Genomic DNA, 53,814 nt, shown 5'->3' with positions numbered 1-53,814 from the left:
GTCCCGGCGCGCCGGATGTCTGTTCGGCCAGCACCACGCGGAAGATCAGGAGGGCCCCCGCGAATTGCAGGATGGCGGGGGACACGATCCAGCGGATGTCCAGAAGCGGGGTCTTGCGGTTCAACTCGATGATGCCGGCCAGGATCAGCGCGGCGATCGCGCCCGCCAGCAGCGCGCCCAGCCACCAGCGGTCGAACCACCAGTAGGACCGCCCCACGGTCAGCACGACAGCCAAGCCCCCCATCCCTACGAAAATCAGCGGGAAGCTGACGAAGTCCCATCGCTGGATCACCTTTTCCCGCGGAATGGGCGTCAGCGGCAGAAGGTGCACAAGGGCGGCCGCGATCAGCGCCAGCGCCAGTTCCAGCACCGTCAGCCGGTGCCAGCCCCCCAGATCCAGAAGATAAGGCGACAGCACACGTGACAGCGGCGTGCCAAGCGAGGTGCCCATCAGCGTCAGCGACAGCCCCACGCTCAGCTTGTAGGGCGGGGAAAACGGCTCCAGCATGTAAAGAAAGGCGAGGGTGGAGATCGGGGCCGCCGCCATCCCGCTGATGAAGCGCACGATCACCGCGTTTTCAAGGTTCAGCGCGGCCAGGTTCAGCAGCGCCGCCGCCACGAAGCAGGCCAGCGCCACCTGCGCGAACAGGCGCAGGCCGAACTGCGTGCGGATCTTGACCAGCGCGATGGTCAGCGCGGCGGGCGCGAGATAGGCCGCGACCAGCCACAGCGCTTCCTGCTGCGTCGCGGCAAACTCCCCCTGCACCTGCGTGATGTTGGAGGAAAAGAAGCTCATCCCCAGCCCCTGGGTGATGCCCATCAGCAGCGAAGCCCCGACATAGATCGAGGCCCTTGGCAGGGGCATGACCAGCATGCGCGGCGGGGCAGGGGGGGTGGACGTGTCAGTCATCCGCGGAACCGTTCCCCAGATTGGCCAGAAGGCGTTCCAGCACCGCGTTGGCCGTTGCCAGATCCCCAGCCGGTATGTTTTTCAGAAGATCGTCGTGGGTGGAGGACAGGAAACTTTCCAGATCCGCCGCGCGGTCCCGGGCCCGGTCGGTCAGGAACACGCGCCGCGTGCGGCGGTCGCCCTCCTCGGCCCGGCGTTCGGCGAAACCGGCGCGTTCCAGCCCGTCCACCAGCGCCACGACCGAGGAGCTGGCGATGCCGAGACGCTGCGCGAGCTGGGTCTGCGTCTGCCCATCCTCGCGCCCCAGGCGGACCAGAAGACGGGCGCGCGACAGGGTCAGGCCCATGTCCTGCGCATGCGTGTCAAAGCGCATACTCATGAGACGCGCCGCCGCGACGAGACGTTCCACGAATTCCGAAGGGGTCGATGCCATGAGCCACCTGATAGTTAGCGGCCTAACTAATATCTTCCCCTCCGGCGTCAAGAGGGGCGGTGCCCCGCCCCCGTTCGGGCATCACTTCTTGTCGCGCACCACCAGACGGTAGTTGGCCTTCTGCAAGGGGCGCGCGTCGCCCGCGGGGAACAGGGCGGCAAAGGCGTCGATCTGCGCCTTGGAGGCGGTCATCGGCTGCTCCATCACGAACCAGTGGACGCCCTCGCTGCAGGGCGGCGTGGTCAGCGATCCCATCAGCCGGAAATATCGCTGATCCTGCGGCAGCAGCTTCGTTATGTCGATCTGCACGTTGGCCAGATCGACCACTTCGCCGATCGTTCGGGGCATGTGATCCAGCACCTTTTGCAGTTCGGGGTTTTCCGGCCCTTCCTCCACCAGCACGCCGATCACCCCAAGGGCCGCATCCTCGCGTTGATGGACGAAGTGCATCTCCATGGGGAAGACGCGACCCTCGATGCGGAATTCGCTGGGGGCGTGGAAGTGGAACTGCAGCATCTCGAAATGGTGGTTCTCCACGTCGAAGCCGCTGCCGGGCGGCACCGCGACCTGAACGGTGTGGCCGTTGTTCACGATCTTCGACACGGCGGGTTGGTAGGTCGTTTCAAGCGGAGGAAGGTCGCCCTCCACCACCTCGGCCAGGCGGATGTCGATGGGGGACTGGACGCTGCCATGAAGGCAGGCGTGATAGGAAGGGTCCAGCGTGCCCCAGTGTTCGGCATCCGCTGGGCCGGTGTAATCCCAGTGGGGCAGCGCCGGTTCCTGGGCGGACGCGAGAGAGGCGGCCGACAAGGTCAGCCCGGCCAGAGCGTTGAGCAGCAGGCGCATGATGTGTCCACTTCAAGAAGGAATGAAAGGGGTGGGTCGGAAGCGGGAAGCACGTAATGTCATGGGTGGAAGCCATAACCGGACACCGATCGGTCTGTTCCAGAGCGGCAGAGCGATGTCGGCGCCGACATCCACAATTATGAACCTCTGTTGACACCTGTGGTCATATGATTCTCTACTCACTCTTGCGGACTATAATCCATTATAAAAGAATGCAGGGGGTTTTTCTGATGATCCGCGTGTGTCTTGCCGCCTCGGCCGTGCTGAGCCTGGCCGCCGCCCTACCCGTTGCTGCCCAAGGGGTCGTGAACGTCGCCATCATCGGCGACCCCGACACCTTCGATCCGATGGTGTCCACCAAGGACGTCGTCAGCGTCGTCACGCAGCACATGGTGGAAACGCTTTACACCTTTGACAAGGAATGGGCGGTGGTGCCGCTTCTGGCGGCCGACATGCCCGTGATCGCCGCCGACGGGAAATCATATACCATCCCGCTGCGGCAGGGGGTGACGTTCCATGACGGCTCCTCCATGGACAGCGCGGATGTGGCGGCGTCGCTGGAACGCTGGACGCAGAAGGCCAGCCGCGGCATGGCGGTGGCCGGCCGGATCGACAGCATCACGGCGGACGGGCCCGACAAGGTGATCATCACCCTGAACGAACCCTACGCGCCGCTGATGTCGCTTCTGGCCTTTTCCAACTCCGCCGCCGCGATCTATCCGGAGGAGATCTTGGCCGACCAGATCACCGAACCCGTGGGCACCGGCCCCTACAAGATGCAGGAACGCGTGCCCGACCAGTACACGCAACTGGTGCGGTTCGACGGCTACACCCAGCCCGGCGCGGCGGCGGGCGAGCGCAAGCAGATCCCGGACGAGATCCGGTTCATCCCCGTGCCCGACCCCAACACCCGCGCCGAAGGCCTGCTGTCGGGCCAGTTCGATTACGCCGACAGCCTGTCGAGCGAGGCGTTCGACCGCATCGAAGCCTCGGGCACGGCGGAAACGGTGCTGCTGGAACCCTTCGGCTGGCCGATCTTCGGGGTCAACCACAAGAAGGGGCTGATGACCAACCTGGAAATCCGCCGCGCGGTGCAGGCCGCCCTTCCGGTGGACGACATGCTGTTCGCGGCCTTCGGGGACGAGAAGTTCTTCCAAACGGACGGCGCGCTTTATCCCGAAGGCTGGGCCTGGCACACCGAGGAAGGGACCGACCTTTACAACGTCAACGATCCCGAAAAGGCCGCCGAGCATCTGAAGGCCGCGGGCTACGACGGGGAGCCGCTGCGCATCCTGACCTCGCGCCAGTACGAGTTCCACTACAAGATGGCCGAGGTTGCCAGCATGGCGCTGGAGATGGCGGGCTTCACCGTGCAGATGGACGTGGTGGACTGGGCGACGCTGGCGCAGAACCGCGACAACCCGGACCTGTGGGACATCTACATCACCCATTCGCCCTTCCTGCCGGAACCGGCGCTGACCTCGGGCTTCTTCGCCTCGTCGCGCGAAGGGTGGGACAATCCGGAAAAGAACGCGATCCTGGACCGCTTCATCGCCGAAACCGACCCCGAGGCGCGCAAGGCGGTCTTCGCCGAGTTGCAGAAGGTCACCTATGAAGACGTGGGCATGATCAAGATCGGCAATTTCAACGCGCTGAACGGGCAGGCCAAGGGTCTGGAAGGGGTCGCACCTTCACCCTGGCCCGCCTTCTGGAACGCCTCGAAGCCGCAATAAGCCACCCCAAGCCGTCCCCTGTCGCAACGCATGAGGTTCCTCCATGCGCAGCTATCTTCTGCGCCGCCTGCTGGGCATGATCGTCGTCGTCTTTCTGGTGCTGACCATCGCCTTCGTTCTGGTGCGGCTGGCCCCCGGCGATCCGGCGGCCCTGCTTCTGGGCCCCGACGCCACCCCGTCCGAGGTGGACGCCCTGCGCGTGCGCCTTGGGCTGGACCGGCCGATCCTGGTCCAGTACCTGACCTTCGTGATGAACGCGCTGCAGGGCGATCTGGGCCGGTCGCTGTTCTTCGACCAGCCGGTCACGCAGGTGCTGGCCAGCCGGGCGGAGCCCACGGTGCTCCTCGCGCTCTTTTCCCTGATCGTGGCGCTGGTCATCGCGGCGCCGGTGGGGATCTGGGCGGCCTATCGGCGCGGGTCGGTGCTGGATCAGACCTCGGTCACGACGGCGATGCTGGCGGCCTCGGTCCCGTCCTTTCTGACGGGGCTGATCTTCCAGCGCTATCTGGCCACCGATCTGGGCTGGTTTCCGGTGTCGGGCTATGGCGCGGCGGGGGCGGGGTTTGCCGAACGCGCGTGGCATCTGGTGCTGCCCTCGATCACGCTGGGGATCACGAATTCCGCGCTGATCCTGCGCTTCACCCGCGCCTCCATGCTGGACATCCTGGGGGAGGATTACGTCCGCACCGCCCGCGCCAAGGGCATGACCGAACGCCGCGTCGTGCTGCGCCACGCGCTGAAGAACGCGGGCATCCCGATCATCACCGTGGTGGGGCTGACCTTCGCGCTGCTGGTGTCGGGGGCCGTGGTGACGGAACGCGTGTTCAACCTGCCGGGGATGGGCAACCTTGTCGTGAACGCGGTGCTGCGGCGCGACTATCCGGTGATCCAGGGCACCCTGATCGTGGTGGCGAGCCTTTACGTGCTGGTGAACCTCGCGACCGACCTCCTCTACCTCGTCGTCGACAAGAGGGTGAAATACTGATGGCCGGATCCTCCCTTTCCCAACCGACGCCCGGCTTTCGCCGCCTGCTGATGCAGCGCCCGTCGGCGATGGTGGCGCTGCTGGTCTTCGTGGCCATCGTCGCCATCTGCTTCCTGGCCCCCGCGTTTGGCCTGACGCAGGTCGGCGGCATGTCGGTGCGCAACCGCCTGACCCCGCCGAACGCGGATTACCTTCTGGGGGCCGACGCGTTCGGCCGTGACGTGCTGGGGCGGCTGGTGGCGGCGGGGCGCACCTCTCTGGGCATCGGGCTGGGGGTGGCGGTGCTGTCGTCGATCGTGGGCATCGCGATCGGGCTGGCGGCGGGCTTCTTCCGGCGGCTGGACGCGGTGCTGTCGCGGGTGATCGACGCGATGATGGCGTTCCCCGACATCCTTCTGGCGCTGTCGCTGGTCGCGATCTTCGGGGGCACGATGCTGAACGTGATCTTGGCGTTGTCGGTGGTCTATGCGCCCCGCATCGCGCGGATCGTGCGCGCCTCCACCCTTGTGATCCGGGAACTGCCCTATGTGGAGGCCGCGCGCGCCCTTGGCACCCGCACCCCCACGATCATGGTGACGCATGTGCTGCGCAACATCCTGTCGCCCATCCTGGTGCAGGCCACGTTCATCTTCGCCTATGCCATGCTGGCCGAGGCGGGGCTGTCCTTCCTTGGCGTGGGCGTCGATCCCCGCACGCCCAGCTGGGGCATCATGGTGAACGAAGGCCGCCAATACATCGACAACGCCTTTTTCCTGATCCTCTTCCCCGGCCTTGCGATCGCGCTGTCGGTGCTGTCGCTCCAGATCGTGGGCGACGGGCTGCGCGACGCGCTGGACCCGAAACTTGCCAAGGAAACGTGACATGCCCCTGACGCTGACGAACTTCAAGCCCACCGGCTTTGACACCGCCCCCGACGTGATCCATGTGGGCGCCGATGGCCTTGTGGCGGCCACGGCGGCGGACGGCGCGCGGGTTCTGGACCTGAAGGGCGCATGGCTGTCGCCCGGCTGGTGCGACCTGCACGTGCATGTCTGGTACGGGGGCACCGACATTTCCGTGCGCGCGGCCGAAGCCGGCCGCCCCACCGGCGTCACCGCCATCGCCGACGCCGGATCCGCCGGCGAGGCGAGCTTTCACGGGTTGCGCGAATACATCATCGAACCGGCGAGCGAGACGATCAAGGCCTTCCTCAACATCGGGTCCATCGGGCTGGTGGCCTGCAACCGCGTGCCCGAACTGATCGACTGGCGGTCCATCGACATCGACCGGACGCTGGCGGTGATCGAGGCGAACCGCGACGTGATCTGCGGGATCAAGGTCCGCGCCTCGGGCGTGATCGTGGGCAGCTGGGGCATCACGCCCGCCAAGATCGCCAAGCGCGTGGCCGAGATGACGGGCCTGCCGCTGATGGTCCACGTGGGCGAACCGCCGCCCTTGATCGACGAGGTGTTCGACATCCTGACCCCCGGCGACATCGTCACCCACTGCTTCAACGGCAAGCCCGCCGGGTCCATCCGGGACACGCAGGCGCTGTTCCGGCAGGCCAAGGAACTGGCCGAACGGGGCGTGCTGATGGACATCGGGCATGGCGGCGCGTCCTTCAACTTCAAAACGGCGCGGGAATCGATCGCGGACGGGCTGCGGCCCTTCTCCATCTCCACCGACCTGCACCAGCATTCGATGGAAAAGCCGGTCTACGATCTGGCGACCACGGTGGCGAAGCTGCTGGCCGTGGGCCTGCCGTTCGCCGACTGCATCCAGGCGACGACGAACGCGCCGCGGTCGGTTTTGGGTCTTTCAGGCGCCGATGGGCTGACCCCCGGCACGCGGGCCGATTTCACCGTCTTCGATCTGGAGGAGGCGCAGATCGACGTGATGGACAGCCAGAACAACCACCTGATGCTGGACCGCATGTTCGAACCGCGCCTGACCGTGCTGGGCGACGACGCGCAACCCGCCGCGCGCCGCCTGCCGCCGGGACAATAAGGGAGGTCGCGATGACCCTGCCGGAAGACACCATCCTGTCCGTCGAAGGGCTGCGCGTCGGGTTCGGGCGCGGGGGCATGGGCGTGGTCGCGCTGCGCGATGTCAGCTTCACCCTTGGCCGCGGGCGCACGCTGGCGCTGGTGGGGGAAAGCGGATCGGGCAAGTCCGTGACCTCGCTGGCGCTGATGGGGCTGCTGCCGCCCTCGGGGCGGGTGCTGGCGGGGCGGCTGGCCTTCCGGGGCCGCGATGGCCGCGTGACGGACCTGTCCACGCTGGACGCGGCGGGCTTTCGCAAGCTGCGGGGGCCGGGCATCTCCATGATCTTTCAGGAACCAATGTCGTCGCTGAACCCGCTGTTCACCATCGGCGACCAGATCGGCGAGATGCTTCTGCTGCACGAGCCGATGTCCGCCGCCGCCCGCCGCCAGCGCGTGCTGGAGATGCTGGAGCTGGTGGAGATCCCCGGCGCCGCCCGCCGCATCGACACCTATCCGCACGAGCTGTCGGGTGGGATGCGCCAGCGCGTGATGATCGCGATGGGGCTGATCTGCAACCCGGCGCTGCTGATCGCGGACGAACCGACCACCGCCTTGGACGTGACGATCCAGGCCCAGATCCTGGACCTGATGCGTCGGTTGCAGAAGGATCTGGGCATGTCGATCCTGTTCATCACCCATGACATGGGCGTGGTCGCGGAAATGGCCGACGACGTGGCGGTGATGTATGCGGGCGCGGTGGTGGAACAGGCGGGGGTGCACGCCCTGTTCGACGACACGCGCCATCCCTACACGCAGGGCCTCCTCGCCTCCATCCCGCGCGAAGGGTTGGGGCGGGGGGAACGACTGGTGCCGATCCCCGGCTCCGTCCCCTCGCTTCTGGCGCTGCCGCCGGGCTGCGCCTTTGCGCCCCGCTGCCGCCACGCGCAGTCCGCCTGCCGCGGCCCGGTCGCGCTGGACGAAAAGGCACGGGGCCACCTGTCGGCCTGCATCTTCGACATGCCGGGGGCCGCATGACCCAGCCGCTTCTGGAAATCCGCAACCTGACGAAACGCTTCCACACCGCCGGCGGCACCGTCCACGCGGTGGAGGATGTCAGCTTCGACATCCCCCGCGGGTCGATCACCGGGCTTGTGGGGGAAAGCGGGTCCGGCAAGACCACGCTGGGCCGCACCCTTCTGCGCCTGATCGAACCCAGCGGCGGGCAGATCCGCTTCGACGGGACCGACATCACGACGCTGCCCGCCGGCCAGATGCGCGACATGCGCCGGCGGATGCAGATCATCTTCCAGGACCCCATGTCATCCTTGAACCCGCGGCTGAAGGTGGGGGAGCTGATCGCCGAAGGGCTGCGCGCCTATGGCATCGGGACGCGCGCCGAACGCCGCGACCGCGTCGCCGCCCTGCTGGAGGAGGTGGGGCTGAGCGCGGATCACATGAACCGCTATCCCCACGCCTTTTCGGGCGGGCAGCGCCAGCGGATCGGCATCGCCCGCGCCCTGGCGCTGGAGCCGGACTTCATCGTGGCCGATGAAAGCGTGTCGGCGCTGGACGTGTCCATCCAGGCGCAGGTGCTGAACCTGCTGCTGGACCTGCGGGCCAAACGCAACCTGACGATGCTGTTCATCGCGCATGACCTGTCGGTGGTGAACTACCTTTGCGATCAGGTGGCCGTCCTGTATCTGGGCCGCCTGATGGAGATCGGGCCCGCCGATGCCATCCATCGCGGGTCGGCCCATCCCTACACCCGGGCGCTGAACTCGGCCATCCCGGTGCCCGATCCGCGGGCGGCCCGCCACCGCACGCCGCTACGGGGCGACATTCCCAGCCCGCTGGCGCCGCCTTCGGGCTGCGTGTTCCGCACGCGCTGCGAACATGCCCTGCCGCTTTGCGCGGACGGTGTGCCTGCCGCGCACAAGGTGGGGCCCGACCATCAAAGCTACTGCAAACGAACCGAGGATCTTCATGCTTCCCAACACGCCTGAAACGCGGCTGGCCGGGCTGGGCATCGCCCTGCCGACCAGCGCGCCCAGCCCCATCGGATCGTTCCGCAACGTGCGCCGGTCGGGCGGCATGATCTATGTCTCGGGGCAGGGGCCGGTCCGGGCGGACGGAACCCTGATGCGCGGCAAGGTCGGCCGCGACGTCACCGCCGAGGAAGCGCGCGACCACGCCGAACTGGTGGCGATCAACATCCTCACGGCGCTGCGCGACTGTTTCGGGTCGCTGGACCGGGTGGGGGGCGTGGTGAAGCTGCTGGGCATGGTCAACGCCGATCCCGATTTCGAACGCCATCCCTTCGTGGTGGATGGCGCGTCGGACCTGCTGGCGCGGATCTTTGGCGAAAGCGGCATCCACGCCCGGTCCGCCTTCGGCGTCGGCTCCCTGCCCAACCAGATCACGGTGGAGATCGAGGCGATCTTCGAAGCGGCGGATCAGCGCTGATGCACGCCAAGCGCCCGTTCCACAGACCGCGCGGCGTCCCGCACCTCTTGCGCGACCGTGTCGAACTTGGCGTCCACGCGGTGCTTGGGCATCACGACGGACAGCGTCAGTTCGCACGCGCCGTCCTGCCCGCGCACGGGGGCGGCGATGCAGGCGACCTGATCCTCGGACGTGTCGATCTGCACGGACAGGCCGTCGAGGAAGTCGCGGCGCGACACCTCGGCCAGCTTTTCGGGGTCGGTGTCGGCCAGCCCGGTGTTCGACGGGCGGGCGCAGTCGCGGAAGATCGCGACGCGCGCGGCATCCGGCAGGTGGCCGATCAAGAGCCGCCCCGACGCCGTCCAGTTCAGCGGCACCCGCGTCCCCACATCCGAGGTGACGCGGAACGTGCCCGACCCTTCGGCCATGGCCACCACCTGCATCATGCCTTCGTCGCGCACGCAGATCTGCACCATCTCCCTCACCCGCTCGTTCAGCGAGAACATGGCCCGTTCGGCCTCGTTGAACGCGCTCATCCTTGCACGGTAGGCAAGGCCGTAGCGCATCAGGCGCGGCCCCAGCCAGGCGCGGCCGTCGGCGCTGCGCGACAGCATGTTCCGCTCGATCAGCTCGTCCAGCAGCTTGTAGACGGTGGAGGGCGGGGCCCCCGTCGCCCGCGCCAGATCATAGGCCGTCATGGGCTGATGCCGTTCGGTCAGGATGTCGAGGATCTGGAGCGTCCGGTCGATGCCGCTGGTGCGGCTGCGGCGCGGGCTGTCTTCGGCGGTGTCGTCGGGCATCAGAACTTCCATTGTTTGGCAAAGGATACGCAATTATGGAAAACCCCGCAAGCCGGGACAGCCGCAGCATGCTGACGAACTCCCAGCACCCGATCGACTGGTCGTGGCACGACGCCCAAGGGTATGGCCGCATGATCAACGTGTCGGGAACGATGACCTCGCTGGGTGGGTCCATCGCAACGCCGCGGGTGGCGCAGGCCACGGCCGACGTGATGACGCGCTTTGTCCGCATCCACGAATTGCAGACCCGCGCGTCGGAGGTGATCGCCCGGCTGACAGGGGCGGAGGCGGGGTTCCTGACGGCCTCGGCCAGCGCGGGGATCACGCTGGCGGTGGCGGGCTGCATCACGGGTCTGGACCCCGCGCGGGCCGAGGCGCTGCCGGACACGCCCGGTCCCAAGAACGGCGTCGCCGTGCAGATGGGCCACCTGTGCGAATACGGCGCGCCCGTGTCGCAGGCGATCGCGCTGGCCGGTGGGCGCACGCGGATCGTGGGGCAATCCACGCTGGCCAAGGATTACCAGCTGGAGGCCGCGCTGGACGACACCTGCGCCGCCGCCCTGTATGTCGTGTCGCACCACGTGGTGGATTACGGGATGATCCCGCTGAAGACCTTCGCCCGCATCGCGCATGCCAAGGGCGTTCCGGTGATCGTGGACGCGGCCTCCGAATACGATCTGCGGGGGTTTCTGGAACAGGGCGCGGATGTGGTGATCTATTCGGGGCACAAGTTCCTGGGGGGCCCCACCTCGGGCATCGTGGCGGGGTCGAAGGATCTTGTGCGGGCGGGGTATCTGCAGAACATCGGCATCGGGCGGGGGATGAAGATCGGCAAGGAAAGCCTGGCCGGGGCCATTGCCGCGATGGAGCAGTGGATGGAGCGCGACCACGCCGGCATCCGCGCCGAGGAGACGCGCGCGCTGGAAATGTGGCGGACGGCCCTGCAAGGCCTGCCCGGCGTCACCGCCGTCCGCATCCCCGACCCGACCCGCAACCCGCTGGAACGGTTGCAGGTCTGGATCGACCCGTCGCAGGCGGGCGCCAACGCGGCGCAGTTTGCCGAGGTGCTGGGCCAACAGGACCCGCCCCTGATCGTGCGCGGGCACGAGGTGGAGAAGCGCTATTTCCAGCTGGACCCCTGCAACCTGACGCCGGGGCAGGCGGAACTGGTGCGTGACACGCTGGTCGCGGTGCTGCGCGATCCGGGCCCCGCCGCGAGGATCGACCCGGACCGCGTGATGGACGCGATGCGCAACGGTGGCACGCAGGCCTATCTGGACTGGCTGGGCTAGGCCCTCAGATCAGCAGATCCTCCGCCCGGCGGATTTCCAGCACTTGGCCATGGGGCGTCGCCAGCGCCTCGGCGGCCGAGGGGCGGCCTGCGCGCTCGGGATGCTCCAGAAGGTCCGCGTCCGGGAAGCCCTTGAAATCAAGCCCGGTGCGTTCCGCCAATTCGTCCAGACCGACCTGGTACAGGCGGAACGGCTCGAAGCTCAGCGCCTCCAGGTCGTTCAGAAGGTCGGCCTGCGTCAGGATGAAGGCGGCGAGGCGCGGTTCGTCATCCTCCCCCCGCCAGGCGATCAGCTTCCAGAAGGCGTGGGGAATGCGGGCGTCGCGATAGGTGATGTCGTCCTCGGCAAAGATCGGGCCGCCCTGCACAGACAGGCGCAGGTCGGCCACCTCGGCGCCTTCGAAGACATGATCCTCCAGCTCCCCCCACAGGCCGGAGCGGGAGGACTGGTTGAACCCCTGATGCTGCGGCGCGATGTTGGTGTAGAAGAAGGAGTCGCGGTTGGCTTGACGGGCTTCCTCCACCTCCCCCCAGCACAGGTCGGCGCGGCGGGCGATGTGGCCGCGATCAAGGTTGTTGCCCGAATAAAGCTCGTTCCCCCATTGATGCGCCTCGTCGATGCGGGGATCAAGCGCGAAGCCCGTGCGGGGCAGCTTCACGATCCGCGCCCCGTCGATGTTCCACGCGACATAGCGCGCCATCCGCCGCGACGCCGACAGGCAGAGGCTGAAATGGGTATAGGGGATGGTCTGGTTCTTTTCGAAGTTTACCGCGTCGCGTTTCAGGGCGGTGGACAGGCCCGGTTCGGGAATGGTCAGGCCAAGGAAGTCCGGGTCGTATCCGGTGCGGGGCACGGCGGTGTCCATGCCTTCGGTCTGCGCCGCGGGCACGTCCAGCACGAAGTCCAGCTTCTTTTGCAGCGAGGCGGGATAGCAGGCCAGCGCGTGTTCATCCTCGGCGCCGTCCGCCTCTCCGGCGAAGTGAAGGCCGGCGAAGATGTCGGTGGCCGCGTCCCCGTCCGCGATCAGCCAGGCGGCGCCGGAATCGCCGCCCATGCTCAGCTCCCCTTCGGGGGCGGGGCGGTCGGGGTCGGCCCCGATCTCGAACCCGCCGATGGCCTGCGGGCCGTTCAGCAGGCCGTAATCCAGCTTCACCATCACGTCGACGCGGCGCACGATGCCATGGGTGATGCCGGTGGTGCGGCCGGATTTGACCACGCGGTCGTCCAGATCCACGCGGGCCATGCGGCGCGGGATCACGTCGAGGCCCAGAACGGAAGGGTCGTGCCCGCGCCCCGCGATCCGTGCCAGCGCACCGTCGCCCGCCGCGCCCAGATGGCTGCGCAGCAGGGTGCCGGTGCCGTTCTTCGACACCTCGTTGTCGTCATAGGGGCCGGGCTGGACGATGCGGTCGCCGATCGCGCCGCCCGCCCCGTGCAGGACGTGCCAGTTCGACAGGATGCAGGGCGCGCCCGTCGCGCGGTCGCGCACGATCAGGCCCAGCGTTCCCGCCGTGCCCGCCACATGCGACACGCTGATGCCGGGGCGGATCGGGTCCACGCGCAGGCGGCGGTCGTCCAGCTGCCCCGGCTCCACGATCTCGTAGGACGGTTCGTAGTCGCGCTGCACCACGTCGGTGGGAAAGCGGACGCCGTCCACCTCCACCGCCTCGGGGATGCGGGCGGTGCCCAGCGTCTCGATCGCGGATTCGCCTTTGCGGCGGACGGTGAACTGCAGGCAGATCGGGCCGGTGCCGTTCTTGCGCCCGATCCCGACCGAGGTGACGTTGGGGTCGGTCAGGTAGTCGGCCCCCTTCAGGCGGATGTGGCGGCGCAGCGCCTCCATGTCCGGACCCTTGTCTTTCACCGTGCGCTTCGCCATGGACCACCCCTTGTCTTTGCCCCCATCAAAGGGCCGCAACATGACATTGGCAAGACAGTGTGGGGGCCGTGCCGCTTATTCCCGTCCCTGCGTCTGGCCGGGATGTCCGTCATGTTCGGGATCCGTGTTCTCCCCCCGCTCCTGTGCGTCGGGCTGGTGGAGGGTGGGCTTCAGCGGGCCGGTCTCACGCTCGGCCTCTTCCCGGTGTTGCTTGTCGGTCTTGGGGTCGTGGCCATGGGTGACGGCGGCGCTGTCTTCCTGCTGGCGTTCCACCCCGCTGGGGGCCGACAGATACTGCGCATGGGCGGTCAGGGGTGCCAGCGCCGGTGCCGCGCAAAGAAGAAGCGTGAGGAGTTTCATGGGTAGGGCCTTCCGTTTATGCCCAAGGGAAACACCCCTGTCCGGCCGGATGTTCCCCCACCCGCCAACGGGTTGCGGAAGATCGCCGTTCCGCGACGGCTTGACCCCGCCCCCGCAGGCCGGAAGATGGCGCACCGGATCACGGGGGATGTCATGGAAGGATCACAAGCCCGATCGCTGCTGCACGAGATGTTCCGGGCGGCCATCGGCAGCGCCGATCCCGCGCAGGTTCTGGCGCGGCACCTGCCGGAACCGCCCAAGGGCCGCGTGATCGTGGTTGGGGCGGGCAAAGCCGCCGCGGCGATGGCACGGGCGGTGGAAGTGGCCTGGCCCGGGGTCGACCTGTCGGGCGTGGTCGTGACCCGATACGGCCACGCGGTGCCCACAACCCGCATCGCGGTGATGGAGGCCGCGCATCCCGTGCCCGACGCACAGGGCGAACGTGCGGCGGACCGCATCTTGGCCGCCGTGCGGGGGCTGGGGCCGGACGATCTGGTGCTGGCCCTGATCTCGGGCGGGGGGTCGGCGCTGATGGCGCGGCCGGTCGACGGGGTGACCTTGGCCGACAAGATCGCGGTGAACCGGTTGCTTCTGACTTCAGGCGCGCCGATTTCGGTGATGAACCAGGTGCGGCGGCGGTTGTCGGCGGTGAAGGGCGGCAAGCTGGCGCTGGCGGCGGCGCCGGCGCGGGTGGTGACGCTGGCCATTTCCGACGTGCCGGGGGATGATCCGGGGACCATCGCCTCGGGTCCCACCGTGCCGGATCTGACGGGGGATGCGGATCTGTCGTCCATCGTGCGCGATCTGGGCGCTGGCCTGCCCGAGGCCGCGCGCCGCGTCCTGGTGGCCCCGCCGCCGACGCCGTCCAGCTTCGCCTTCGACTACCGCCTGATCGCGACACCGATGATGGCCCTGCGCGCCGCCGCCGAGGTGGCGGAACGGGCCGGCGTCCACCCCCTGATCCTTGGCGACGCGCTGGAGGGGGAGGCGCGCGAGCTGGGCCGCATCATGGCCGGAATGGCGCAAAGCTGCCGGACCCACGGCCTGCCGCGCCCCGCCCCCGTCGTGCTTCTGTCGGGGGGTGAAACGACGGTGACGCTGCGGACGGACACGCCCGGCATGGGCGGGCGGAACACCGAATTCGCGCTGGCGCTGACCTTGGCGCTGGACGGCGCGGCGGGCATCCACGCGCTGGCGGGCGACACCGATGGCATCGACGGGACGGAGGATGCGGCGGGTGCCCTGGTGGCCCCCGACACGCTGGCCCGCGCGGCGGCCGCCGGTCTGGATCCGGCGGCGGCGTTGCGGCGGCATGACAGCTACCCGCTGTTCGCGGCGCTGGACGATCTGGTTCGCACCGGCCCGACGCTGACCAATGTCAACGATTTTCGGGCCGTGCTGGTGGCGTGACTTTCAGAACCCTACGGTGGCCGCGTCCGGCCGCCGCGGATCGGAGGCGCCCAGAAGCGCGCCGCTGGCCGGATCCCGCTGGATCGACTGCGTCGATCCCATCACCGGCTTTTCCACGACGCTGTGCCCCTTCGCCTCCAGCAGCCGCAGGGTGTCGAGGCTGAGGCCTTCCTCCACCCGCAGCTCGTCCGGGAGCCATTGGTGATGGACGCGCGGCGCGGTGGAGGCTTCGGCCACGTTCATGTTGTGGTCGATCATGTTCATGATGACCTGCAACGTGGTGGTGATGATGCGCGCGCCGCCGGGCGATCCGGTCGCGAGCCAGACCTTGCCGTCCTTCAGCACCAGCGTCGGCGTCATGGACGACAGGGGCCGCTTGCCCGCCGCGACCGCGTTCGCCTCGCCGCCCACAAGCCCGAAGGCGTTGGGCACGCCGGGCTTGGCGGAAAAGTCGTCCATCTCGTTGTTCATCAGGACGCCCGTGCCCGCGGCCACCAGCCCCGACCCGTAATCGAGGTTGAGCGTGTAGGTGTTGGTGACCGCGTTGCCCTCCTTGTCCACGACGGAAAAATGCGTGGTCTGGTCGGATTCGTAGGGGGCGAGGTCGCCCGGCCTGATCTGGACCGAGGGCGTGGCGAAATCCGCGCTGATCTTGCCGCGCAGGGCGGCGGCATAGTCCTTGGAGGTCAGCGCCTCCACCGGCACGTCCACGAAATCGGGATCGCCCAGATATTCGGAACGGTCGGCATAGGCGAGCTTCATCGCCTCGGCCATCAGGTGGATGGTCTGGGCGCTGTTCTGGCCAAGCGCGCCGATGGGATATCCCTCCAGCGTGTTCAGGATCTGGATCAGGTGCACCCCGCCCGAGGAGGGGGGCGGCATCGACACGATGTCATAGCCGCGATAGGTGCCGCGCACCGGGTCGCGCAGGACGGGCTTGTAGGCGGCCAGATCCTCGGCCGTCATGGGGCCGCCCGCCGCCTGGATCGCCTTGGCGATGTTGTCCGCGACGGGGCCCTTGTAGAAGCCGTCCGGCCCCTGTTCGGCCACGGTTTTCAGCGTTTGCGCCAGATCGGCCTGCACCAGCCGTTCCCCCGGCCGCCAGCCCGCGCCGTCCGGCTTGAAGAAGATCGCGGCGCTGGCGGGATAGGTCATCAGCTCCTCGCGCGAGGCCTCGAGACTGTCGGCGAGTTCGGGGGTGACGGGGATGCCCTCCTTGGCCAGCCGGATGGCGGGGGCGATGACGTCGGCCCATTCCATCGTGCCATAGGTGTCCAGCGCCATGTGCAGGCCCGCCACCGTTCCGGGCACGCCCGAGGCCGCGCCGCTGCGCAGCGACCTGGCGCTGTCGGCCTCCCCCGCCGCGTTCAGGAACATGTCGCGGGAGGCGCCGGACGGGGCCATTTCGCGGTAGTCGATGGCCTTGGTTTCGCCCGTTTCGGCGTCATGCACCAGCATGAAGCCGCCGCCGCCGATGTTGCCCGCGCGCGGCAGCGTCACCGCCAGGGCGAAGGCCACCGCGACGCCCGCATCGACCGCGTTGCCGCCCTGGGCCAGGATGTCGCGACCGATCTCGGCCGCTTGACGTTCCTGGGCCGAAACCATGCCGTTTTGCGCCCAGACCGGGTGGATGCGGTCCATGTCGGAAAAGAATGCCGATTGCTGCGCCGCGGCCGGTGCCGCCATCAGCGCCCCGATGGCGAAGACATGGGAAAAACGTTCGAGTGTCATTCTGGCCCCCTGCGTGATCCTGTGGGTGGGAGCGTAGCAGCCGACGGGGCCCCGTCAAAACCTTTGATGCCGTCCCCCGCGTGCGGGACGGCCTTCGTTCATTTCATCACGATGCCGCGCAGCTGGTCCAGCGCCAGCGCCGCGAAGGCCAGCGTGCACAGAACCATCATGATGTTCGCGAACATGCCGTTGCGCCATTCGCGGGGCACGCGGTCGGTGTTCAGGATCCAGATCAGCGTCACCGACATGAAGGGCATGAAGAACGCCCCCAGCACCCCGTAGGCGAGGATGAGATAGACCGGCTGCCCAAGGAACAGCATGATCATCGGCGGGAAGGTCAGCCAGCAGACATAGGCCTTGTAGAAGCGGCCGCCGGCCAGCCGGTCGGGATCGTTCGGCGCACGCTTCAGGATGCCGCCCGAAAAGTCGGCGAACATCAGGCTGACCCCGTTCCACACCCCGATGAGAGAGCTCATGGACGCGGCCCAGAAGCCCAGAAGGAACAGCTTGCTCATCCACACGCCGTAGCGTTCGCCAAGGACGGTGGCCAGATCGACCATGCCCTTGTCGCCCGATCCGATGGCGATGCCCGCAGAATACAACAGTTCCGCCCCGACGATCAGGGTGGCGATCACGAAGATGCCGGTCACGATGTAGCCGATGCTGTTGTCCAGCCGCATCACGCGCATGAAGCGGGGCGTGTCCCAGCCCTTTTCGCGCAGCCAGTAGCCATAGGCCGCCAGCGTGATCGTGCCGCCCACGCCGCCCGCCACGCTGAGGACGTTGATGAGGGCGCCTTCGGGAATGTGCGGCACAAGGCCGGCCGCGATCTGGGCGAGATTGGGGACGGTGAAGGCGGCGGCGATGATGACGGTGATGAACATCAGGACCACAAGGGCCGTCAGCGCCTTTTCGAACAGGTCGTACCGTCCGCTCCACACCAGGACGAGGCCGATCAGGCCGGACAGGATGCCCCAGACGGGCACGCCGAGGAACGGGAACAGCGAATAAAGCGCAAGGCCCGTGCCCGCCATCGCGGCGGCGCCATAGACGAAGCCCCAGATCACGATGTAGGGGCCGAAATACCAGTGCGTCCAGCGGCCAAGGCTGCTCCACCCCTCGAAGATGGTGCGGCCGGTCGACAGGCTGTAGCGACCGGCCCCTTCGACCAGGATGATCTTCATGATGCAGCCCGCGATGACGGCCCACAGCAGGGCATAGCCGTATTTGCTGCCCGCGACGGTCGTGGCGATCAGGTCCGCCGCGCCGACCCCCGTGGCCGCGACGACAAGACCGGGGCCGACCAGGCTCCACCTCGGTTCGGCCTCCCCCGGTGGCTTGGATTGTTGGCTCATCCGCTTCCCCTCCCTTTTTTGTGATCATTGGGATAACGGACGCAGGGGCCTGACGCAACCGAATGGACGGGGGCGGTGATGGGCACGGCGGCGGGCCGGGGCGCTGGCGGGTTCAGGATGCGGGGTCGCTGATCGCGACTTTGATCAATTGGTCTTCACGCTGAACCCGATCAGGGGTGCGTGGCGCATCCGGGTCTGCATCGGCGGCATCTGTCGGCGGTCAGCCGTCCCGCCGCCCGCCGATCAGGTCTCGCGCAGCGCCTTGGAGAAGTAGACCGTCAGCGGTTGCAGAAGATAGGACAAGGGGGAACGCTCGCCCGTGCGGATGAACGTTTCCACCGGCATGCCGGGCACAAGGTGCAGGTCTTCCAGCGCGCCGGCCTGATCGAAGTCCGGCGCGATCTCCACCTTGTAGAAGTGCTGGCCGCTTTGCTGGTCCTGAAGCGCATCGGCCGATACGGTCAGGACATGGCCGGGAAGCTGCGGCGTGGTGCGGGAGGGAAAGGCCGAAAACATCAGCTGCACGTCCTGCCCCGAATGCACGTTGTCCACATCCGCATTGGCCACCTGCGCCACGACCCGCAGCGGCCGGTCCTGCGGCACGAGGTAAAGAAGCGGATCGGCGGGCTTCAGCACCGCGCGCCGCGCCGTGATGGCCATGTCCAGCACGACGCCGCTGACTGGCGCGCGGATGTCCAGCCGCGACAGCCGCTGCACCAGCGCGCGTCGCCGCTCCACCAGTTCCAGTTCCTGCGAGCCGAACTGGCGCAGTTCGGTGATGGCATCCTCGCGCCGCGTCTTGGTCAGGCGCAGCGCTTCCAGCTCGTATTCCACCCGGCGGCTTTCGGCCTGCGCGCGCTCGGCCTTCAACTCTCCGACCTGACCTTCCAGGCGGGCCTGTTCGCGCTGAAGGGAAAGGACCTTGCTCAGCTGTGTCAGGCCTTGGTCCAGCAATTGCTGCTGAAGGTCCAGTTCGTGCGCGATCAGCGATTGCTGGGTCGTCAGCGCGATCAGCTGAACGTCGATCCCCTCCACCTGGCTGACCACCTGCGCCTGACGTTCGCCGATCTGGCCGATCTCCTGGCTCAGCGTTTCGCGGCGGGCTTCGAACAGGGACACCTGCCCCGTCATCAGGGGCGGGATCTCGCTTCGCGTGGCGGCTTCGGTCAGCAGTTCGGGCGGGAAGGTCACCTCCGCGCGGTCGTCGCGCTCCGCTTCCAGCCGGCCACGGCGGGCCATCAACTCGAACAGCTGGCCTTCCACGATCACGAGTTCGGAGCGGATCTCGAACTCGTCCAGCCGCAGAAGAAGCGCGCCGGCGTCCACGAAATCGCCGTCCTTGACGAAGATCTCCTCCACCACGCCGCCATCGGGATGCTGGACGACCTGCCGGTTTTCCTGAACCTGGATGAAGCCGGGGGCGATGACCGCGCCGTCGAGCCGGGCGAACACGGCCCAGGTGCCGAAGCCGCCGATCAGCACGGCGGCGGTGGCAAAGCCCAGACCCATCGCGGTGCGGGTGCCTTCGATCATTTCGCTTCCTTTCGCACGATCTGCGTGTGGTTCTGCACCATCTGCCGCAGCACCGCGTCGCGCGGGCCGAAGGCGCGGCGGCGGCCGTTTTCCATCACCAGCAGCATGTCGCATTCCTGGATCGCGGCCGGGCGGTGCGCCATGATGAAGACGACGCCGCCTTCGGCCTTCACGTCGCGGATCGCGCTGTTCAGCGCGGTGGTCCCGTCCAGGTCGAGGTTGGAGTTCGGCTCGTCCAGAACCAGGAACGCGGGCTGGCCGAACAGCGCGCGCGCCAGCCCGATCCGCTGCACCTGCCCGCCCGACAGGCGGCCGTCCAGCGCCGATACCAGCGTGTCATAACCCTGCGGCAGGCGCAGGATCATGTCATGCGCGCCGGCCTTCTGCGCGGCCTGCACCACCAGCGCGGGATCGGCGTTGGGTGTCAGCCGGGCGATGTTTTCGGCCAGCGTGCCTTCGAACAGCGTCACGCGCTGCGGCAGATAGCCGATCAGGCGGCCCAGCACGTCGGGGTCATACTGGTCCAGCGTGGCGCCGCCCAGACGGACCTCTCCGGCGGCCGGGGTCCAGAGGCCGGTCAGCGCCCGCGCCAGCGAGGTCTTGCCGGAGCCCGAGGGGCCGATGATGCCGATCGCCTGCCCCGGACGCGCTTCGAACGCGACGTCGCGCAGGACGGGCGTGGCGTCCCCCGGCGCGACAAGGGCCAGCGACTTCACGTCGATCCGCGCCTCGGGGCGGGGCAGGGCGGTGCGGGCTGCGGGTGGCGGCACGTCCGACAGAAGCGAGGACAAACGGTCCCACCCTTCGCGCGCCCGGCTGACCAGCGCCCACTGGCCGATGGCGGATTCCACCGGGGCCAGCGCGCGGCCCATCAGGATGGAACTGGCGATCATGGCGCCCGCCCCCATCTCGTTCTGGATGACAAGCCAGGCGCCCACGCCCAGCATCACCGACTGCAACAACAGCCGCAGGGTTTTCGTCATCACCGAAAAGCCGCCCGACACGTCGGAGGCCGCGAGCCCGTGGCGCTGCGCCTCGGCCCGCCGGGCCAGCCAGCGGTCGTAGAGGGCGCCCTGCATGCCAAGGCTGCGGATGGTGTCGGCCTCGGCCCGCAGGTTCTGGACCATGTGGTCCGCCTTCAGGCCCATCAGGCCGGCCTTGCCGGACGGCGCGCGGCTCAGCCTCTGGTTCAGCAGGGTGATGACGATCAGCGTGACGCTTCCGGCCAGCGCGACCCAACCCAGCAGCGGGTGGAACACGAAGATCAGCGCGGTGAAGACGGGCACCCATGGCACGTCGCACAGCGCCAGCAGCACGGGGGAGGCAAGGAACCGCTGCACGCTGGCCAGATCGGTGGCCGCCGCCTCGGCCCGCGCATCCTTGGGGGACACGCGCGACAGGTCCATGCTGGCACGCAGCACCCGCAGTTCCAGCCGTTGCTGGAACGCGGCGCCGATGCGGGCCGCCAGCCGCGCCCGCGCGTGGTCGATGAAGCCAAAGCCCGTGAACATCACCAGCAGCAGGATCGACAACGCCACCAGCGTCGCGACGGAGCGCGACGGCAGGACCCGGTCATAGACCTGAAGCATGTAAAGCGGGCCCGACAGCATCAGCAGGTTCGCCAGAAGCGAGAAGAACAGCACCGACAGCCACACGGTCCCGGTGCCGGTGATCGCGCCGCGCAGTTCCGCCGATCCGGGGCGACGCCTTGAAGTTTCCGCCATTCCGAACCTCCCGCTCAGGGTTTCAATAAAACTCTATGGATCATGCGCGCCGCAAAGTCACGTGGTCAGGCCAGCAGGGGGAAACCGAAATCCTCGGCCGTCACGTCGGCCGCGGTCCGCCCGACCAGATAGATCGCGTCGGTGGACAGCCCGCCACTGGGGGCGAGGTTGATGCGCAGGGCCCAGCCTTCATCCTGAAAACCCGCGGTCACCGTTTCGGCCGTGGCGGCAAGCCCCGCAAGAACAAGGCGGTCGACCCCCGGTTCGAAGTCGTGAACATAGTCGATCCCGCCCCCTTTCACGAAGATGAAGGCGTCGGCGGCGCCGTCCGCCTTGTAGTTGCCGCCCCAAAGATGGTCGTTGCCGGTGCCGCCCTTCAGGGTGTCGCTGCCGCGCCCGCCGATCAGCTTGTCGGCATCGGCCCCGCCGGACAGCGAATCCGCACCCGCATGGCCGAAGAGTTCATCCTGCCCTCCTTCGCCCGACAGGGTGTCGTCGCCGTTGTCGCCATACACGGTGTCGTTTCCGCGCCCCCCGCCGATCGCGTCGCCCCAGCGGGATCCGTCCAGCACCTCGGCCGCGTCCGTGCCGGTGATGCGGTCGCCGGGCCGGGTGGAGTCCGGGTCCAGGGCGGGGTTGCGGGTGGCGCTGGCTTCGCGTTCATAGACATGGACGTAATCCACCGTCAGCCCGTCCGAAAAATCGGTGGAGGCGTCGGGATCGCCCGCCCAGCCCCCGACGGCGAGGTTCAGGACCAGGAACATCTCCTCGGTCAGCGACACGGCCTGCTGCCGCACCACGTCGCCGTCGTAATACCACGACAGCGCGTCCGCTTCCCACAAGAGGCCGTAGGTGTGAAACCCGTCGCCCGCGCCCGGCGCCTCCACCGCCTGCGCGTCGGACACGCCGTTTGACCAGACGTTCGTGTGCAGGGTGCCGGGGGACTGGCCCAGAAATTCGAACACGTCCACCTCGGCCGACCAGTCGCCGTCGGTGGGCAGCAACCAGAACGCGCTCCACAACCCCTGCTCGTCGGGGATGTCGGCCCGGATCTCCACATAGCCCGTGGTCAGCCCGAAGGTCATCTGCGTGCTCAGCAAGCCCGAGCTGTAGCCGAGGCCCCCCGCCGCCGCCTTCTGGGCCGTGGTCAGCGGCGTTGCGCGAAGGGTCGTGGCGCCGCCTTCGGTGGTAAAGGCGGCGGGCAGGGCGGTCATGTCGGGGTCGGCGTAATATTGCAACTCGTTGTTGGCCGCGATGGTGCGGCTGTCCTGAAGGTGCGGGGAAAAGGACGTGGCCCATGTGCCACCGCTTCCGAACCCCTGCCAGTAGAGGCCCGCTGTGTCCGAGAACTCCTCGGCAAAGGTCAGGACATAGCTTTCGCCACCCATAAAGAGGTTCGACGGTGTCGCGGGGTCGGAAAGGGTGCTGGAAAGGGAGGAGGACGGCATGGCGGGCACCTCGGGCTGGCCTTCCAGATTGGACGAAACGGCCACCTCCCGCAGGGGAGGTGGCCGTTCCGGACGAATGGTTGTGCAAGTCCAGGTCTACCTAAGGTTGAGTCGCTTGTCAACCGCCCCGTGGACCCTTCCCCCCTCAGAAGGGAAGGCCGACATAGCTGCGGGCCATGGTTTCGCGGGCCGAAGGCATGTCGCGCAGGATGTGCAGCTCGTTTTCCTGGATCTTCTGGTCGAACTCGCTTTGATCGGGGAAACGGTGGAGGATGGAGGTCATCCACCAGCTGAACCGCATCGCGCCCCAGACGCGTTTCAGCGCGCGTTCGGAATAGGCTTCGACCCCGCGCAGGCTGCGATGGGCCTCCACCAGCGCCTCGTACAGGTAATGCACGTCGGAGACGGCGAGGTTCAGGCCCTTCGCACCCGTCGGCGGCACGATATGCGCGGCGTCGCCAACAAGGAACAGCCGGCCCCACCGCATCGGTTCGGTCACGAAGCTGCGCAGGGGCGCGATGGACTTTTCGATCGTGGGGCCCGTTTCCATGCTGTCCGCCACGTCGCCGGGCAGGCGGCGGCGGATCTCCGTCCAGAAGGCCTCGTCGGACCAAGCCTCTGCCTTGTCGGTCAGCGGGACCTGGATGTAATAGCGCGACAGGTGCTCGCTGCGCATGGAGGCGAGGGCGAAGCCGCGCGGGTGGTTGGCGTAGATCAGTTCCTCCGCCGCGGGCTTGGTGCGGGACAGGACGCCCAGCCAGCCGAAGGGATAGACGCGCTCGAACTCTTGCCGGACATGTTCGGGGATGGACTTGCGGCTGACGCCGTGGAACCCGTCGCAGCCCGCGATCCAGTCGCAATCCAGCCGCTGCGCCTGACCGCCATGGGTGAAGGTGACGTGCGGATGGTCGCCCGTCAGATCGTGCAGGACCACGTCCGACACCTCGTGCAGGATGGTGGCGCCGATGGCGTCCTGCGCGTCATACAGATCATGCGTCACCTCGGTCTGGCCGTAGACCATCACCTCCTGCCCGCAGGCTTCGGTGAAATCGACGCGGAAGCGGCCCTGGTCGGTGGACAGATAGCAGCCGTGATGCGGATGGCCTTCGCGCATCATCCGGTCGGCACAACCCGCTTCGTGCAACATCCGCACCGTGCCCTGTTCCAGCACCCCCGCGCGGATGCGCGACAGGACATGGTCGCGCGTGGAGCGTTCCAGCACGACGGTGGCGATGCCCGCGCGGTTCAGAAGCTGCGACAAAAGCAGGCCCGATGGCCCGCCGCCGATGATGGCGACCTGCGTCCGCATGGTAGTCCTCCCATATCCCTCGGGCGGGAGGATGACAGGGCGGGCGCGGGCGGGACATGGACGAAGCCGCCAAACTCTGGCACGAATCGAACATGGAACCGATCCCGACCTTTGACCTTTACGGAGAGCATCAGGCCTTTCCCGACATCCTGCATTGCGAAACCATCCTTGACCGGGCGGCGGGGCATGGCTGGCGGATCGGGGTGCACCGGCATGCTGACCTGCACCAGTTCTTCCTGCTGACCGGCGGGCGGGCGCAGATGACCGTGGACGGCGCCGTGCGGGAGGTGCCCCTTCCGGCGCTGGTCAGCGTGCCACGCCGCGTCGCCCACAGCTTCCAGTTCGCGCAAGGCACCGAAGGCTTCGTCGTCACCCTGCCGGTGGCCGAATTCGCCGACCTGTTCGGGGCGAGCGCCCTGTCGGACCGCCTCGTGCAGGCGGGCACCATCCCCGCCGACGACGACCTGCGCCGCCTTGTCCAGGCGCTGGCCGAGGAGCATCGCGCCCGCCGCCTTGGCCGCATCGCGCAGTTGCGGGCGCTGGCCACGCAACTGGCGGTCCATGTCGCCCGGCGGCTGGAGGGGGAGGCGCGCGATCATCCCTATGCCCGCCGCATGGCCGCCTTCGACACGCTGGTGCACGCCCATCTGCGCGACCGCTGGACGGTGGCCGATCACGCCGCGGCGCTTGGGATGACGCCCACGCACCTGTCGCGGGTGGCGCGGGCGGAAACCGGGCTCAGCGCCTCGCAATACATCGACCGGCAGCTGTTCCAGGAAGCGCGCCGCCTTCTGGCCTATACCCGCGCGGGGGTGGGGGAGGTGGGGCTGATGCTGGGGTTCGAGGATCCGGCCTATTTCTCGCGCGCGTTCCGGCGGCAATGCGGGGAAACGCCCCAGGCCTATCGCAACCGGCTGCGCGCGCTTTAAACCAGCACCTTGCGCAGTTCGGCCTGCACCACGCGCATCGCGTCCAGATAGCGGCGGGCCAGATCCTCCACCTTCCCCTGCGTGGCGGGCACGCCAAGGTTCAGGGCCGCCACCACGCGCCCCCGCGCGTCCATCAGGGGCACGGCGATCGACCGCAGGCCTAGCTCCACCTCCTGGTCGATCAGGGCGAAACCCTCGGCCCGGGCCTGCGCGATGCGGGCCATGACGGCCTCCGGTTCGGTCAGGGTGCGGGGGGTGCGGGCCGTCAGGGGGGGCAGGCGGGCTTCGGCCTCCGCCTCGGGCAGGGCGGCCAGAAGGACGCGGCCCATCGACGTGCAGAAGGCCGGCAGGCGCGATCCGGGCATCAGGGCGATCGACATCACCTTGCGCTGCGCGGCACGGGCGACATACACGATCTCCCCCCGGTCCAGGATCGCGACGGAGGAGCTTTCGCCCGTCAGCTCCGACAACCGGTCCAGCCAGGGCTGCACGAGGCCCGGCAGCGGCATCGTGGCCAGGCACGCGGTGCCAAGACGCAGGACATGCGGGGTCAGGGTGAAGAACTTACCGTCGTAATCGGCATAGCCCAGATCGGCCAGCGTCAAGAGGCAGCGGCGCGCCGTCGCGCGGTCCAGCCCCGCATGTTCGGCGGCTTCGGTGATCGTCAGGCGCGGGCGGTCCGCCGAGAACGCCTCGATCACCCTCAACCCCTTGGCAAGGCCGCCCATCGTGTCGCGCTTGTCCATGCCGTCCCGTGCGATTATCGAACAAAACACGCATAACGCACAAAGGGATTGAGGTCCAGTTCCCCCCTTCCTAGCTTTCACCGCAAGGAGGACCATCATGGACAAGACGATTCCAACATTGGCCGAGGCTGTGGCGGGGATCCCCGACGGCGCGGTGGTGATGATCGGCGGCTTTGGCGGATCGGGTGCGCCGATCGAGCTGATCCACGCGCTGATCGACCGCTTCCGCGCCACCGGCAGCCCGAAGAACCTGACGCTCGTGAACAACAACGCGGGCAACGGGCGCATCGGCATCGCGGCGATGATCGATGCGGGGATGGTGGCGAAGATGGTCTGCTCGTTCCCCCGATCCTCGGACCCGCGGGCGTTCACCGACGCCTATCTGGAAGGGCGGGTGGAACTGGAACTGGTGCCGCAGGGCACGCTGGCCGAACGCATCCGCGCGGGCGGGGCGGGGATCCCGGCCTTCTACACCCCCACCTCGTTCGGGACAGAACTGGCCGAAGGCAAGCCCGTGGCGGAGTTCGACGGCCGGCCTTACGTGCAGGAACGCTGGCTGAAGGCCGACGTGGCGCTGATCAAGGCGCACAAGGGCGACACGATGGGAAACCTCACCTACCGTCTTGCCGCGCGCAACTTCAGCCCGTTGATGTGCATGGCCGCGGCCACCACCATCGTCCAGGTGACCGAGCTGCTGGAGCCCGGCGGTATCGATCCCGAACAGGTGGTCACGCCCGGCATCTTTGTCGATCACGTGGTGCAGGTGGCGAACCCGCAGCAGGAAGAAGCCTTGATCCGCGAGGGGGCGGTGCATTGATGAAACTGTCGAACGCACAGATGGCCTGGCGCGCGGCGCAGGACATCCAGGACGGCGCCTATGTCAACCTTGGCATCGGCGCGCCGGAAATGGTCGCCCGCTACAGCGTGGAAGGCCGCACGGTCATCTATCACACGGAAAACGGCCTGCTGAACTTCGGCGAGGCCCCGCCCGAGGGGCAGGAGGACTGGGACCTGATCAACGCCGGCAAGCGCGCCGTGACGCTGAAGCCGGGGGCCGCCTTCTTCCACCACGCCGACAGCTTCGCGATGGTGCGCGGCGGGCATCTGGACGTGGCGATCCTTGGCGCCTACCAGGTCGCGCAGACGGGCGATCTGGCGAACTGGCGCGTGGGGTCCAAGGGGGTGCCGGCGGTCGGCGGCGCGATGGATCTGGTGCACGGCGCGAAACAGGTCTGCGTCATCACCGAACACGTCACGAAAGACGGCAAGCCAAAGCTGGTGGAGGCGTGCACCTTCCCGCTGACGGGCGTGGCCTGCGTTACCCGCGTCTATACCAGCCTTGCGGTGGTGGACGTGAAGGACGGCCGCTTCGTGCTGCGTGAAAAGCTGCCGGGGATGAGCGTCGACGAACTGCAATCCATGACGGGGGCGGCGCTGACGATCGAAGGCACCGTGTCCGACCTGAACGTGCCGGAGCTGTGAGATGACCGACGCCTATATCTGCGACTATGTCCGCACCCCCATCGGCCGCTTTGGCGGGGCCTTGTCCGGCGTGCGCGCCGACGATCTGGGCGCGATCCCGATCCGCGCGCTGCTAGAGCGCAACGCCGGCGTGGACTGGGCGGCGGTGGAGGATGTGATCTACGGCTGCGCCAACCAGGCCGGCGAGGACAACCGCAACGTCGCCCGCATGTCCGCCCTTCTGGCCGGCCTGCCGGTGGAGGTGACGGGCACCACCATCAACCGTCTTTGCGGTTCGGGGATGGACGCCGTCCTGATGGCCGCCCGCGCCATCCGCGCCGGAGAGGCGGAACTGATGATCGCGGGCGGCGTGGAATCCATGTCCCGCGCGCCTTTCGTGATGCCCAAGGCGGAAACCGCCTTTTCCCGCAACGCCGAGATCTTTGACACCACCATCGGCTGGCGTTTCGTCAATCCGGCGATGAAGGCGCAATACGGCGTGGATTCCATGCCGCAGACCGGCCAGAACGTCGCAGATGATTTCGGCGTCAGCCGCGAGGATCAGGACGCCATGGCCCTCGCCTCGCAGGCCAAGGCCGCGGCGGCGCAGGAGAATGGGACCTTGGCACGGGAAATCACGCCGGTGACCATTCCGCAGCGCAAGGGCGATCCCTTGATCGTGGACCGGGACGAACATCCCCGCGTCACCTCGGCCGAGGCGCTGGCGAAGTTGCGACCGCTGTTCCCGAACGGGTCGGTGACGGCGGGCAACGCGTCGGGCGTGAACGACGGCGCGGCCGCGCTGATCATCGCCAGCGCCGAGGCCGCGAAGAAGCACGGCCTGACGCCCATTGCCCGCATCTTGGGCGGGGCGACGGCGGGCGTGGCGCCGCGCATCATGGGCTTCGGCCCGGCACCGGCGTCGAAGAAGCTGATGGCGCGGCTTGGCCTGTCGCAGCAGGATTTCAGCGTGATCGAGCTGAACGAGGCCTTTGCCGCCCAAGGGCTGGCCACGCTGCGCGATCTGGGGATCGCCGACGACGATCCGCGCGTGAACCCGAACGGCGGCGCCATCGCGCTTGGCCACCCGCTGGGCATGTCGGGCGCGCGCATCACGGGCACCGCGGCCCTTGGCCTGAAGCCGGGCCAGAAGGGCCTTGCCACCATGTGCATCGGCGTGGGTCAGGGCATCGCCATCGCGGTGGAGCGGGTCTGAACCAGACCCCGCGCAAGGCGGACGAGGGTGGTTTGCGCCGCCCCCGCCTCCTCTCCTTGCGTGATGCCGACGGGGCCGGTCAGGAAGCCGGCGCCGGGGCGCAGGGCGATCATCTCGCCCCGCGCCACCTCGGCATGGATGACGCCGGCCGAGATCAACCAGACCGCGTCGGACGACAGCACCAGCCCCCGCCCAAGGGCCAGCGACGCGGTTTCATAGGCGGGACGCACGCGCCCCAACCCCTGTGAGGCGATCCAGTCGTCCACCCCCCGCCGGATGATCGCGCCTTCGGGCGGCAGGATCAGCGGCACCTGCGCCAGAACCTCCGCCGCGGGGCGATCCGCCAGCGGGTGGCCGGGGCGCAAAGCCAGCACCACCTCCTCGTCATAGAGATGCAGAAAGGACAGGCCCGCGATCTCGGCGGCGGCGGGCATGCGGCCGATCATCAGGTCGATCCGCGCGTTGCGCAGCTGCCGCAACAGATCGTCATGCGAGCCGGAGATGAGGGTGAGGAGGGTGTCGGACCGCGCCTCGCGGAAGGACAGGGCGAGTGCGGGGAAGAGGCGGGTGGCCACCGTGGGCAGCACCCCGACGCGCAGGTGCGACGCGGCCGCGACAGGATGCAGGGCGGCGGCGGCGGTGTCCAGCAGGTGCACCGCCTCGGCCGCGTGAAGGCGGAAGGCGCGGCCGGCCTCGGTCAGGGTCAGCCGCCGCCCCTGCCGCAGGAACAGGGGTGCGTCCAGAAGGGTCTCCAGCTCGGCCAGGGTGCGGGACAGGGCGGGCTGGGTCACGCCCTGTTCGCGCGCCACGGCCGACAGGTTGCCTTCGGCCGCGATGGCAAGAAAGCTGCGGATGTGGCGCAGCTTGATGGCAGGATGCATAACGGCCTCGTTATGGAAGGGGCATCATTTTGCATTAGGCGCGGCCCGTGCGATGTGCAAGATCGGGCGCGGAGGAGGAGATCACCATGCACGCATTGATGCGCCCTTGGGGCGTTCTGCATTACACCGTCAGCGGCCCTGAAGAGTGGCCTGCGGTCGTGTTCGCCAATTCGCTGGGCACGGATCTTCGGCTGTGGGACGCGCTGTTGCCGCTGCTGCCGGCCGGTTTTCGGCTGATCCGCCATGACAAGCGCGGCCATGGCCTGTCCGACAATGGCCCGGCCGAGGGGATCGACGGGCTGGCCGAAGATGCGATCGCGCTGATCGAACAGGTGGCGCGCGGGCCGGTCGTGTTCGTCGGCCTGTCCATCGGCGGGCTGATCGCGCAGCGCGTGGCCGCCCTGCGCCCCGATCTGCTGCGCGGGCTGGTCCTGTCGAACACGGCGGCGAAGCTGGGCACCGCCGAAAGCTGGACGGCGCGGATCGATGCGGTGCGCGCGAATGGCATGGGTTCCATCGCGCCGGCGGTGATGGAACGCTGGTTCGCGCCCGCCTTCCTGTCCCGCCCCGAACGCGCGCTGTGGCAGCGGATGATGGAACGCACGGATCCCGAAGGCTATGTCGCCGCCTGCCGGGCGCTGGCGGGGGCCGACCTGACCGAAACCACCCGCGCGTTGCGCCTGCCCACGCTGGTGATCGGCGGCGGCGCGGACGGCGCTTCCCCGCCCGAGGTGGTGGAGGCGACGGCCGCACTGATCGACGGCGCCGCCTTCCACCTGATCCCCGACACCGGCCATCTGCCGCCGGTGGAAGCGCCGCGCGCGATGGCGGACCTTCTGATCCCCTTCCTGCAAAAGGTTTCCCATGTCTGAGCTGACCGAAACCGGCATGGCCACGCGCCGCCGCGTGCTGGGCGACGCCCATGTGGACCGCGCCGAGGCCGCCAAGACGCCCTTCGACCTTCCCTTCCAGACGCTGATCACGGACGCCGCCTGGGCACATGTGTGGTCGCGCGACACGATCAGCCTGCGCGAACGCTCCATGCTGACCATCGCGCTGCTGGCGGGCCTTGGGAACGATCACGAACTGGCCATGCATGTGCGCGCCACGCGCAACACGGGCGCCAGCGCCGACGACATCATGGAAGCGCTGCTGCATGTCGCGATCTATGCCGGCGTGCCGCGCGCGAACCACGCGATCAAGATCGCCAAGCAGACCCTTGCCGAGATGGAGGCCGAAGGATGAGCCGGGACGACCAGATCAAGCCGCATGTGGACAACGCGGCGGGGGATCATCCGCACATCCAACCCGGCCGCGTGCGCAACGACGCCCGCCACCCGCTGCTGGCGCGGGACCGCGAATGGCACCCCGCGCCCTACACCCCGAACTACAAGACCTCGGTCACGCGGTCGCCGTCGCGGCCGCTGGTGGCCATGCCCACCACGCTGTCCGAACAGACCGGCCCCGCCTTTGGCCATGGCGTGCTGGGGGAACTGGACAACAACCTGATCCTGAACATGACCGGCCAGCCGGCGATCGGTGAACGGATCATCGTCCATGGCCGCATCCTGGACGAAAACGGCCGTGCCGTGCCCGGCGTTCTGGTGGAGGTGTGGCAGGCCAATGCCGGCGGCCGGTATCGCCACAAGAAGGACGGCTATCTTGCGCCGCTGGATCCGAACTTCGGCGGCTGCGGACGCACCATCACGGCCGAGGACGGGAGCTATGAATTCCTGACCGTGCGCCCCGGCGCCTATCCCTGGCCAAACCGCGTGAACGACTGGCGGCCGATGCACATCCACATGTCGGTCTTCGGCAGCGGGTTCGGCCAGCGCCTGATCACGCAGCTGTATTTCGAAGGCGACCCGCTGATCGCGCGCTGCCCCATCGTCCACACGATCGGGCAGGAAAAGGCGATCCAGTCGCTGATCGCGCCCTTGGACATGCACCGCGCCATTCCGATGGACTGCCTGGCCTACAAGTTCGACGTGGTGCTGCGGGGCCGCCGCCAGACCGTGTTCGAAAACCGCATGGAGGGGATGTGATGCAGCAACTGGACCAGTTGAAGGAAACACCCTCGCAGACCGCGGGGCCCTATGTCCATATCGGCCTGACCCCGAACTTCGTGGGCATCCACGGCGTCTACGATCAGGATCTCGGCACCTCGCCCATCCGCGACGGCGCGCAGGGGGAGGTGGTGACGATCACCGGCACCGTGCGCGACGGGGCCGGGATGATCCTGCGCGACGCGCTGATCGAAAGCTGGCAGGCCGACGCGCAGGGACTGTATCCCGCCAACGACCCAAGGGGGGAGGCCGACCCGAACGTGTCCGGCTGGGCGCGGATCGTGGCCGACATGGACAGCGGCGAATGGGTTTTGCGCACGATCAAGCCGGGCCGCGTGCCCGCGCCGAACGGCAAGCTGATGGCGCCCCACATCTCTCTTTGGGTGGTGGCGCGGGGGATCAACATCGGCCTTCAGACCCGCCTGCATTTCGAGGACGAGGACAACGAAGGTTGCCCCGTCCTGGCCCGGATCGAGCAGCGCGAGCGCGTGGACACGCTGATGGCGAAGAAGACCGGCCCTTCCGAATACCGCTTCGACATCATACTGCAGGGCGAGGGCGAAACCGTCTTCTTCGACCTGTAAGGAGCCTTCATGCCAGCCCATCCCGCAGACAGCGCCATCTATCGCGGCCTTTTCGGTGACGAGGAAACCGCCCGCCTGTTTTCCGACGCCGTCGAAGTGCGCGCCATGCTTCTGACATGGGGGGCGCTGGCCCGGGTGCAGGGCGCGCTTGGCATGATCCCGGCCGAGGCGGCGGCCTTCATCGACCGCAGCGCCCGGGATGCGGCGATCGATCCGGCCGCGCTGGCCGAGGCGACGGCGGGCAACGGCGTGCCGGTTCCTGCGCTGGTGTCGGCCTTCCGCAAGGCGATGGGCGCGCCGGATCTGGCGCAATACCTGCACTGGGGCGCGACCAGCCAGGACATCATGGACACCGCCCTGTCGCTGCGCCTGCGGCAGGTGATGGACCTGTGGGACGCCCGTCTGGCCGCGCTGATCGGCGGGTTGGGGGCCTTGGCCGCGGAACATGCCGACCTGCCGATGGCGGCCCGCACCTATGGTCAGGCGGCGACGCCGACGACCTTCGGTGCGGTGGTGGCGGGCTGGGGGCAGCCCCTGCTGCGGCACCGCGCGCGGCTGGGGGACCTGCGGGGGGCGCTCGCCGTCTCGCTTTCGGGGGCGGCGGGGACGCTGTCGGCGATGGAAGGGCAGGGGCCGCAGGTGCGGGCCGCGCTGGCGGCCGAGTTGAACCTGCGCGATCCGGGCCGCAGCTGGCACGCCGACCGCAGCCCGATCGTGGAATTCGCGGGCTGGATGGCCGGCGTCACCGGCAGCCTTGGCAAGATGGGGCAGGACCTGATCCTGTCGGCGCAGACCGGCATATCGGAGGTTCTGGTGGAAGGGGCGGGCGCGTCCTCCACCATGCCGCAAAAGCAGAACCCGGTGGCACCTTCGGTTCTGGTGGCGCTGTCCCGGCATGTGGCGGGGCTGGCGGGCACGATCACCGGCGCTGCGGTTCATGCCCAGCAGCGGGACGGGTCGGCGTGGTTCGTCGAATGGCTGGGGCTTCCCGCGACCGTTCTTGCGACGGGGCGGGCGCTGGCTTTGGCCGCCGACGTGGCAACCCGCATCCGCCCGCAGGCGGAGGCGATGCAGCGGGGCCTTGCGCAGGATTGCGGCACCATTGTGGCCGAAGCCGCCAGCTTCCTGCTGACCCGCCGGATGGACCGACCCGAGGCACAGGCGCGGATCAAGGCGCTGGCGAAAGAGGCACTGGCCATGCAGATGCCACTGCCCGACCTGCTGGCCCGCGATTTCCCCGACACGGACTGGACGCGCGCCCTTTCGGGGACCGAGCTGTTCGGGACCGCCGCGCAGGACGCGCGGGGCTTTGCGGCGGCGGCCTCCTAAAGTTCAGCCGCTCAGGAACTCCATCATCGCGGCGTTGAAGACGTCGGGCTGGGTGACGTTCACCGCATGGGCGCCCTGATCCAGCAGCAGAAGGCGGCCCTGCGGAAGCCCCTCGGCCAGCGATTGGCTGCGGGACCACGGGACCAGCAGATCGTCCCGCGTGGCAAGGGCCAGCACGGGGCAGCGCAGCTCGGCCAGCCGGTCACGGATGTCAAAGCGGGAGAGGGCGGCGATGCGGTGGCGGATGTTCCGCGCGCCCTGGAAATGCGCCATGTGATGGGCGTCCTCGGCGGCCATGCGGGCGGCGTTCTTCTCCATCCACTCCGCCGGATACAGGAACAGGGGCTGGGCGCGGATGAAGGCCTCCACGCTGTGATCCAGCAGGCGCAGCCGCGCCTCGAAACAGCGGCGTGAATGGTCGGAGGTGTCGGCCCAGGCGTTGATCGCCAGAAGGCGGGTCACGCGGTCTGGGGCGGCCAGCGACAGTTCCATCCCGATCAGCGCGCCAAGCGCATGGCCCACCACATGCGCCCGGTCGGTGCCCGACGCGTCCATCACCAACGCCAGATCGGCTGCCATGTCGGCGATGGTCGTGCCCTCCGCCACCTCGCCCCCCCAATGGCCGCAGCCGCGGTGGTCGTAGGTGACCACGCGGAACCGTTCGGCCAGCGCGGCCATCTGCGGCGCCCAATAGCCGCCCGACCCACCAAGGCCCGAAGACAGGACGACCGTTTCCGCCCCTGCGGGGCCCTCATGCACGGTGAAATGCATCAGCCGACATGCGCGATGGTGGCGATTTCGATCAGGGCCTCGGGCTTGACCAGCCCGCACTGGATGCAGAAGCGGGCCGGCTTGTCGCCCGGGAAGTATTCCGCATAGACCGCGTTGATCGCGGCATAGTTCGCCCAGTCGGTCAGGAAGATGTGGTTCATGGTCACATCGGCCATCGTGCCGCCGGCCGTTTCGATCACCCGTTGGATCGTGTCCAGCACATGGCGCGTCTGCGCGGCGGCGTCGCCCACATGGACGACGTTGTTGTCGCCATCGAAGGGCAGCGTGCCCGAGACGTAGACGATCCCGTCCGCCTTCGTGCCCGGCACGAAGGGCGCGATGGGCGTGGTGGTGCCTTCGGGAATGATGGAGGTCTTGGGCATTCAGGCGTCCTCTGGTGCGATCTGTCCGACGGCTCCGCAGAACTCGGACGTGGAGGAGACCCAGCCGAAGAAGGTCTCCACGTTGTATTCGGTGGCTTTCTGAAGGTAATCGGGCCCCAGCCAATGTGTGGCGTCCGACAGCATGATGCCGAAATATTCCAGATGGAACGCGTCGCGCAGGCTGCTTTCCACGCAGACATTCGTGGCGATGCCGGTGAAGACCAGCGTGCGGATGCCGCGCGCCCGCAGGGTGCTGTCCATGGTCGAATTGAAGAAGCCGGAATAGCGCGTCTTCGGCACGACGATGTCGCCCGGCTGTGGGGCAAGATCCGGGATGATCTCGTAATCCCAGCCCCCCTTGGCCAGGAACTGACCCTGAAGTTCGGGCCGCGCGCGCATGGTCTTCAGCGCGTTCGACTTGTGGAAGTTGGGCGAGCCGGGGCCGCCCGCTTCCACATAGTCCGCGTCCCAGCCGTTCTGGAAATAGATCACCGTGATCCCGGCCGCGCGCGCCGTGGCCAGCACCTTGGCGATGTTGTCGATGCAGGCGCGGTTGCCCGTGATTTCGAAGCCCGCCGTGTCCACATAGCCGCCGGCGGTGGCATAGGCGTTCTGCATGTCCACCACCACGATGGCGGTTTCCTGCGGGGTGACGACCATCGGTTCGGGCCGGGCGGGAAGGACGCAGGTCGGGGTGCCGGGGGCGCGGCGCAGGGCGGCGGGGTCGATGGCGGCGGTCACTCGGCGGCCTCCAATGCGGGCTGGCGGGACAGCATCAGGGGCTGGATCCGGGTGCCGAACACCTCTACCCCTTCCACGAAATCGTCGAAGGTCAGCAGCACGCCGCCCACGCCGGGCACGGTCGCCACCTCGTCCAGCATCCGCGCGATGGTGGCGGGGGATCCGACCAGCGTGCCCATGTTGATGTTCACCGCCGAGGTGCGGTCCGACATGATCCGCACATTGGTGTCGGCGCCCGACCGCGTGTCCGCCGCGGCCTGTTCGCCCAGCCAATCGATGGCCGCATGATCCACCCCGTCCTGATAGGCGATCCACTTTTCCTGCGCCTCGGCGTCCGTTTCGGCGCAGATGATCATGAACAGCACGAAGGAGGACACGTCGCGCCCCGTCTTTTCCGTGGCGCGGGTCAGGCGCTCGGCCGTGGGGGCGAAGGCCGTGGGCGTGTTCACGCCCTTGCCGAAGCAGAAGTTGTAATCGGCAAACTGGGCCGAAAACGCCATGCCCGCGTCCGAGGATCCGGCGCAGATGATCTTGGGCATCTGCGTGGGGATGGGGCTGACGCGGCAATCCTCCATCGTGAAGTGCTGGCCCTTCAGGTCGCTGACGCCAGTGGCCATCAGGTCGCGCAGGATCGTCGTGTATTCCGTCAGGTAGTCGTAGCGGTTGGCAAAATGCTCATCCCCCGGCCAGAGACCCATCTGCGAATATTCCGGCCGCTGCCAGCCGGTGACAAGGTTCACCCCGAACCGCCCCGGTGCGATGCTGTCGATGGTCGTGGCCATGCGCGCCACGATGGCGGGGGGCATGACAAGGCTGGCGGCGGTGGCGTACAGCTTGATCCGCGTGGTCACGGCGGCCAAGCCCGCCATCAGCGTGAAGCTTTCCAGCGCGTGGTTCCAGAACTCCGTCTCCCCGCCAAAGCCGCGGAACTTGATCATGGACAATACGAAGTCCAGCCCGTGCCGTTCGGCCCGCAGCGTGATGTCCTTGTTCAGTTCGAAGCTGGGCATGTATTGCGGCGCGGCCTTGGAGATCAGCCAGCCGTTGTTCGCGATCGGGATGAAGACGCCGATGTCCATGAAGCTCTCCGTGTTGCTTCGGGCCGAGTGGATGAGGCAGATGCCCGTTCTTGCATCATCCACGGCGCGAAGCCCGCCGTGAGTGTTTCGACGCTTTGATCTAGGGCGTTTTCGCCAGTGCCGGGGTTTGATGCAGGGAAATCTGAAGGCTGCACCAATGTTGGGCGAAGATGAACCGAATAAATCACATAATCCTGCTTCATCTGATCGAGTTGCTGGATTGCGTTGGCGATGGAGCGGAGATCTTCTGTTGGAACGCCTTGCGCGGATGCGCCGGTCATCGCTGCCAGAGACAGGACGCCCGCAAGGGCCGTGGTGCGAAGAACGCGGATCATACGATCACCTCCGTCTGAGCGTTGAGCGGTTGCCAGTCGCAGGCGCAGGGCGACGTGCGGCTGGTGTAGTTGGCGCAAGCGCCGAGGATCAGGGAAAGGCCGAGAAGGGCCGCAAGGCGCAGGGGCCGTGTCATCGTCAAATCTCCTTCCAGAAGTCGGGGGTATCGCGCCAGTTCGCGGGCGACGTGTCGTCGCCCTTGCCACCGGCGAGAACGCGCAAGAGGGGGCCCAAGGCCGAGAGGTCGAGATCCACGACCGTGCTTGTGTCGCCGTTGCGGACCAGCGCCGCACGACTGGCACCGCCTGTGTTCACCAGGAACAGTTCTTCGCTGTCCGAGAGGTTCAGCGGAGCCAGTTCCTCCGCCGTGTTGCGGCGGTTGGGGAACACGATGGTGGTGTTGACGGATTCGAGGATCGAGCTGCCCGCGCGGCTTTCCGCGATGTGCGACACGCGCTGCGTCAGCATGACCACGGCCACGTTCTTTTTCCGCATCGTCAGCATCCAGTCCTTCAACCGGGCCTCAAAATACGGATCATCCAGCAGCTTCCACGCTTCATCGAGGATCAGCAGCGTCGGACGTCCATCCTCCACCGTGCGCTCGATGCGGCGGAACACATAGGAGAGCCATGCCGTCCGGACGGATGGCACGTCGAGGATTTCCGTCAGATCGAAGCCCGTCACCGCTTGGTCGAAGTGCACGGGGTCCGCAGCCATGCCGCCGAACACCCATCCATATTGCCCATCGGTGTCCCAGACCCCCATGCGGGTGTAGAGATCGCCGCCGTCATCGACGCTGAGAAGCTGCGACCGGAAGTGCATGAGGTTCTGCAGGGCCGGATCGGCCTCGGCGTTGGCCGTCACCGCGCGGGACAAGGCTTCGCTTTGCTCCGCCGTCAGGGGAGGTCCGTTCTGTTCCAGCAGGGCGGAAAGCCAGTCGGTCAGCCACGCGCGGCCCCGTTCGTCGGTTTCCGCCGCGAAGGGATTGAAGCCCGTGGCCTCACCCATGCGAACCGGCGCATAGCGTCCGCCCAAGGCGCGCAAAGGCATTTCCAATCCATTGTCCTTGTCGAAGGCGATGATGCGCGGATTGGCCCGCTGCACCTGTGCCGCGAGGAAGGCAATGCCCACGGATTTGCCCGTGCCCGTGCGCCCGATGGTCAGGCTGTGCCCGACCGTGCGATCCCCCGGCGCGCCCGCCGCATGGAAGTTGAAGCGGTAGGGTTCGCCGGACACCGTGGGCAGGATCGTGACCGGAACGCCCCAGGGTTCGCGCCCTTCCTCCACGCCGAGGCCCGCCGAATGCAGGGAGGCGAAGCTGGCGAAGTTGCGCGAGCTGGTCATGCTGGCGCGGGAGCGGTAGCCGTAGTTGCCCGGATGCTGCGCGAAGTAGGCCGTGCGGGCGTTTATGTCCTCGCGCACGATCACTGCACCGGCACGTTGCCCCGCCGAGCGGATCGAGGCCGCAATGTCATCAAGTTCGGCCCGGGTTTCGGCCACGGCCATGATCGTCACCAGATGGTGCCCGAACACGATCCGGCCCGAGGCCAGCTGATCGCTGGCCTCTACAAGCTGCGCCTGAAGGCTGATCGCAGCATCGTCGGCCGCGCGCATTTGGCGGATGGTCCGCTGCAAGCGGCCCGTCGCCGTGACCAGATCAATCGGGGTGAAGCTGTGCGTGACAACGGTATCCGCCGCCATGTCGAAGCGGTCGAAGATCCCCGCCATCGTCTCGGACGGATAACCCTTCATGCCGAAGATCGCGCCGTAGCGCGTGTCTTCGCTGTCAGTGCCGAACACCGTGAACGTGTCGCCCCGGAAATCGACCCGTGATCCGGCCATCAGGTTTGCCAGCGGCTCGAAGCTCGATCCGGGAATGAGAGGGGCATATTTCCCCGTGACGCAGGTGCGGAGGAGGCCAAGCCACTGCCCGCCGCTGACCGTCAGGCGGCGCGGACTGACCGGACGCAGAACCTGCATCATGAAGCCGATGATTTCGTTGAGACGGGCGATGCGGCGGTCCCGCATGGCGCGCAGATCGCCTTTGCCGCCGCCGCTGATCTTCGACCAGAGCGAGGTCAGCTTGCGCGGGCGCAGGCAGACCGTGACCATGATCGTGCGCTCGCGCAATCCGTCGCGGGCGATGTGGCGCTGCCACACACGGTCCACTTCGGCGGCAAAGCCGTTGCCCTGGACCGGCGGCATCCGGGGCTGCGTCTCCATGGACACCCGATGGACGTAAAGCGCAACATCTGGCCCCATCTGCGCGACGGCGTTTTCCATGGCGGCTTTGACATCATCAATCAACGCGACTTCGGCCGTGGCGGCCTCAAGGCCGCGCACGGTAAAGCTGCCCATCACGTCGCCGTCGCGAAGCATCACCACATCGTCGCCCGCCGGCGTGATATAGGGAAGGTGCCCCGCCAGCATGTGTTCGCGGGTGAAGCCCTGCGGTTCCAAGGCTTTCCGGCCGAGGCCGCGTTGCAGATCAAGCACGGTAGATGATCCCTTTTCCTTTGAACCACGAGGGCGGCAGAGGTGTCCTGGCGAGGGATGTGAAAATGATCTCGACAATCCGCGGATCGTAATTCGCCACCAGACGCAGAGCCGCGTATCCCACTACCGCGCTGCCCAGGAACCAAAGGAAGGACAGCGTGGCGATGAAGCCGCCCACCACCAGACCGAACAGCAGAGCAAGGTAGGTGATGGGGAGGCCCGCCATGGAGACGGGTCGTGTCAGGGCCTTGAAGCAAGGTTCTGACATGGGGGATCAGGCGAAGCCGTCGAGCATGGTGCCGGCGCCGAAGAGGATGGCAAGGCCCACGACGACCGAGATGGCCAGCATCCAGTTCATGCGGCCGATCAGGAAGGCAATGCCGACCCCAGCCAGAGCGATCAGGCCGAGGGCGCGGCCCGTGGCTCCCGTCAGAGCGTCGCCGATGTTGCCGAGCATGGTGTTCACCGGCGACAGATCCTGCGCCAGCGCCGGCAGGGACAGGGTGATGAGGGCCGCGAGGGCCAGAGCGACGAGTTGCCCGTACCGGGTCAATACTGCCATACGGAGATACTCCTTTGTGTGTCTGGGGAGGGGGTCGAGGCCTCCGCAACAGGAGTTACGGAAGCAGGGTCTGCAGCAGGGGCACGCAGCCCTGTTGCGGCAGTGATGGAGGCGACATAGTTCCGCGTTTCCGGGAAAGGCGGGATGCCACCGTATCGCTCGACGCGACGCGGACCGGCGTTGTAGGCCGCCAGCGCAAGGCGCACGTCTTTGAAGCGGGCCAGTTGCTGCGTGAAGTAGCGGGCGGCTCCGTTCAGGTTCTGATGGGGGTCAAAGGAATCCGTGACCCCGAGAAGGCGGGCGGTCTCGGGCATGAGCTGGCCCAGACCTTGCGCCCCCACGGGGCTGACGGCCCGAGGATTGAAGCCGCTTTCCTGACGCACCAGCGCCACGAACACCCTTTGGAACGTCAGCGCATCGAGGCCCGCCGCGCGGGGGCCGGGGCCGCCCGCATGGGCAAGCGCGACTTCTTCGGCCAGCGCCCGATATTGGGCGCGGCTGGCCGGAACCGTCGTGGGCGTGGCGCGGCGCGAGACAGCCGGAGCGGGGGAGGCGCTGGCTTCGGGAAGGCCGCGCTGCACCATGGTCCCGTCAGGCAGGAACTCGAAGACATCGGCCGAGGCAGCGCCAACGGTCATGCACAGCGTAGCGAGGATAAGGATCGAGCGGCTCATAGGATGCGCCCCAGAATGGGGGACAGCGTCAGCGAAACGAGCGACACCAGCCCGAACACGATGGCCGGAACCCACAGCGCCATGAACCAGAGGCAGGGCAGGAAGATGACCGCGACCAGCGCCATCATGGCGATATCCACGTCATGCCAGAGGCGCGGCGACAGGTAGGCGCTGACCAGCAGGTAGCCGACCCACGACCAGAACCAGATCGGACCACCATAAGCCCGCTGCACGTCGTCGTGCAGGAAGCTCCAGGCAAAAAGTCCGATGGAGAAGATGAAGAAGGACACCCACGGTGCCCGCAGGACCGGTCCGAACTCACCGACCGTATAGAAGTCGGTTGTCACCGCCTGATAGATGCGCCCCGCTTTTGCCTTGCGCTCTTGCCGCTGCGCGGCCACCGCCACACGGCGCTTTCCTTTCCTGAAGTCGTCGATCGAGACAACATTGCGGTCGTCTCGGTCCTTGTCAGCCCTCGGCTTCCTCGTTTCCGCCCGGCGTTTGCCCCTCTTCCAAAGGGAGAATGCCGACACAGAGCTCAGTCGCGAGAGGGAAGTATTCCTGGTGGTAGTTGAGAACCGCGCCGATGGTTTTGAGGACGCGCGCCTCACCTGTTCTGACCACGTAGACCGGAAGTTCATGGCCGTTCGGCTGGATACCGAAAACCTGCCAATGAATGCGCCCATCTTTTGCCACAAAGGGCTGGTAGCGCAGCTTCCCGCCTTTCCTGACGAAAGGTCGAATAGCATTGCCTAGTAGCACCTTTCCCTCGTCGTATTCCATTCCGCCCCCTCGCTGGTGTTCGCAGGGGCAATCTAAAGACATTTCAGAAAGAAATCTATGTCTTAAGATGAGGTTACAACTTATGGGTTTTGTATGTCAACACTGTTTATGCACCAGAAACATATTTCTGATGCATAGAATGTTTTTGTTAGGTATGACCAAATCAGGAAGACCGTTTGATATGCTTACTTGACTTGTATGGAGGTGGTGAGTTTATGAAGGCCTGTGTGATGGCACATCCTGCCTGCAAAGGCGGATGTAGCTAGCGCGCTGATGACAGTTACGCTACCGTGCCGAAAAGGCGTGAAAATCAGGAGATCGATTCCGAAACGGGGCAGAAATTGGGACAGCAAGATCCCTAGGGCCCGAAAAAGAAAACCCCCAGCGGTCGGGGACCACCGGGGGGGACGCAACCGGACCTTTGGCGAGGTCTTAAGATGCTCACTTTGTTCAAGCATCAAGGTATCGTTCCCCTACATCGCAGGCAAGACAAAAAGCGCCCTTGGGCGAATAATAGATGCCAGCCGTGTTTCCCTCGACCGCTCTATACGGAGAGCGGACAGAATGGTTACTAAACCCCTGCGGTCGTTGGGAAAACCCAACGAAAATACTAGGCAGTTTTCTGCTGATTTATACGAAGCCGCGCGCAATGCCGCGCTTGTAATGGAACTACCTGACGGTGTGCGTCGGACCCTAGAGGCCCTTATCGGTCGTATACCGCGGGGTTCCGAGGTGCCGATAAGCCCTGCGAGCGTGTCAACCTTGTCTTTCGAATGCGGCAAGAATCCCCGCACCATTTTGAACCATGTCCATTTTTTGGTGCGGATCGGGCTAGCGGTGGATCGCTGCATGGGAGGTGGCCGCCGTCACTGCCAGCGGGATCAATCAGGCAGGATCGTCGCCGTTCATGGCATCGACCTGACACCGCTTCAGGATCGTGCCGGTGAACTGACGATGGCGGCCGAAGCCATGAGAGCGGAGCGCATGGCAGCCGATCGTATGCGGAACGAGATTTCGCGCCTGCGTTCCGTGATCCGCCGTATCCTGTCTGGAACTGAAGCCACGGCCGAGGATCAACAGACCTGGGCGAGCTTTCCGCGCCGGATTGCTCACCTTGGATATGAAGCCTTGAGCGAACTTCTGAACCGTGTGCGCCGCTTTTTGACCCGTCTTGGTCCGTCCGAAATTTCCGACCGGTCGGAAAGAAATGACCGACCATACATTACAAACCAATATCCATCAGAGTCATGTAATCCGGCGATGCCCGCTGAGAACAAGACGGGGCAGGGCGCACCGACACCGCCCACCCAGACACCGAAATGCGGGATGGAGCATATCAGCCTGCCAATGGCCCTGAATGCCGCCCCCGCCGAATGGCATGTGGGGATGGAACTTTATGGGCGCGCGGACTGGATGGCGTTCGTGAACGTGGGCTACGAACGGGCCATGGCCCTTGGGATCAATCCGTCCGCATGGGCACAGGCGCAGGCCGCAATCGGCAAGGTGGGGGCCGCTTTGCTGGTGATGATTGCCGATGCCGACAGCAACGAGCGGGGCGGCAAGATCCGCAACGCAGGGGCATGGGTGCGCCGGATGAGCGAGCGGGCCGAACTGGGCAACGCGCAGCTTCATCGCTCTGTGTTCGGCCTTTTGCATCGGGAAACGGCGGCATGTTGAAACTGAATGGTCTATCCCTTGCCGTGCTGGTTGCCGCTGGCGGTGCCGTGGCCTACAGCCAAGGCACCGCCCGAGATCGTTCAGGAATATGCGGTCGAAGCGCGCGTGGTGGACAGCGACACGGTGCGACGGAGCTGATGGAACTTTGATCGGCGAGGCGGCTGGTGCACAGCCACGAGCGGCCATGGCCCAGAGATCTGACGACCGCACATTCACCATCGAGAAAGAAATCCTGTTCAGGCTCAAGTGACGTTTAGAGCCGAGACTGTTCTGCAGTTTGTCTCTGCCGGTTCTGTCGACCATTCCACTGTGATGCTGATGTCAGTCTTGGGCTTTCTGACTGGGTGCGAACATCGGGCGCTATACCCTTATTATAAAATAATCTTTTCAGGGCTAAGGTGGAGCGAAAAGGTGCTGCCCCGGCCGGATCCTGACTTTAATTCCAACTGCCCGTTCAACCGCTGCATCGCTGTTTGGACGATCGCCAAACCCAAACCGCTTCCCCCCGCTGCTGCCCCTTGGCCCCGGAAGAACCGCTGCGTCAGGTGAGGCCGATCCTCTGTGCGAATGCCGGCGCCGAAATCTGACACCTCAATGATGCAGGGATTTCCCCGGATATTCACAGAAGCGCCTTCGGGCGACGCTTGAATGGCGTTTTCCAGTAGATTACGAACGGCAGCACCCAAAAGCAGTCGGTCGTACTGCATGTCATCACCTTCCACCTGCACTTGCACCCGCACATCCTGCGCACGGGCCAGTACTTCTGTGCTTTGAACGCAATCCGCGACAATCTGGCGAAGGGTGGCGCGGTCTTGTCCGGCTTCGCGGGCATCTACGGCGGCCATCTCCAGAAGTTGCCGGACCAGGCGGTCAGTCCGAGCGACACTTGCTTCGATCTGCTGAAGGGCACGTCTGCGCTGCACCTCGTCCCCGCGCGAGGCGATCTGCGCCTGCGTCTTCAGTCCGGCAAGGGGGGTTTTCAGTTCATGCGCGGCAAAGGCGGTGAAGCTGCGCTCGCGTTCGCGTGTTTCTTCCACCCGGCGAAACAGGTCGTTCATGGCCGACTGGATCGGGGAAAGTTCGGCCGGAAGGCGGCGGTCCAGCGGGCGCAGATCCTCGGCGTCACGGGCGGCCAGATCAACCGCCATGCGCCGCAGGGGCCGCAGCCCGCGCCCCAGCCCGATCCAGATCAGGCCTGCCAGTACCGGCAGCACCGCGAGCGCAGGCAGGATGAGGCCGCGCGTCACGTCTTCGATCAGCTTTTCGCGCATGGCCATGCTGTCGCCCACCATGACCCTCACGCCGCGGTCGGCATTGACCATCGAATAGACCCGCCATTCGACCCCCTCGACGGTGTTCATGCTGAACCCTTCGGTCGCGGCCAGTCGTTCCTGTGGCGCAGCGGAGGAGCCGGCGACAGGTGTGCCATCCAGTTTCCATATCTGACACGACAATTGTCGCGAATAGGGATGATCCTCGGCTGCGGACAGGGCCACGGCACTTTCCACCGGCACGCGTTCATCCGTCACCAACGTCGAGACCATGCGTGCGGCCTCGGCCAAGCGGGCATCAAGCACCCGATCCATCTTGGCGGCGGTGGACTGGTGGATCCAGACAAAGCCCGACGCCCACACGGCAACTGTGGCCGCCATCAGGATCAGGAACATGCGAATTCGGATCGGGATCATGACGCCTCCGCCAGACGATATCCTGCGCCACGCACCGTTTCGATGAAGGCAGGACCAAGCTTGGCGCGCAACTTGTGGATATGGACCTCGATCGTATTGCTCTCCACGTCTTCCTGCCAGCCGTAGAGACGTTCTTCGAGCGCCGACTTGCCGATGATGACGCCGGGGCGTTCCAGCAGCGCATGAAGGATCGTGAACTCGCGTTGGGAAAAACGCAGTTCGCGGTCTCCGATTGTCCCGCTCATTCGCGCGGGATCAAGGTGCAGGCCGTTCCACTCCAGATGCGCGGCGGCCCGTCCTTCGGACCTACGCAAGATGGCGCGCAGGCGGGCGGCCAGTTCCTCAAGGTCGAAGGGTTTGCCGAGGTAGTCGTCCGCACCCCTGTCCAGCCCGTGAATGCGATCATTGACCTGGTCGCGGGCGGTCAGCACCAGCACGGGCAGGCTCATTCCCTCGCGCCGCAGGGCGGCCAGCAAGTCCAGCCCCGATCCGTCGGGCAGCATCACATCCAGAACCACGCCGTCGAAGCCGCCCCCTGCCAGCGCCTCACGGGCATCGGCGCACGTGTCTACCACCTCGGTCAAATAGCCAGATATGCCAAGGCCGACGCTCAGCCCGTCCTGAAGGATCAGGTCATCTTCGACAATCAGCAGCCTCATTTCCGTCCTCGCGCCTTTCTGGTCCCGTTACAGCGGTCGCCCGGCAAGCTTAAGGCTGGCTTAAGGCAGGGCCGTCAGGTCGGGAACTCAATACCATGAGGATACCGATGCGCAGATTGTTTCTTCCGTTCTTATGCTGGCTGATGTTCACGATCGGCGCATGGGCGCAGGCCTTCTCCTTGCCGCAGGGGATGAACCGCCCGCTGGACGTGGACAAGGCATTCGCGATGCAGGTCCAGCAGACGGAGGACGGTGCGGTCCTGCACTGGACCATCGCGCAAGGCTATTACCTTTATCGCGACCATCTTCAGGCCGAAACCGTCGCAGGCGACGTTCTGGCGTTGGAAACTGAACCGGGAACGGTGAAGGACGACCCCAATTTCGGTACGATGGAGGTCTATTACGATAATGCAGAGGCCCGTCTGAGGGCCAGCGGCGACGTAACGATCACCTTTCAGGGCTGCCAGGAGGATGGCATCTGCTACCCGCCGGTGCAAAAAGACCTGACACTGACAAGCACCGCACCCGCCCTCACGGCGGACGCACCATCCTCCGGCATGCAACTGGCCACGGGGCCGGGGGTGATCGAGGGACTGTCCCAACAGGGCGGCGCGCTTTGGGTTCTGGCGGGGTTCTTCGGCTTCGGGCTTTTGCTGGCCTTCACCCCCTGCGTGTTTCCGATGCTGCCGATCCTTGCAGGAATGCTGGCGCGTCAGGGCGGGGAGCTTTCGATGCGCAAGGGTGTGGTGCTGTCGGGCGCCTACGTGTTCGCGATGGCGCTGGCCTTCGGGGCGATGGGGGCCGTGGCCGGGTGGTCGGGCCAGAACCTTCAGATGGTGCTGCAATCGCCTTGGGCCGTGGGCGCGGTTGCGGTGCTCTTCGTGGCACTGGCACTGTCCAGCTTCGGCCTGTTCGAGCTGACCTTGCCGTCCGCCCTGACCGACCGGCTGAACCGCGTCGGCGGCACGGGTGGCTCCATCGGCAGTGCGCTGCTTCTGGGCTTCACCTCGGCGCTGATCGTAGGGCCTTGCGTGACGGCACCACTGGCGGGGGCGCTGCTCTATATCGCGCAAACAGGTGATGTCGTGCTGGGGGCAGCGGCGCTCTTCGCGTTCGGGCTGGGACAAGGCGTGCCGTTGCTGATCATTGGCGCTTTCGGCAGCCGCGTCCTGCCTAAAGCCGGCCCGTGGATGGAGGTCGTGCGCGCGGTCTTCGGCATCGCCTTTCTTTCGATGGCGGTGTGGCTGGCCTCCCGCGTCTTCCCCGGTCCTGCAACGCTTGCGATGTGGGCGGTGCTGGCCATCGGGGTCGCCGTGTTCCTCGGGGCACTGGACCGGATTCCACAAACCGCAGGTGCTGTTGCCCGGCTTTCACGGACAGCAGGGGTGATCCTTCTGCTTTGGGGCGGGACACTGGCCATTGGTGCCGCCGCCGGTGGCGGTGACGCGCTGCGCCCCTTGGCCGGACTTCGCGGCGGTGCCGGCCCCGCGGCACCCGTCGAAGATATCGCGCAGATCAATACCACGACCGAACTCAATGCTACGAAGGGTCCGGCGCTGATCTATGTGACCGCCGACTGGTGCGTCTATTGCCGCGGTATTGACCGCAACGTGCTGCCCGATCCGCAGGTGAAGGCGGCGCTGGCTGGCACGGCGCTTTATAAGATCGACGTCACCGATCTGGATGAAGAAGCGCAGGCAATGCTGGACACGCTGGGCGCCGCCGGCCCTCCGACAATGGTGTTCCTGAACGACCATCAGAAGGAGGCGGAAGGCTCGCGCCTGATTGGCGACGTCTCCACTGGAGATGTGATCCGGTCCGTCAAGCTGATCGGCGGGGGCGCGTGATGGGAGGGATGCAACTGGGGCCGCTGCTGCTGTCGGCCGAACGTGCGCCCGTCGCAATCGCCTTGTTAATCCTCGTGATCGCAAGCTGGATCATCGGACGCCAGCGGGGCGTGAACTTGACCGACTGGGCGTTCTCCGCCGCGATGTGGAGTTTGATCGGGGCGCGGACCGGCTATGTGCTTCTGCATCTGGGCGCTTTCGCGGAGCAACCGCTGTCCGTACTGGCGTTCTGGCAGGGCGGGTTCCAGTGGCAATGGGGCATCGCTGCGTTTGCCGCCGCCACGGCTTGGCATTTGCGGCGGCTTCCGTTGTTGCCGGTGGTGGTCGCGGTGGTTCTGACCGCCATCGGCTGGAACGTGTCGCACCTGCTGGCGCGGGGCAATGCGGTGGCCATGCCTGTCGACCTTCAGCTGACCGCGCTGGACGGAACGCCTGCGCAGGTGGGTGACTGGCGGGGGGAGCCTGTGGTCGTGAACCTCTGGGCCAGCTGGTGTCCGCCCTGCCGGCGCGAGATGCCGATGATGGCCGACGTCGCCTTCTCTTTGGAGGGCGCATCTATGCGCTTCGTCAATCAGGGCGAAGGACCGGAAATCATCCGCAAGTACCTGCAGAAGACGAAGGTTCCCATCGAACCGCTCAGCGATCCCGGACAGGGCATGATGCAGCATTACGGCGCAAAGGGCCTGCCTGCGACCCTGTTCCTGACTGCTGATGGACACCTGCTGTCGGCGCATATGGGCGAGATCTCTCGCGCCCAGCTTTTGCACGAAATCGAGACACTGAAGGAAGACGCAAGATGACACGAAGCTTCGAGATCACGCGCCGCACGGGCCTGCTTCTGGGCCTTGGAGCGCTGGCCGCCTGTGCCGCGCCGCAACCACCCGCACCCCCGGCCGCACCGCCCGAACCGCAGGTTCCGCCCGATGTTGCCCGCCGCTATGCCGCCCTTATGGATGAAGGATACACGATCCCCGCCGTGCCCGACCGTTACCTGACCCCGCGCAATGTCCGGCAGGAAGTGGACTATGCGACCGACGAGAAGCCGGGATCGGTCGTGGTGGATCCGTGGCAGCACTTTTTATATTTCATCCTGCCGGAGGGACGGGCGCTGCGTTATGGCGTGGCTGTCGGGGACGAGGGCCGTGCCTTTGCCGGAACCGCGCATATCCCCTACAGCCGCAAATGGCCAAGCTGGCTGCCGACCGACAACATGCTGGCCACCCAGCCTGAACAATATTCCGACTATGCCGATGGCCTTCCCGGCGGTCTGAAGAACCCGCTGGGCGCGCGGGCGCTGTATCTGCACAAAGGCAACCGCGACACCTACTACCGCATCCACGGCACGAACGACATCCGGTCGATCGGGCAGTCGACCTCGGCGGGATGCATCCGGATGTTCAATCAGGACGTGATCGATCTGGACACACGCGTGAAATCCATGGCCCGCGTGGTCGTATTGACACCAGAGCAGAGCCAGACGGGAGTGACGGCATGACCCTGACACGACGCGGCCTGCTGGGTGCCGGCCTCGGCACCCTGATCGTCAGCCAGGCCCACGCCCAGACCAGTGCGGACGACTTGCGCCAGCTGACGCACGATCCGGACCAGCCGGTTCTGGGCAATCCCGACGGGGACGTGACGCTGATCGAGTTCTACGACTATCAGTGCCCCTTCTGCCGCAACTCCTATCCCGACATCCGCCGGTTGGTGGAGCGTGACGGCAACCTGCGGCTGGTGATGAAGGACTGGCCCATCTTCGGCGATCTGTCGGTGCATGCGCTGAAGGTCGCGCTTGGTGCGGGCAATCGCTACGAGGCGGTGCACGACGCGATCATGGCGGTCGACGGGCGGCAGATCACCGAGGCCCAGGTCGACGCGGCCGCCCGGTCGGTCGGGGTGGAGCCGAGGGCCGCACATGCGTCATTCACCCGTTCGGAGGCGCGGTGGGACGGCTTGCTGCAACGCAATCACGACCAGGCGCGGATGCTGGGCCTGCCCGGCACACCCGCCTTCCTGATCGGGATCGACCTGTTCCCCGGCGTCGTCCCGAACGCGGAACTGGAGAAGGTGATCGCGCAGATGCGGCGGGGCTGAGCCCCGCACGCAAGGGCCGCCTTAGCGGGCGGCCTTATCCTCCGTCAGGCCGAAGGCATCCGCGATCAGCTCGGTCGAACGATGGATGGCCGAGGGCGTGTGCCCGAGGGTCAGGATCATCGCCTCATCCGCGCCAACGCGCCGCACCCGCTCGTCGACGCGGGCCTTCACCTGATCCGCCGTGCCGATCATCGTCTTGTCGTGCCACATGCGGATGATCCGCCGTTCGTGCCCCGAATAGGAATAGGCTTCGGCTTCGTCCGGCGTGGGCACAACGAAGGACTTGCCTTGCGATATGCGCATCATCGCGTGGGAATAGGCCCAGGCCTGGCGTTGCGCCTCCTTTTCGTCATCCGCCGCCATCACGCCGGAGCTGACGATGACATAGGGCTTTTCCAGAACCTCCGACGGGCGGAAGTTGCTGCGATAGGCATCAACCGCCACGTCGAGGTTCTGGTCCGCCAAATGCGCCGCAAAGGCGAAGGGGAAGCCCAGATGCGCCGCCAGTTGTGCCGAGTAGGCCGAGGAGCCCAGCAGCCAGACCGACGGCCGACCGGAAACGGGCGCGACGTTGTTTTCCCGGTCCTGCCACGGCCCCGGAACGGCATGCACCCGCTCCGCATAGGGGTGCCCTTCGGGGAAGCTGGCATCAAGGAAGGCCAAAAGTTCCATCAGCTGACTGGGAAAGTCGTCGGCGTCGATCTCTCCGCGGCGCAGGGCGGCGGCGGTCACCATGTCGGTCCCCGGCGCGCGGCCCACGCCAAGGTCGATCCGGCCGGGGGCCAGCGCCTCCAGCAGGCCGAAATGCTCGGCCACGACCAGCGGGGGGAAGTTCGGCAGCATCATGCCGCCCGACCCAAGGCGGATGCGCTTTGTCTCGCCGATCAGGCGGGCCAGCAGCAGCGACGGCGAGGATGTGGTGACGCCGGGCATGGAGTGATGCTCGGCCACCCAATAACGGTGAAAGCCGCGGCGGTCGACAAGGCGCGCCAGTTCGATGCTGGCGGTCAGCGCCTCATGTGCGGTGACGCCGCGACCGGCCATCGCGAAATCAAGAAGAGAGAGCGGGATTGCCGCATTCGTGCGTGTATCGGTCATGGCATGTCCATCTGGATGAGCTTTCAGAACATGATGTGCCCACCCGCAGCCACCACATCAATTGACCCGGATGACGATCTTCGTTAGTATTGGGCCAACTCTGCAGCGTACCCAATGACCCCCACACATATCGCCGTCCTTGCCCTTGATGGGGCAAGTCTGTTTCACCTGACCCTTCCCGCGCTGGTGTTCGGCGCGGTTCCGTCGCATGCCTATGCGGTGGATGTCTGCGCACCGGTTCCCGGCCTGATCCGCACCGACACGGGGCTGGAGATCCGGGTGGAGCATGGGCTGGAGGCGCTGGAGACCGCAACTATCATCATCGTGCCGGCATGGGGCGACCCGGGTCGTGCGGCCCCCGCCGTCCTGACGGAGGCGCTGCGCCGAGCGCATGACGCAGGAAAGCTGATCGTGGGCCTGTGCCAGGGGGCGTTCGTCTTGGGCGATGCGGGGCTGCTGGACGGGCGGCAGGCGACGACCCACTGGGCCGCCCGCGACGCCTTCGCCGCACGTTTTCCGAACGCGAAGTTCCGGCCCGATGTCCTGTATATCGAGGAGGACAACATCGTCACCTCGGCCGGGAACGTGGCCGCGATCGACTGCTGCCTGAACCTGATTCGATCCCGTCACGGGGCGGACATCGCCAATCGTGCAGCGCGCATGCTGGTCACGCCGCCGCACCGGCAGGGCGGGCAGGCGCAATACATCGAGCAGCCCGTTCCCGTGCTGCCGTGCCAGAGCAAGCTGCCGCATGTTCTGGAATGGGCGCTGGAACACCTGTCCGAACCGCTGAACGTCGATGCGCTTGCCCGGCAGGCGAACATGAGCCGCCGGTCGTTCACGCGCAACTTCCGCGAGGCGACGGGCCTGACGGTCACCGGGTGGCTGACCGCGCAGCGCGTCGCGCGGGCGCAGCAATTGCTGGAGACGACGGACCTGCCGGTGGAGCGCATCGCCTACGAGGTGGGGTTCGGCACCCCGCTGTCGTTGCGCCTTCGCTTTGCCGAACATGTCGGCACCTCGCCCTCGGCCTATCGGGCCAGCTTTGGCGGTGCGGGTTAAAGCAGGCGGACCTGCGTGCCGATCGGGGCCAGCCCGTACAACTCTTTGATGTGTTCATTATAGAGGCCGACACAGCCCGACGAAGACGGACGGCCGATCTTGCGCGTGTCATGCGTGCCGTGGATGATGTAGGCGGGCCAGCTCAGATACATCGCATGGGTGCCCAGGGGATTGCCCGGGCCCGGCCCGACATGATCGGGCAAGGACGGATCGCGGCGCCGCATGTCCGGGGTGGGGGTCCAGCCGGGGCCGACCGTTTTACGAACGATCTCGGTATATCCGCGCCGCGTAAGGTCTTCCGACATGGGAATGGAGCTGGGATAAAGACGATAGGTTTCCCCGTCCGCGCCCCAGAAGTGGAGCGCGCGGGAGGTGAGGTCGGCGAGGATCGCGCCCTTGCCGAGGCTTTCGAAGTGATCACGCCAGTCCTGCATCTGGAAGCTGGAGACGTTGCTCCGCGTCTCGGCACGCAGGGGGGTGGCGATCAACGCCGGCGCGGCAAGAGCGGCGGCGACAAAGGTGCGGCGGGAAAGAGTCATGCAACGTCTCCGAAAAGGGTTTGCAGCACATCTCGCCCGCCAACCTTAAGCCAAGCTGAAGGCCCGTGGTCAGCCTTTCAGGAAGGCGTCCGTGTCGATTACGTCGGCATAGGCGAAGGCAAGCGCGGCCATCATGGTGGCGTGCACCTGCGATGCAGGCACCGTCACGCCGCCAAATTCCTGCGCGCGGGTTGCGCAAGCATCCTGCACCACGGTCGTCTTGAAGCCGAAGTCGCTGGAAGCGCGCACGGTCGCGTCGATGCACATGTGGCTCATCGCACCGACCACTACGACGTCCTTGATCCCGTCCGCATCCAGAACTTCCTTCAGGTCCGTCTTCTGGAACGAGTTGGGAAAGTTCTTCACGATGACCGTTTCACCCTCTTGCGGCGCGGCGGAGGGGTGAATCTCATTTCCCTCGCTGTCGGGACGGAAGAACGGCGCGCCCGCGTCGGGGAAGATGTGGCGGATGTGGATCACGCGCTCGCCGCGCGCGCGTGCGGCTTCAAGAACCTTGCCTACATTGGCGGAGGCTTCAGCGATGCCGTCCAGCGTGTAAAGCCCGCCGGGGAAATAATCGTTCTGAACGTCCACAACGACAACGGCCCGGTTACCCATGATGTTTCCTTCCTGGAATATGTTGCTGTTCATGACGATATGGGGTGCGCCATGATAAAGCCCGTGGCGTCAGCGACATTGAGGAAGCCGAAAGTGACAAACGACAAGACGATCGGGATCGGGCTGCTGCTGTATCCGGGCGTCCAGATGTCGGCCGTCCTGTCCATGACCGACCTGTTCCTGATCGTCGAACGGGTGTCGCCCGGCGCGCAGCTTCAGGTGAGCCACTGGCAGCAGGAGGAGGGGGAGGCGGCGCCGGTGCGCGTTTTCCAAAGCGGAGGCTCATCCCCCTCCGCCCCGGCTGTCATTATCCTTCCGCCCAGCCTGACCCAGCCCCCTTCACCGGACACTGCAGCCCCGCTGCGGGATTGGCTGAACCAGAGGCATGCGGAGGGCACGATCCTTGCCTCGGTCTGCGCCGGAGCCTTTGTGCTGGCAGAAACGGGGCTTCTGAAGGGGCGGCCCGCCACTACGCATTGGAGCTATGCCGACGCCTTTCGCGTCCGCTTTCCCGATGTCCGGATGGAAATCGACCGCCTTCTGATCGACGATGGTCCCGTTGTCACGGCAGGCGGGCTGATGTCGTGGACGGATCTTTGTTTGCGTCTGGTTGAACGGCTTTGTGGACCGGAGGTGATGGTGCGGGCGGCGAGGTTTCTGCTGTTGGATCCGCCGGGGCGTGAACAACGCTACTACAGCACCTTCGCGCCGCGGACGTCACATGGCGATGCCCAGATCGCAAAGGTACAGGACCTCCTTCACGCAGCCGAGGGGCGGGACGTTCCGCTGGAAGTGCTGATCTCCGCCTCCGGGTTGGAGCGAAGGACTTTTCTCCGACGATTTCGCAAGGCGACGGGCATGACCTCGTCGGAATACATTCAGCGGCTGCGTATCCGGAAGGCGTGCGAGCTGTTGCAGTTCCGTCGTGACCCGATCGAGCAGGTCGCGTGGGACAGCGGTTACGCCGACCCTGCGGCGTTCCGCAGGGTCTTTGCGCGTTTCATCGGCCTGACGCCCGGCGAATACAGGCGCCGTTTCGCCACTTCCGGCTCACAAGTTCACAAATTTACTGATTATGAACGACTTGCTTAAGCAGGTGAACAAAACGGTCCAATTCGCTTTCCAGCATATAAATGTGGGTTGAAACCCTAAGGCCTTGTAGGTCTCCCACCTGCCTGTACTTGACGTGGATATGGTGGGTTTCGCGAAGTGTCTTTTCCATCTGACGCATGTCATGACCGTCTATGGAGAACAGTACGACTGCGCCTAGGCTCCAGACCCATTGATTTTACGGTCTCAGCATGATTCAGGCTCCGCAAGGAGACCTGATCGATGAGCAACCTG

At 66.5% G+C, this 53,814-nt stretch carries 57 protein-coding genes (1 of these 57 only partly in view); 26 read left to right on the top strand and 31 right to left on the bottom strand.

Annotation, left to right across the window (positions count from 1 at the left end):
* From ACSHZY_RS13105 to ACSHZY_RS13095, 3 genes are all read right to left on the bottom strand, one after another.
* Positions 1-910, bottom strand: partial view of an MFS transporter gene (locus ACSHZY_RS13105; protein WP_435169797.1) — the 5' portion only. Its footprint begins 698 nt before the window's first position; only the first 910 of its 1,608 coding nucleotides appear in the window; the start codon lies at positions 908-910; the stop codon falls past the left edge of the window.
* Entirely contained in the window at positions 903-1,343 is a 441-nt protein-coding gene (locus ACSHZY_RS13100; protein ID WP_435169795.1) for a MarR family winged helix-turn-helix transcriptional regulator, read from the bottom strand. The genes ACSHZY_RS13105 and ACSHZY_RS13100 overlap by 8 nt, the downstream gene beginning before the upstream one ends.
* An 81-nt stretch (positions 1,344-1,424) precedes the next feature.
* Entirely contained in the window at positions 1,425-2,189 is a 765-nt protein-coding gene (locus ACSHZY_RS13095) for a carbonic anhydrase (protein WP_435169793.1), read from the bottom strand.
* Positions 2,190-2,401: 212 nt separating this feature from the next.
* Between ACSHZY_RS13095 and ACSHZY_RS13090 the strand changes: the two genes are divergently transcribed.
* From ACSHZY_RS13090 to ACSHZY_RS13060, 7 genes are read left to right on the top strand one after another with little or no spacing between them, the layout of a single operon-like run.
* Positions 2,402-3,922 (top strand): ABC transporter substrate-binding protein, encoded by a 1,521-nt coding sequence (locus tag ACSHZY_RS13090; protein ID WP_435169791.1) that lies wholly within the window; start codon positions 2,402-2,404, stop codon positions 3,920-3,922.
* A 43-nt stretch (positions 3,923-3,965) separates the two neighbouring features.
* Entirely contained in the window at positions 3,966-4,907 is a 942-nt protein-coding gene (locus ACSHZY_RS13085; RefSeq protein WP_435169789.1) for an ABC transporter permease, read from the top strand.
* Positions 4,907-5,767, top strand: a complete 861-nt coding sequence (locus tag ACSHZY_RS13080) for an ABC transporter permease (protein ID WP_435169787.1) — start codon at positions 4,907-4,909, stop codon at positions 5,765-5,767. Before ACSHZY_RS13085 ends, ACSHZY_RS13080 begins: the two co-directional genes overlap by 1 nt.
* A gap of 1 nt (position 5,768) precedes the next feature.
* Positions 5,769-6,893 (top strand): amidohydrolase/deacetylase family metallohydrolase, encoded by a 1,125-nt coding sequence (locus tag ACSHZY_RS13075; protein WP_435169786.1) that lies wholly within the window; start codon positions 5,769-5,771, stop codon positions 6,891-6,893.
* Between the two features lie 11 nt (positions 6,894-6,904).
* On the top strand, positions 6,905-7,906 hold the full coding sequence (locus ACSHZY_RS13070) for an ABC transporter ATP-binding protein (RefSeq protein WP_435169784.1): 1,002 nt from the start codon (positions 6,905-6,907) through the stop codon (positions 7,904-7,906).
* Positions 7,903-8,874 (top strand): ABC transporter ATP-binding protein, encoded by a 972-nt coding sequence (locus ACSHZY_RS13065; protein ID WP_435169782.1) that lies wholly within the window; start codon positions 7,903-7,905, stop codon positions 8,872-8,874. The genes ACSHZY_RS13070 and ACSHZY_RS13065 overlap by 4 nt, the downstream gene beginning before the upstream one ends.
* Complete coding sequence (locus ACSHZY_RS13060; RefSeq protein ID WP_435169780.1) at positions 8,855-9,334, top strand: RidA family protein; 480 nt, start codon at positions 8,855-8,857, stop codon at positions 9,332-9,334. Before ACSHZY_RS13065 ends, ACSHZY_RS13060 begins: the two co-directional genes overlap by 20 nt.
* Here the strand turns inward: ACSHZY_RS13060 and ACSHZY_RS13055 are convergent.
* On the bottom strand, positions 9,325-10,113 hold the full coding sequence (locus ACSHZY_RS13055) for an IclR family transcriptional regulator (RefSeq protein WP_435169779.1): 789 nt from the start codon (positions 10,111-10,113) through the stop codon (positions 9,325-9,327). The genes ACSHZY_RS13060 and ACSHZY_RS13055 overlap by 10 nt on opposite strands.
* Before the next feature lie 35 nt (positions 10,114-10,148).
* On the opposite strand from ACSHZY_RS13055, the gene ACSHZY_RS13050 reads away from it, so the two are divergent.
* Positions 10,149-11,405: an aminotransferase class V-fold PLP-dependent enzyme gene (locus tag ACSHZY_RS13050; protein ID WP_435169777.1), complete on the top strand. Its 1,257-nt coding sequence runs from the start codon at positions 10,149-10,151 to the stop codon at positions 11,403-11,405.
* A gap of 4 nt (positions 11,406-11,409) precedes the next feature.
* On the opposite strand, the gene ACSHZY_RS13045 is transcribed toward ACSHZY_RS13050, so the two are convergent.
* Positions 11,410-13,284, bottom strand: coding sequence for a DNA/RNA non-specific endonuclease (locus ACSHZY_RS13045; RefSeq protein WP_435169775.1), 1,875 nt, complete (start codon positions 13,282-13,284; stop codon positions 11,410-11,412).
* Between the two features lie 75 nt (positions 13,285-13,359).
* Positions 13,360-13,644, bottom strand: coding sequence for a hypothetical protein (locus tag ACSHZY_RS13040; protein ID WP_435169774.1), 285 nt, complete (start codon positions 13,642-13,644; stop codon positions 13,360-13,362).
* A gap of 153 nt (positions 13,645-13,797) precedes the next feature.
* Between ACSHZY_RS13040 and ACSHZY_RS13035 the strand changes: the two genes are divergently transcribed.
* A complete protein-coding gene (locus ACSHZY_RS13035) occupies positions 13,798-15,054 on the top strand; it encodes a glycerate kinase type-2 family protein (RefSeq protein WP_435169773.1) in 1,257 nt (418 codons plus the stop codon).
* Between the two features lie 3 nt (positions 15,055-15,057).
* Here the strand turns inward: ACSHZY_RS13035 and ggt are convergent, their stop codons facing one another.
* From ggt to pobA, 6 genes are all read right to left on the bottom strand, one after another.
* Complete coding sequence (gene ggt / locus ACSHZY_RS13030) at positions 15,058-16,785, bottom strand: gamma-glutamyltransferase (RefSeq protein WP_435169771.1); 1,728 nt, start codon at positions 16,783-16,785, stop codon at positions 15,058-15,060.
* 98 nt (positions 16,786-16,883) lie between these two features.
* The gene (locus ACSHZY_RS13025) at positions 16,884-18,140 is read right to left on the bottom strand and encodes an Nramp family divalent metal transporter (protein ID WP_435169769.1); all 1,257 of its coding nucleotides are present in this window, start codon (positions 18,138-18,140) and stop codon (positions 16,884-16,886) included.
* 243 nt (positions 18,141-18,383) lie between these two features.
* Positions 18,384-19,673 (bottom strand): HlyD family type I secretion periplasmic adaptor subunit, encoded by a 1,290-nt coding sequence (locus ACSHZY_RS13020; protein ID WP_435169767.1) that lies wholly within the window; start codon positions 19,671-19,673, stop codon positions 18,384-18,386.
* Entirely contained in the window at positions 19,670-21,397 is a 1,728-nt protein-coding gene (locus tag ACSHZY_RS13015) for a type I secretion system permease/ATPase (RefSeq protein WP_435169766.1), read from the bottom strand. Before ACSHZY_RS13015 ends, ACSHZY_RS13020 begins: the two co-directional genes overlap by 4 nt.
* A gap of 65 nt (positions 21,398-21,462) precedes the next feature.
* Positions 21,463-22,890 carry a family 16 glycosylhydrolase gene (locus ACSHZY_RS13010; protein ID WP_435169764.1) on the bottom strand — a complete coding sequence of 476 codons (1,428 nt, stop codon included), beginning with the start codon at positions 22,888-22,890 and terminating at the stop codon, positions 21,463-21,465.
* Positions 22,891-22,990: 100 nt separating this feature from the next.
* On the bottom strand, positions 22,991-24,154 hold the full coding sequence (gene pobA, locus ACSHZY_RS13005) for a 4-hydroxybenzoate 3-monooxygenase (RefSeq protein WP_435169763.1): 1,164 nt from the start codon (positions 24,152-24,154) through the stop codon (positions 22,991-22,993).
* Positions 24,155-24,210: 56 nt separating this feature from the next.
* On the opposite strand from pobA, the gene ACSHZY_RS13000 reads away from it, so the two are divergent.
* Positions 24,211-25,083, top strand: a complete 873-nt coding sequence (locus ACSHZY_RS13000; RefSeq protein ID WP_435169761.1) for a helix-turn-helix domain-containing protein — start codon at positions 24,211-24,213, stop codon at positions 25,081-25,083.
* Here the strand turns inward: ACSHZY_RS13000 and ACSHZY_RS12995 are convergent.
* On the bottom strand, positions 25,080-25,829 hold the full coding sequence (locus tag ACSHZY_RS12995; RefSeq protein ID WP_435169759.1) for an IclR family transcriptional regulator domain-containing protein: 750 nt from the start codon (positions 25,827-25,829) through the stop codon (positions 25,080-25,082). The two genes, ACSHZY_RS13000 and ACSHZY_RS12995, sit on opposite strands and share 4 nt — an antisense overlap.
* 97 nt (positions 25,830-25,926) lie before the next feature.
* Between ACSHZY_RS12995 and ACSHZY_RS12990 the strand changes: the two genes are divergently transcribed.
* The 3 genes from ACSHZY_RS12990 to pcaF are packed head-to-tail and all read left to right on the top strand — an operon-like array spanning position 25,927 to position 28,506.
* The gene (locus ACSHZY_RS12990; RefSeq protein ID WP_435169758.1) at positions 25,927-26,646 is read left to right on the top strand and encodes a 3-oxoacid CoA-transferase subunit A; all 720 of its coding nucleotides are present in this window, start codon (positions 25,927-25,929) and stop codon (positions 26,644-26,646) included.
* A complete protein-coding gene (locus ACSHZY_RS12985; RefSeq protein ID WP_435169756.1) occupies positions 26,646-27,311 on the top strand; it encodes a 3-oxoacid CoA-transferase subunit B in 666 nt (221 codons plus the stop codon). Before ACSHZY_RS12990 ends, ACSHZY_RS12985 begins: the two co-directional genes overlap by 1 nt.
* Position 27,312: 1 nt before the next feature.
* Positions 27,313-28,506, top strand: coding sequence for a 3-oxoadipyl-CoA thiolase (gene pcaF, locus ACSHZY_RS12980; protein WP_435169754.1), 1,194 nt, complete (start codon positions 27,313-27,315; stop codon positions 28,504-28,506).
* On the opposite strand, the gene ACSHZY_RS12975 is transcribed toward pcaF, so the two are convergent.
* On the bottom strand, positions 28,473-29,387 hold the full coding sequence (locus tag ACSHZY_RS12975; RefSeq protein ID WP_435169752.1) for a LysR substrate-binding domain-containing protein: 915 nt from the start codon (positions 29,385-29,387) through the stop codon (positions 28,473-28,475). The genes pcaF and ACSHZY_RS12975 overlap by 34 nt on opposite strands.
* A gap of 86 nt (positions 29,388-29,473) precedes the next feature.
* Here ACSHZY_RS12975 and pcaD point away from each other — a divergent pair, with 86 nt between their 5' ends.
* From pcaD to ACSHZY_RS12950, 5 genes are read left to right on the top strand one after another with little or no spacing between them, the layout of a single operon-like run.
* Positions 29,474-30,259, top strand: a complete 786-nt coding sequence (pcaD, locus tag ACSHZY_RS12970; RefSeq protein WP_435169750.1) for a 3-oxoadipate enol-lactonase — start codon at positions 29,474-29,476, stop codon at positions 30,257-30,259.
* Positions 30,252-30,632 (top strand): 4-carboxymuconolactone decarboxylase, encoded by a 381-nt coding sequence (pcaC, locus tag ACSHZY_RS12965; RefSeq protein WP_435169748.1) that lies wholly within the window; start codon positions 30,252-30,254, stop codon positions 30,630-30,632. Before pcaD ends, pcaC begins: the two co-directional genes overlap by 8 nt.
* Positions 30,629-31,432: a protocatechuate 3,4-dioxygenase subunit beta gene (gene pcaH / locus ACSHZY_RS12960; protein ID WP_435169746.1), complete on the top strand. Its 804-nt coding sequence runs from the start codon at positions 30,629-30,631 to the stop codon at positions 31,430-31,432. Before pcaC ends, pcaH begins: the two co-directional genes overlap by 4 nt.
* Positions 31,432-32,037: a protocatechuate 3,4-dioxygenase subunit alpha gene (gene pcaG / locus ACSHZY_RS12955; protein ID WP_435169744.1), complete on the top strand. Its 606-nt coding sequence runs from the start codon at positions 31,432-31,434 to the stop codon at positions 32,035-32,037. Before pcaH ends, pcaG begins: the two co-directional genes overlap by 1 nt.
* Positions 32,038-32,046: 9 nt before the next feature.
* Positions 32,047-33,366: a lyase family protein gene (locus ACSHZY_RS12950; protein ID WP_435169742.1), complete on the top strand. Its 1,320-nt coding sequence runs from the start codon at positions 32,047-32,049 to the stop codon at positions 33,364-33,366.
* Between the two features lie 3 nt (positions 33,367-33,369).
* Here the strand turns inward: ACSHZY_RS12950 and rutD are convergent, their stop codons facing one another.
* From rutD to ACSHZY_RS12890, 12 genes are all read right to left on the bottom strand, one after another.
* On the bottom strand, positions 33,370-34,137 hold the full coding sequence (rutD, locus tag ACSHZY_RS12945; RefSeq protein ID WP_435169740.1) for a pyrimidine utilization protein D: 768 nt from the start codon (positions 34,135-34,137) through the stop codon (positions 33,370-33,372).
* A complete protein-coding gene (gene rutC, locus ACSHZY_RS12940) occupies positions 34,137-34,520 on the bottom strand; it encodes a pyrimidine utilization protein C (RefSeq protein ID WP_435169738.1) in 384 nt (127 codons plus the stop codon). Before rutC ends, rutD begins: the two co-directional genes overlap by 1 nt.
* A complete protein-coding gene (gene rutB / locus ACSHZY_RS12935) occupies positions 34,521-35,261 on the bottom strand; it encodes a pyrimidine utilization protein B (RefSeq protein ID WP_435169736.1) in 741 nt (246 codons plus the stop codon). It lies immediately after the preceding gene.
* A complete protein-coding gene (gene rutA / locus ACSHZY_RS12930; protein ID WP_435169735.1) occupies positions 35,258-36,340 on the bottom strand; it encodes a pyrimidine utilization protein A in 1,083 nt (360 codons plus the stop codon). The genes rutB and rutA overlap by 4 nt, the downstream gene beginning before the upstream one ends.
* Positions 36,295-36,675, bottom strand: a complete 381-nt coding sequence (locus tag ACSHZY_RS12925) for a hypothetical protein (RefSeq protein ID WP_435169733.1) — start codon at positions 36,673-36,675, stop codon at positions 36,295-36,297. The genes rutA and ACSHZY_RS12925 overlap by 46 nt, the downstream gene beginning before the upstream one ends.
* A complete protein-coding gene (locus tag ACSHZY_RS12920; RefSeq protein WP_435169731.1) occupies positions 36,672-36,809 on the bottom strand; it encodes a hypothetical protein in 138 nt (45 codons plus the stop codon). Before ACSHZY_RS12920 ends, ACSHZY_RS12925 begins: the two co-directional genes overlap by 4 nt.
* A gap of 2 nt (positions 36,810-36,811) precedes the next feature.
* Entirely contained in the window at positions 36,812-39,169 is a 2,358-nt protein-coding gene (locus ACSHZY_RS12915; RefSeq protein ID WP_435169729.1) for a hypothetical protein, read from the bottom strand.
* Positions 39,162-39,437, bottom strand: coding sequence for a VirB3 family type IV secretion system protein (locus ACSHZY_RS12910; RefSeq protein WP_035714693.1), 276 nt, complete (start codon positions 39,435-39,437; stop codon positions 39,162-39,164). Before ACSHZY_RS12910 ends, ACSHZY_RS12915 begins: the two co-directional genes overlap by 8 nt.
* 6 nt (positions 39,438-39,443) lie before the next feature.
* Positions 39,444-39,731 (bottom strand): TrbC/VirB2 family protein, encoded by a 288-nt coding sequence (locus ACSHZY_RS12905; RefSeq protein ID WP_435169727.1) that lies wholly within the window; start codon positions 39,729-39,731, stop codon positions 39,444-39,446.
* A complete protein-coding gene (locus tag ACSHZY_RS12900) occupies positions 39,719-40,369 on the bottom strand; it encodes a lytic transglycosylase domain-containing protein (protein ID WP_435169725.1) in 651 nt (216 codons plus the stop codon). Before ACSHZY_RS12900 ends, ACSHZY_RS12905 begins: the two co-directional genes overlap by 13 nt.
* Before the next feature lie 32 nt (positions 40,370-40,401).
* Positions 40,402-40,812, bottom strand: coding sequence for a hypothetical protein (locus ACSHZY_RS12895; RefSeq protein WP_435169723.1), 411 nt, complete (start codon positions 40,810-40,812; stop codon positions 40,402-40,404).
* A gap of 61 nt (positions 40,813-40,873) precedes the next feature.
* Positions 40,874-41,188: a hypothetical protein gene (locus tag ACSHZY_RS12890; protein WP_435169721.1), complete on the bottom strand. Its 315-nt coding sequence runs from the start codon at positions 41,186-41,188 to the stop codon at positions 40,874-40,876.
* 564 nt (positions 41,189-41,752) lie between these two features.
* Here ACSHZY_RS12890 and repC point away from each other — a divergent pair.
* Positions 41,753-42,865, top strand: a complete 1,113-nt coding sequence (gene repC, locus ACSHZY_RS12885; RefSeq protein WP_435169719.1) for a replication initiation protein RepC — start codon at positions 41,753-41,755, stop codon at positions 42,863-42,865.
* A 6-nt stretch (positions 42,866-42,871) separates the two neighbouring features.
* Positions 42,872-43,003, top strand: coding sequence for a hypothetical protein (locus ACSHZY_RS12880; protein WP_435169717.1), 132 nt, complete (start codon positions 42,872-42,874; stop codon positions 43,001-43,003).
* A gap of 233 nt (positions 43,004-43,236) precedes the next feature.
* On the opposite strand, the gene ACSHZY_RS12875 is transcribed toward ACSHZY_RS12880, so the two are convergent.
* Positions 43,237-44,553, bottom strand: a complete 1,317-nt coding sequence (locus ACSHZY_RS12875; protein WP_435169715.1) for an ATP-binding protein — start codon at positions 44,551-44,553, stop codon at positions 43,237-43,239.
* Entirely contained in the window at positions 44,550-45,212 is a 663-nt protein-coding gene (locus tag ACSHZY_RS12870; RefSeq protein WP_435169713.1) for a response regulator, read from the bottom strand. Before ACSHZY_RS12870 ends, ACSHZY_RS12875 begins: the two co-directional genes overlap by 4 nt.
* 107 nt (positions 45,213-45,319) lie before the next feature.
* Between ACSHZY_RS12870 and dsbD the strand changes: the two genes are divergently transcribed.
* From dsbD to ACSHZY_RS12850, 4 genes are read left to right on the top strand one after another with little or no spacing between them, the layout of a single operon-like run.
* Positions 45,320-47,059: a protein-disulfide reductase DsbD gene (gene dsbD / locus ACSHZY_RS12865; RefSeq protein WP_435169711.1), complete on the top strand. Its 1,740-nt coding sequence runs from the start codon at positions 45,320-45,322 to the stop codon at positions 47,057-47,059.
* Entirely contained in the window at positions 47,059-47,859 is an 801-nt protein-coding gene (locus ACSHZY_RS12860; RefSeq protein WP_435169709.1) for a prolipoprotein diacylglyceryl transferase family protein, read from the top strand. Before dsbD ends, ACSHZY_RS12860 begins: the two co-directional genes overlap by 1 nt.
* Positions 47,856-48,554 (top strand): L,D-transpeptidase, encoded by a 699-nt coding sequence (locus tag ACSHZY_RS12855; RefSeq protein ID WP_435169707.1) that lies wholly within the window; start codon positions 47,856-47,858, stop codon positions 48,552-48,554. The genes ACSHZY_RS12860 and ACSHZY_RS12855 overlap by 4 nt, the downstream gene beginning before the upstream one ends.
* Positions 48,551-49,153, top strand: coding sequence for a DsbA family protein (locus tag ACSHZY_RS12850; protein WP_435169705.1), 603 nt, complete (start codon positions 48,551-48,553; stop codon positions 49,151-49,153). The genes ACSHZY_RS12855 and ACSHZY_RS12850 overlap by 4 nt, the downstream gene beginning before the upstream one ends.
* Before the next feature lie 21 nt (positions 49,154-49,174).
* Here the strand turns inward: ACSHZY_RS12850 and ACSHZY_RS12845 are convergent, their stop codons facing one another.
* Positions 49,175-50,251, bottom strand: coding sequence for an LLM class flavin-dependent oxidoreductase (locus tag ACSHZY_RS12845; protein ID WP_435169703.1), 1,077 nt, complete (start codon positions 50,249-50,251; stop codon positions 49,175-49,177).
* 114 nt (positions 50,252-50,365) lie between these two features.
* Here ACSHZY_RS12845 and ACSHZY_RS12840 point away from each other — a divergent pair, with 114 nt between their 5' ends.
* Positions 50,366-51,313, top strand: coding sequence for a GlxA family transcriptional regulator (locus ACSHZY_RS12840; RefSeq protein ID WP_435169701.1), 948 nt, complete (start codon positions 50,366-50,368; stop codon positions 51,311-51,313).
* Here the strand turns inward: ACSHZY_RS12840 and ACSHZY_RS12835 are convergent.
* Positions 51,310-51,852 carry a L,D-transpeptidase gene (locus ACSHZY_RS12835; protein ID WP_435169699.1) on the bottom strand — a complete coding sequence of 181 codons (543 nt, stop codon included), beginning with the start codon at positions 51,850-51,852 and terminating at the stop codon, positions 51,310-51,312. The genes ACSHZY_RS12840 and ACSHZY_RS12835 overlap by 4 nt on opposite strands.
* Before the next feature lie 69 nt (positions 51,853-51,921).
* Positions 51,922-52,470: a cysteine hydrolase family protein gene (locus tag ACSHZY_RS12830; protein ID WP_435169697.1), complete on the bottom strand. Its 549-nt coding sequence runs from the start codon at positions 52,468-52,470 to the stop codon at positions 51,922-51,924.
* A gap of 93 nt (positions 52,471-52,563) precedes the next feature.
* Between ACSHZY_RS12830 and ACSHZY_RS12825 the strand changes: the two genes are divergently transcribed.
* Entirely contained in the window at positions 52,564-53,562 is a 999-nt protein-coding gene (locus ACSHZY_RS12825) for a GlxA family transcriptional regulator (RefSeq protein WP_435169695.1), read from the top strand.
* Positions 53,563-53,814: the final 252 nt, after the last annotated feature.

It is taken from the genome of Falsirhodobacter sp. 1013 (genome assembly GCF_051195255.1).
Classification (GTDB): Bacteria; Pseudomonadota; Alphaproteobacteria; order Rhodobacterales; family Rhodobacteraceae; genus Falsirhodobacter.
This window is presented reverse-complemented; position numbering and strand designations above follow the sequence as displayed.

What these genes read in the sequence shown, in the direction of transcription:
- ACSHZY_RS13100 (WP_435169795.1), bottom strand. Translation starts at nt 1,343, where the DNA reads ATGGCATCGACCCCTTCGGAATTCGTGGAACGTCTCGTCGCGGCGGCG.
- ACSHZY_RS13095 (WP_435169793.1), bottom strand. Translation starts at nt 2,189, where the DNA reads ATGCGCCTGCTGCTCAACGCTCTGGCCGGGCTGACCTTGTCGGCCGCC.
- ACSHZY_RS13090 (WP_435169791.1), top strand. Translation starts at nt 2,402, where the DNA reads ATGCAGGGGGTTTTTCTGATGATCCGCGTGTGTCTTGCCGCCTCGGCC.
- ACSHZY_RS13085 (WP_435169789.1), top strand. Translation starts at nt 3,966, where the DNA reads ATGCGCAGCTATCTTCTGCGCCGCCTGCTGGGCATGATCGTCGTCGTC.
- ACSHZY_RS13080 (WP_435169787.1), top strand. Translation starts at nt 4,907, where the DNA reads ATGGCCGGATCCTCCCTTTCCCAACCGACGCCCGGCTTTCGCCGCCTG.
- ACSHZY_RS13075 (WP_435169786.1), top strand. Translation starts at nt 5,769, where the DNA reads ATGCCCCTGACGCTGACGAACTTCAAGCCCACCGGCTTTGACACCGCC.
- ACSHZY_RS13070 (WP_435169784.1), top strand. Translation starts at nt 6,905, where the DNA reads ATGACCCTGCCGGAAGACACCATCCTGTCCGTCGAAGGGCTGCGCGTC.
- ACSHZY_RS13065 (WP_435169782.1), top strand. Translation starts at nt 7,903, where the DNA reads ATGACCCAGCCGCTTCTGGAAATCCGCAACCTGACGAAACGCTTCCAC.
- ACSHZY_RS13060 (WP_435169780.1), top strand. Translation starts at nt 8,855, where the DNA reads ATGCTTCCCAACACGCCTGAAACGCGGCTGGCCGGGCTGGGCATCGCC.
- ACSHZY_RS13055 (WP_435169779.1), bottom strand. Translation starts at nt 10,113, where the DNA reads ATGCCCGACGACACCGCCGAAGACAGCCCGCGCCGCAGCCGCACCAGC.
- ACSHZY_RS13050 (WP_435169777.1), top strand. Translation starts at nt 10,149, where the DNA reads ATGGAAAACCCCGCAAGCCGGGACAGCCGCAGCATGCTGACGAACTCC.
- ACSHZY_RS13045 (WP_435169775.1), bottom strand. Translation starts at nt 13,284, where the DNA reads ATGGCGAAGCGCACGGTGAAAGACAAGGGTCCGGACATGGAGGCGCTG.
- ACSHZY_RS13040 (WP_435169774.1), bottom strand. Translation starts at nt 13,644, where the DNA reads ATGAAACTCCTCACGCTTCTTCTTTGCGCGGCACCGGCGCTGGCACCC.
- ACSHZY_RS13035 (WP_435169773.1), top strand. Translation starts at nt 13,798, where the DNA reads ATGGAAGGATCACAAGCCCGATCGCTGCTGCACGAGATGTTCCGGGCG.
- ggt (WP_435169771.1), bottom strand. Translation starts at nt 16,785, where the DNA reads ATGACACTCGAACGTTTTTCCCATGTCTTCGCCATCGGGGCGCTGATG.
- ACSHZY_RS13025 (WP_435169769.1), bottom strand. Translation starts at nt 18,140, where the DNA reads ATGAGCCAACAATCCAAGCCACCGGGGGAGGCCGAACCGAGGTGGAGC.
- ACSHZY_RS13020 (WP_435169767.1), bottom strand. Translation starts at nt 19,673, where the DNA reads ATGATCGAAGGCACCCGCACCGCGATGGGTCTGGGCTTTGCCACCGCC.
- ACSHZY_RS13015 (WP_435169766.1), bottom strand. Translation starts at nt 21,397, where the DNA reads ATGGCGGAAACTTCAAGGCGTCGCCCCGGATCGGCGGAACTGCGCGGC.
- pobA (WP_435169763.1), bottom strand. Translation starts at nt 24,154, where the DNA reads ATGCGGACGCAGGTCGCCATCATCGGCGGCGGGCCATCGGGCCTGCTT.
- ACSHZY_RS13000 (WP_435169761.1), top strand. Translation starts at nt 24,211, where the DNA reads ATGGACGAAGCCGCCAAACTCTGGCACGAATCGAACATGGAACCGATC.
- ACSHZY_RS12995 (WP_435169759.1), bottom strand. Translation starts at nt 25,829, where the DNA reads ATGGACAAGCGCGACACGATGGGCGGCCTTGCCAAGGGGTTGAGGGTG.
- ACSHZY_RS12990 (WP_435169758.1), top strand. Translation starts at nt 25,927, where the DNA reads ATGGACAAGACGATTCCAACATTGGCCGAGGCTGTGGCGGGGATCCCC.
- ACSHZY_RS12985 (WP_435169756.1), top strand. Translation starts at nt 26,646, where the DNA reads ATGAAACTGTCGAACGCACAGATGGCCTGGCGCGCGGCGCAGGACATC.
- pcaF (WP_435169754.1), top strand. Translation starts at nt 27,313, where the DNA reads ATGACCGACGCCTATATCTGCGACTATGTCCGCACCCCCATCGGCCGC.
- ACSHZY_RS12975 (WP_435169752.1), bottom strand. Translation starts at nt 29,387, where the DNA reads ATGCATCCTGCCATCAAGCTGCGCCACATCCGCAGCTTTCTTGCCATC.
- pcaD (WP_435169750.1), top strand. Translation starts at nt 29,474, where the DNA reads ATGCACGCATTGATGCGCCCTTGGGGCGTTCTGCATTACACCGTCAGC.
- pcaC (WP_435169748.1), top strand. Translation starts at nt 30,252, where the DNA reads ATGTCTGAGCTGACCGAAACCGGCATGGCCACGCGCCGCCGCGTGCTG.
- pcaH (WP_435169746.1), top strand. Translation starts at nt 30,629, where the DNA reads ATGAGCCGGGACGACCAGATCAAGCCGCATGTGGACAACGCGGCGGGG.
- pcaG (WP_435169744.1), top strand. Translation starts at nt 31,432, where the DNA reads ATGCAGCAACTGGACCAGTTGAAGGAAACACCCTCGCAGACCGCGGGG.
- ACSHZY_RS12950 (WP_435169742.1), top strand. Translation starts at nt 32,047, where the DNA reads ATGCCAGCCCATCCCGCAGACAGCGCCATCTATCGCGGCCTTTTCGGT.
- rutD (WP_435169740.1), bottom strand. Translation starts at nt 34,137, where the DNA reads ATGCATTTCACCGTGCATGAGGGCCCCGCAGGGGCGGAAACGGTCGTC.
- rutC (WP_435169738.1), bottom strand. Translation starts at nt 34,520, where the DNA reads ATGCCCAAGACCTCCATCATTCCCGAAGGCACCACCACGCCCATCGCG.
- rutA (WP_435169735.1), bottom strand. Translation starts at nt 36,340, where the DNA reads ATGGACATCGGCGTCTTCATCCCGATCGCGAACAACGGCTGGCTGATC.
- ACSHZY_RS12925 (WP_435169733.1), bottom strand. Translation starts at nt 36,675, where the DNA reads ATGATCCGCGTTCTTCGCACCACGGCCCTTGCGGGCGTCCTGTCTCTG.
- ACSHZY_RS12920 (WP_435169731.1), bottom strand. Translation starts at nt 36,809, where the DNA reads ATGACACGGCCCCTGCGCCTTGCGGCCCTTCTCGGCCTTTCCCTGATC.
- ACSHZY_RS12910 (WP_035714693.1), bottom strand. Translation starts at nt 39,437, where the DNA reads ATGTCAGAACCTTGCTTCAAGGCCCTGACACGACCCGTCTCCATGGCG.
- ACSHZY_RS12905 (WP_435169727.1), bottom strand. Translation starts at nt 39,731, where the DNA reads ATGGCAGTATTGACCCGGTACGGGCAACTCGTCGCTCTGGCCCTCGCG.
- ACSHZY_RS12900 (WP_435169725.1), bottom strand. Translation starts at nt 40,369, where the DNA reads ATGACCGTTGGCGCTGCCTCGGCCGATGTCTTCGAGTTCCTGCCTGAC.
- ACSHZY_RS12890 (WP_435169721.1), bottom strand. Translation starts at nt 41,188, where the DNA reads ATGGAATACGACGAGGGAAAGGTGCTACTAGGCAATGCTATTCGACCT.
- repC (WP_435169719.1), top strand. Translation starts at nt 41,753, where the DNA reads ATGGTTACTAAACCCCTGCGGTCGTTGGGAAAACCCAACGAAAATACT.
- ACSHZY_RS12880 (WP_435169717.1), top strand. Translation starts at nt 42,872, where the DNA reads ATGGTCTATCCCTTGCCGTGCTGGTTGCCGCTGGCGGTGCCGTGGCCT.
- ACSHZY_RS12875 (WP_435169715.1), bottom strand. Translation starts at nt 44,553, where the DNA reads ATGATCCCGATCCGAATTCGCATGTTCCTGATCCTGATGGCGGCCACA.
- ACSHZY_RS12870 (WP_435169713.1), bottom strand. Translation starts at nt 45,212, where the DNA reads ATGAGGCTGCTGATTGTCGAAGATGACCTGATCCTTCAGGACGGGCTG.
- dsbD (WP_435169711.1), top strand. Translation starts at nt 45,320, where the DNA reads ATGCGCAGATTGTTTCTTCCGTTCTTATGCTGGCTGATGTTCACGATC.
- ACSHZY_RS12860 (WP_435169709.1), top strand. Translation starts at nt 47,059, where the DNA reads ATGGGAGGGATGCAACTGGGGCCGCTGCTGCTGTCGGCCGAACGTGCG.
- ACSHZY_RS12855 (WP_435169707.1), top strand. Translation starts at nt 47,856, where the DNA reads ATGACACGAAGCTTCGAGATCACGCGCCGCACGGGCCTGCTTCTGGGC.
- ACSHZY_RS12850 (WP_435169705.1), top strand. Translation starts at nt 48,551, where the DNA reads ATGACCCTGACACGACGCGGCCTGCTGGGTGCCGGCCTCGGCACCCTG.
- ACSHZY_RS12845 (WP_435169703.1), bottom strand. Translation starts at nt 50,251, where the DNA reads ATGACCGATACACGCACGAATGCGGCAATCCCGCTCTCTCTTCTTGAT.
- ACSHZY_RS12840 (WP_435169701.1), top strand. Translation starts at nt 50,366, where the DNA reads ATGACCCCCACACATATCGCCGTCCTTGCCCTTGATGGGGCAAGTCTG.
- ACSHZY_RS12835 (WP_435169699.1), bottom strand. Translation starts at nt 51,852, where the DNA reads ATGACTCTTTCCCGCCGCACCTTTGTCGCCGCCGCTCTTGCCGCGCCG.
- ACSHZY_RS12830 (WP_435169697.1), bottom strand. Translation starts at nt 52,470, where the DNA reads ATGGGTAACCGGGCCGTTGTCGTTGTGGACGTTCAGAACGATTATTTC.